General features: G+C 41.6%; 61 protein-coding genes and 1 riboswitch (1 of these 62 running past the window's edge). Of the genes, 22 read left to right on the plus strand and 39 right to left on the minus strand.

What is annotated here, in order from left to right:
• Positions 1-143: 143 nt before the first annotated feature.
• The 9 genes from abc-f to AC5FEC_RS01600 all read right to left on the minus strand — a co-directional run bounded on the left by abc-f (position 144) and on the right by AC5FEC_RS01600 (position 7,640).
• Positions 144-1,685, minus strand: a complete 1,542-nt coding sequence (gene abc-f / locus AC5FEC_RS01560) for a ribosomal protection-like ABC-F family protein (protein ID WP_493661079.1) — start codon at positions 1,683-1,685, stop codon at positions 144-146.
• A gap of 111 nt (positions 1,686-1,796) precedes the next feature.
• Complete coding sequence (locus AC5FEC_RS01565; RefSeq protein ID WP_493661080.1) at positions 1,797-2,105, minus strand: DUF898 family protein; 309 nt, start codon at positions 2,103-2,105, stop codon at positions 1,797-1,799.
• Positions 2,106-2,118: 13 nt separating this feature from the next.
• Positions 2,119-2,811, minus strand: a complete 693-nt coding sequence (locus AC5FEC_RS01570) for a 5'-methylthioadenosine/adenosylhomocysteine nucleosidase (protein WP_493661081.1) — start codon at positions 2,809-2,811, stop codon at positions 2,119-2,121.
• Positions 2,812-2,868: 57 nt separating this feature from the next.
• Positions 2,869-3,180: a cell wall synthase accessory phosphoprotein MacP gene (gene macP / locus AC5FEC_RS01575; protein ID WP_037615146.1), complete on the minus strand. Its 312-nt coding sequence runs from the start codon at positions 3,178-3,180 to the stop codon at positions 2,869-2,871.
• Positions 3,181-3,192: 12 nt separating this feature from the next.
• Positions 3,193-3,747: an NUDIX hydrolase gene (locus tag AC5FEC_RS01580; protein ID WP_037615144.1), complete on the minus strand. Its 555-nt coding sequence runs from the start codon at positions 3,745-3,747 to the stop codon at positions 3,193-3,195.
• 8 nt (positions 3,748-3,755) lie between these two features.
• Positions 3,756-5,135 carry a bifunctional UDP-N-acetylglucosamine diphosphorylase/glucosamine-1-phosphate N-acetyltransferase GlmU gene (glmU, locus tag AC5FEC_RS01585; RefSeq protein WP_037615143.1) on the minus strand — a complete coding sequence of 460 codons (1,380 nt, stop codon included), beginning with the start codon at positions 5,133-5,135 and terminating at the stop codon, positions 3,756-3,758.
• 336 nt (positions 5,136-5,471) lie between these two features.
• The gene (locus AC5FEC_RS01590) at positions 5,472-6,170 is read right to left on the minus strand and encodes a 3-oxoacyl-ACP reductase (protein ID WP_493661082.1); all 699 of its coding nucleotides are present in this window, start codon (positions 6,168-6,170) and stop codon (positions 5,472-5,474) included.
• Complete coding sequence (locus AC5FEC_RS01595; protein ID WP_037615139.1) at positions 6,163-6,399, minus strand: DUF2829 domain-containing protein; 237 nt, start codon at positions 6,397-6,399, stop codon at positions 6,163-6,165. Before AC5FEC_RS01595 ends, AC5FEC_RS01590 begins: the two co-directional genes overlap by 8 nt.
• Positions 6,400-6,494: 95 nt before the next feature.
• Positions 6,495-7,640, minus strand: coding sequence for a tyrosine-type recombinase/integrase (locus AC5FEC_RS01600; protein WP_493661083.1), 1,146 nt, complete (start codon positions 7,638-7,640; stop codon positions 6,495-6,497).
• Between the two features lie 325 nt (positions 7,641-7,965).
• Here AC5FEC_RS01600 and AC5FEC_RS01605 point away from each other — a divergent pair, with 325 nt between their 5' ends.
• Positions 7,966-8,730 carry a hypothetical protein gene (locus AC5FEC_RS01605; protein ID WP_268735031.1) on the plus strand — a complete coding sequence of 255 codons (765 nt, stop codon included), beginning with the start codon at positions 7,966-7,968 and terminating at the stop codon, positions 8,728-8,730.
• On the opposite strand, the gene AC5FEC_RS01610 is transcribed toward AC5FEC_RS01605, so the two are convergent.
• Together AC5FEC_RS01610 and AC5FEC_RS01615 are read right to left on the minus strand one after the other, a co-directional pair.
• On the minus strand, positions 8,725-9,420 hold the full coding sequence (locus tag AC5FEC_RS01610; protein ID WP_268735032.1) for a hypothetical protein: 696 nt from the start codon (positions 9,418-9,420) through the stop codon (positions 8,725-8,727). The genes AC5FEC_RS01605 and AC5FEC_RS01610 overlap by 6 nt on opposite strands.
• A 272-nt stretch (positions 9,421-9,692) precedes the next feature.
• On the minus strand, positions 9,693-10,271 hold the full coding sequence (locus tag AC5FEC_RS01615) for a helix-turn-helix domain-containing protein (protein WP_045498796.1): 579 nt from the start codon (positions 10,269-10,271) through the stop codon (positions 9,693-9,695).
• Between the two features lie 163 nt (positions 10,272-10,434).
• Between AC5FEC_RS01615 and AC5FEC_RS01620 the strand changes: the two genes are divergently transcribed.
• The 11 genes from AC5FEC_RS01620 to AC5FEC_RS01670 all read left to right on the plus strand — a co-directional run bounded on the left by AC5FEC_RS01620 (position 10,435) and on the right by AC5FEC_RS01670 (position 16,984).
• Positions 10,435-10,632, plus strand: a complete 198-nt coding sequence (locus tag AC5FEC_RS01620; protein ID WP_045498795.1) for a helix-turn-helix domain-containing protein — start codon at positions 10,435-10,437, stop codon at positions 10,630-10,632.
• A gap of 16 nt (positions 10,633-10,648) precedes the next feature.
• Positions 10,649-11,287, plus strand: a complete 639-nt coding sequence (locus AC5FEC_RS01625; RefSeq protein ID WP_493661084.1) for a Rha family transcriptional regulator — start codon at positions 10,649-10,651, stop codon at positions 11,285-11,287.
• Between the two features lie 282 nt (positions 11,288-11,569).
• Complete coding sequence (locus AC5FEC_RS01630) at positions 11,570-11,872, plus strand: hypothetical protein (RefSeq protein WP_493661085.1); 303 nt, start codon at positions 11,570-11,572, stop codon at positions 11,870-11,872.
• A gap of 189 nt (positions 11,873-12,061) precedes the next feature.
• A complete protein-coding gene (locus AC5FEC_RS01635) occupies positions 12,062-12,277 on the plus strand; it encodes a hypothetical protein (RefSeq protein ID WP_313963177.1) in 216 nt (71 codons plus the stop codon).
• Entirely contained in the window at positions 12,264-12,626 is a 363-nt protein-coding gene (locus AC5FEC_RS01640) for a DNA-binding protein (RefSeq protein WP_493661086.1), read from the plus strand. The genes AC5FEC_RS01635 and AC5FEC_RS01640 overlap by 14 nt, the downstream gene beginning before the upstream one ends.
• A complete protein-coding gene (locus AC5FEC_RS01645; protein WP_493661087.1) occupies positions 12,590-12,871 on the plus strand; it encodes an XRE family transcriptional regulator in 282 nt (93 codons plus the stop codon). Before AC5FEC_RS01640 ends, AC5FEC_RS01645 begins: the two co-directional genes overlap by 37 nt.
• A 134-nt stretch (positions 12,872-13,005) precedes the next feature.
• Positions 13,006-13,875, plus strand: a complete 870-nt coding sequence (locus AC5FEC_RS01650) for a primase alpha helix C-terminal domain-containing protein (RefSeq protein WP_493661088.1) — start codon at positions 13,006-13,008, stop codon at positions 13,873-13,875.
• A 19-nt stretch (positions 13,876-13,894) separates the two neighbouring features.
• Positions 13,895-15,394: a DNA primase family protein gene (locus AC5FEC_RS01655; protein ID WP_493661089.1), complete on the plus strand. Its 1,500-nt coding sequence runs from the start codon at positions 13,895-13,897 to the stop codon at positions 15,392-15,394.
• Between the two features lie 335 nt (positions 15,395-15,729).
• Entirely contained in the window at positions 15,730-15,906 is a 177-nt protein-coding gene (locus tag AC5FEC_RS01660; protein ID WP_493661090.1) for a hypothetical protein, read from the plus strand.
• 11 nt (positions 15,907-15,917) lie between these two features.
• Positions 15,918-16,376: a hypothetical protein gene (locus AC5FEC_RS01665; RefSeq protein ID WP_493661091.1), complete on the plus strand. Its 459-nt coding sequence runs from the start codon at positions 15,918-15,920 to the stop codon at positions 16,374-16,376.
• Positions 16,377-16,474: 98 nt separating this feature from the next.
• Entirely contained in the window at positions 16,475-16,984 is a 510-nt protein-coding gene (locus AC5FEC_RS01670) for a hypothetical protein (RefSeq protein ID WP_493661158.1), read from the plus strand.
• A gap of 251 nt (positions 16,985-17,235) precedes the next feature.
• On the opposite strand, the gene AC5FEC_RS01675 is transcribed toward AC5FEC_RS01670, so the two are convergent.
• Together AC5FEC_RS01675 and mazE are read right to left on the minus strand one after the other, a co-directional pair.
• Positions 17,236-17,589: a type II toxin-antitoxin system PemK/MazF family toxin gene (locus AC5FEC_RS01675; protein WP_148877932.1), complete on the minus strand. Its 354-nt coding sequence runs from the start codon at positions 17,587-17,589 to the stop codon at positions 17,236-17,238.
• Positions 17,573-17,788 carry a type II toxin-antitoxin system PemI/MazE family antitoxin gene (mazE, locus tag AC5FEC_RS01680; protein WP_493661092.1) on the minus strand — a complete coding sequence of 72 codons (216 nt, stop codon included), beginning with the start codon at positions 17,786-17,788 and terminating at the stop codon, positions 17,573-17,575. Before mazE ends, AC5FEC_RS01675 begins: the two co-directional genes overlap by 17 nt.
• A 133-nt stretch (positions 17,789-17,921) precedes the next feature.
• Between mazE and AC5FEC_RS01685 the strand changes: the two genes are divergently transcribed.
• Positions 17,922-18,356, plus strand: a complete 435-nt coding sequence (locus AC5FEC_RS01685; protein WP_493661093.1) for a DUF1492 domain-containing protein — start codon at positions 17,922-17,924, stop codon at positions 18,354-18,356.
• A gap of 1,188 nt (positions 18,357-19,544) precedes the next feature.
• Here the strand turns inward: AC5FEC_RS01685 and AC5FEC_RS01690 are convergent.
• The 3 genes from AC5FEC_RS01690 to AC5FEC_RS01700 form a co-directional block, all read right to left on the minus strand.
• Positions 19,545-20,711: a MalY/PatB family protein gene (locus AC5FEC_RS01690; RefSeq protein ID WP_493661094.1), complete on the minus strand. Its 1,167-nt coding sequence runs from the start codon at positions 20,709-20,711 to the stop codon at positions 19,545-19,547.
• 1 nt (position 20,712) lies between these two features.
• Entirely contained in the window at positions 20,713-21,807 is a 1,095-nt protein-coding gene (locus AC5FEC_RS01695; RefSeq protein WP_493661095.1) for a cystathionine gamma-synthase, read from the minus strand.
• 475 nt (positions 21,808-22,282) lie between these two features.
• The gene (locus AC5FEC_RS01700) at positions 22,283-23,914 is read right to left on the minus strand and encodes a putative polysaccharide biosynthesis protein (RefSeq protein ID WP_493661096.1); all 1,632 of its coding nucleotides are present in this window, start codon (positions 23,912-23,914) and stop codon (positions 22,283-22,285) included.
• Positions 23,915-24,000: 86 nt separating this feature from the next.
• On the opposite strand from AC5FEC_RS01700, the gene AC5FEC_RS01705 reads away from it, so the two are divergent.
• Complete coding sequence (locus tag AC5FEC_RS01705; RefSeq protein ID WP_493661097.1) at positions 24,001-25,452, plus strand: UDP-N-acetylmuramoyl-L-alanyl-D-glutamate--L-lysine ligase; 1,452 nt, start codon at positions 24,001-24,003, stop codon at positions 25,450-25,452.
• A gap of 32 nt (positions 25,453-25,484) precedes the next feature.
• Here AC5FEC_RS01705 and AC5FEC_RS01710 read toward each other — a convergent pair whose 3' ends face one another.
• From AC5FEC_RS01710 to AC5FEC_RS01720, 3 genes are all read right to left on the minus strand, one after another.
• Positions 25,485-26,234 carry a CPBP family intramembrane glutamic endopeptidase gene (locus tag AC5FEC_RS01710; protein WP_493661098.1) on the minus strand — a complete coding sequence of 250 codons (750 nt, stop codon included), beginning with the start codon at positions 26,232-26,234 and terminating at the stop codon, positions 25,485-25,487.
• A gap of 395 nt (positions 26,235-26,629) precedes the next feature.
• Positions 26,630-26,851, minus strand: coding sequence for a hypothetical protein (locus AC5FEC_RS01715; RefSeq protein WP_493661099.1), 222 nt, complete (start codon positions 26,849-26,851; stop codon positions 26,630-26,632).
• Positions 26,852-27,355: 504 nt separating this feature from the next.
• Complete coding sequence (locus AC5FEC_RS01720; RefSeq protein ID WP_234550439.1) at positions 27,356-28,390, minus strand: NAD(P)H-dependent amine dehydrogenase family protein; 1,035 nt, start codon at positions 28,388-28,390, stop codon at positions 27,356-27,358.
• 86 nt (positions 28,391-28,476) lie between these two features.
• Between AC5FEC_RS01720 and AC5FEC_RS01725 the strand changes: the two genes are divergently transcribed.
• Positions 28,477-29,316, plus strand: a complete 840-nt coding sequence (locus tag AC5FEC_RS01725) for a MerR family transcriptional regulator (protein ID WP_493661100.1) — start codon at positions 28,477-28,479, stop codon at positions 29,314-29,316.
• 112 nt (positions 29,317-29,428) lie between these two features.
• Here AC5FEC_RS01725 and AC5FEC_RS01730 read toward each other — a convergent pair.
• The 4 genes from AC5FEC_RS01730 to AC5FEC_RS01745 all read right to left on the minus strand — a co-directional run bounded on the left by AC5FEC_RS01730 (position 29,429) and on the right by AC5FEC_RS01745 (position 35,228).
• A protein-coding gene (locus AC5FEC_RS01730) for an ISL3 family transposase (protein WP_493661101.1) occupies positions 29,429-30,710 on the minus strand; the annotation gives its coding sequence in 2 pieces (ribosomal slippage) (positions 29,429-30,239 and positions 30,238-30,710; 1,284 coding nt in all).
• Between the two features lie 215 nt (positions 30,711-30,925).
• Complete coding sequence (locus AC5FEC_RS01735) at positions 30,926-32,266, minus strand: hemolysin family protein (protein ID WP_493661102.1); 1,341 nt, start codon at positions 32,264-32,266, stop codon at positions 30,926-30,928.
• Between the two features lie 90 nt (positions 32,267-32,356).
• Positions 32,357-34,003 (minus strand): phosphoenolpyruvate carboxykinase (ATP), encoded by a 1,647-nt coding sequence (locus AC5FEC_RS01740; RefSeq protein ID WP_493661103.1) that lies wholly within the window; start codon positions 34,001-34,003, stop codon positions 32,357-32,359.
• 100 nt (positions 34,004-34,103) lie between these two features.
• Positions 34,104-35,228 (minus strand): AI-2E family transporter, encoded by a 1,125-nt coding sequence (locus tag AC5FEC_RS01745; RefSeq protein WP_037615539.1) that lies wholly within the window; start codon positions 35,226-35,228, stop codon positions 34,104-34,106.
• A 74-nt stretch (positions 35,229-35,302) separates the two neighbouring features.
• Between AC5FEC_RS01745 and AC5FEC_RS01750 the strand changes: the two genes are divergently transcribed.
• From AC5FEC_RS01750 to AC5FEC_RS01765, 4 genes are all read left to right on the plus strand, one after another.
• A complete protein-coding gene (locus AC5FEC_RS01750) occupies positions 35,303-36,097 on the plus strand; it encodes an ABC transporter ATP-binding protein (protein ID WP_493661104.1) in 795 nt (264 codons plus the stop codon).
• Entirely contained in the window at positions 36,094-37,656 is a 1,563-nt protein-coding gene (locus AC5FEC_RS01755) for a beta-carotene 15,15'-monooxygenase (RefSeq protein ID WP_493661105.1), read from the plus strand. Before AC5FEC_RS01750 ends, AC5FEC_RS01755 begins: the two co-directional genes overlap by 4 nt.
• A 111-nt stretch (positions 37,657-37,767) precedes the next feature.
• The gene (locus AC5FEC_RS01760; protein ID WP_493661106.1) at positions 37,768-38,142 is read left to right on the plus strand and encodes a hypothetical protein; all 375 of its coding nucleotides are present in this window, start codon (positions 37,768-37,770) and stop codon (positions 38,140-38,142) included.
• Between the two features lie 118 nt (positions 38,143-38,260).
• Complete coding sequence (locus tag AC5FEC_RS01765; protein WP_493661107.1) at positions 38,261-39,025, plus strand: class I SAM-dependent methyltransferase; 765 nt, start codon at positions 38,261-38,263, stop codon at positions 39,023-39,025.
• A 197-nt stretch (positions 39,026-39,222) separates the two neighbouring features.
• Here AC5FEC_RS01765 and mnmM read toward each other — a convergent pair whose 3' ends face one another.
• The 6 genes from mnmM to AC5FEC_RS01795 form a co-directional block, all read right to left on the minus strand.
• Positions 39,223-39,777 carry a tRNA 5-(aminomethyl)-2-thiouridylate-methyltransferase MnmM gene (mnmM, locus tag AC5FEC_RS01770; protein WP_493661108.1) on the minus strand — a complete coding sequence of 185 codons (555 nt, stop codon included), beginning with the start codon at positions 39,775-39,777 and terminating at the stop codon, positions 39,223-39,225.
• Complete coding sequence (gene mnmL, locus AC5FEC_RS01775) at positions 39,771-40,718, minus strand: tRNA modification radical SAM protein MnmL/YtqA (RefSeq protein ID WP_493661109.1); 948 nt, start codon at positions 40,716-40,718, stop codon at positions 39,771-39,773. The genes mnmM and mnmL overlap by 7 nt, the downstream gene beginning before the upstream one ends.
• Positions 40,719-40,777: 59 nt before the next feature.
• On the minus strand, positions 40,778-41,086 hold the full coding sequence (locus AC5FEC_RS01780) for an MGMT family protein (RefSeq protein ID WP_493661110.1): 309 nt from the start codon (positions 41,084-41,086) through the stop codon (positions 40,778-40,780).
• Between the two features lie 92 nt (positions 41,087-41,178).
• Positions 41,179-41,829 carry a phosphatase PAP2 family protein gene (locus AC5FEC_RS01785; RefSeq protein ID WP_493661111.1) on the minus strand — a complete coding sequence of 217 codons (651 nt, stop codon included), beginning with the start codon at positions 41,827-41,829 and terminating at the stop codon, positions 41,179-41,181.
• Positions 41,819-42,376 carry an ECF transporter S component gene (locus AC5FEC_RS01790; protein WP_493661112.1) on the minus strand — a complete coding sequence of 186 codons (558 nt, stop codon included), beginning with the start codon at positions 42,374-42,376 and terminating at the stop codon, positions 41,819-41,821. Before AC5FEC_RS01790 ends, AC5FEC_RS01785 begins: the two co-directional genes overlap by 11 nt.
• A gap of 145 nt (positions 42,377-42,521) precedes the next feature.
• Positions 42,522-42,740, minus strand: a riboswitch (FMN riboswitch).
• 82 nt (positions 42,741-42,822) lie between these two features.
• Positions 42,823-43,332 carry a tRNA (cytidine(34)-2'-O)-methyltransferase gene (locus AC5FEC_RS01795; protein WP_217473206.1) on the minus strand — a complete coding sequence of 170 codons (510 nt, stop codon included), beginning with the start codon at positions 43,330-43,332 and terminating at the stop codon, positions 42,823-42,825.
• Between the two features lie 360 nt (positions 43,333-43,692).
• Here AC5FEC_RS01795 and trkA point away from each other — a divergent pair, with 360 nt between their 5' ends.
• The 3 genes from trkA (at position 43,693) to AC5FEC_RS01810 (ending at position 47,113) form a co-directional block, all read left to right on the plus strand.
• A complete protein-coding gene (gene trkA, locus AC5FEC_RS01800; RefSeq protein WP_037615568.1) occupies positions 43,693-45,042 on the plus strand; it encodes a Trk system potassium transporter TrkA in 1,350 nt (449 codons plus the stop codon).
• 4 nt (positions 45,043-45,046) lie between these two features.
• Positions 45,047-46,486: a TrkH family potassium uptake protein gene (locus AC5FEC_RS01805; protein WP_217473205.1), complete on the plus strand. Its 1,440-nt coding sequence runs from the start codon at positions 45,047-45,049 to the stop codon at positions 46,484-46,486.
• A 159-nt stretch (positions 46,487-46,645) separates the two neighbouring features.
• Complete coding sequence (locus AC5FEC_RS01810; RefSeq protein WP_493661113.1) at positions 46,646-47,113, plus strand: GNAT family N-acetyltransferase; 468 nt, start codon at positions 46,646-46,648, stop codon at positions 47,111-47,113.
• 296 nt (positions 47,114-47,409) lie between these two features.
• Here the strand turns inward: AC5FEC_RS01810 and AC5FEC_RS01815 are convergent, their stop codons facing one another.
• From AC5FEC_RS01815 to hisF, 10 genes are all read right to left on the minus strand, one after another.
• Positions 47,410-48,624 carry an ABC transporter permease gene (locus AC5FEC_RS01815; protein ID WP_493661114.1) on the minus strand — a complete coding sequence of 405 codons (1,215 nt, stop codon included), beginning with the start codon at positions 48,622-48,624 and terminating at the stop codon, positions 47,410-47,412.
• The gene (locus AC5FEC_RS01820; RefSeq protein ID WP_493661115.1) at positions 48,621-49,514 is read right to left on the minus strand and encodes an ABC transporter ATP-binding protein; all 894 of its coding nucleotides are present in this window, start codon (positions 49,512-49,514) and stop codon (positions 48,621-48,623) included. Before AC5FEC_RS01820 ends, AC5FEC_RS01815 begins: the two co-directional genes overlap by 4 nt.
• 198 nt (positions 49,515-49,712) lie before the next feature.
• Positions 49,713-50,624 carry a magnesium transporter CorA family protein gene (locus AC5FEC_RS01825; RefSeq protein WP_304948267.1) on the minus strand — a complete coding sequence of 304 codons (912 nt, stop codon included), beginning with the start codon at positions 50,622-50,624 and terminating at the stop codon, positions 49,713-49,715.
• Between the two features lie 373 nt (positions 50,625-50,997).
• Positions 50,998-52,542 (minus strand): peptide chain release factor 3, encoded by a 1,545-nt coding sequence (locus tag AC5FEC_RS01830; RefSeq protein WP_304948266.1) that lies wholly within the window; start codon positions 52,540-52,542, stop codon positions 50,998-51,000.
• Between the two features lie 319 nt (positions 52,543-52,861).
• Positions 52,862-53,350: a flavodoxin family protein gene (locus AC5FEC_RS01835; protein ID WP_493661116.1), complete on the minus strand. Its 489-nt coding sequence runs from the start codon at positions 53,348-53,350 to the stop codon at positions 52,862-52,864.
• Positions 53,351-53,402: 52 nt separating this feature from the next.
• Entirely contained in the window at positions 53,403-54,122 is a 720-nt protein-coding gene (gene budA / locus AC5FEC_RS01840) for an acetolactate decarboxylase (protein ID WP_037615591.1), read from the minus strand.
• 115 nt (positions 54,123-54,237) lie between these two features.
• The gene (locus AC5FEC_RS01845; RefSeq protein ID WP_493661117.1) at positions 54,238-54,987 is read right to left on the minus strand and encodes a PHP domain-containing protein; all 750 of its coding nucleotides are present in this window, start codon (positions 54,985-54,987) and stop codon (positions 54,238-54,240) included.
• 32 nt (positions 54,988-55,019) lie between these two features.
• A complete protein-coding gene (hisE, locus tag AC5FEC_RS01850) occupies positions 55,020-55,334 on the minus strand; it encodes a phosphoribosyl-ATP diphosphatase (protein WP_493661159.1) in 315 nt (104 codons plus the stop codon).
• Between the two features lie 134 nt (positions 55,335-55,468).
• Positions 55,469-55,813, minus strand: a complete 345-nt coding sequence (gene hisI / locus AC5FEC_RS01855; RefSeq protein WP_234550418.1) for a phosphoribosyl-AMP cyclohydrolase — start codon at positions 55,811-55,813, stop codon at positions 55,469-55,471.
• On the minus strand, positions 55,813-55,922 hold the final stretch of the coding sequence (hisF, locus tag AC5FEC_RS01860; protein ID WP_037615596.1) for an imidazole glycerol phosphate synthase subunit HisF. It continues 649 nt past the right edge of the window; only the last 110 of its 759 coding nucleotides appear in the window; its start codon lies beyond the right edge, outside the window; it ends in the stop codon at positions 55,813-55,815. The genes hisI and hisF overlap by 1 nt, the downstream gene beginning before the upstream one ends.

Genomic DNA, 55,922 nt, shown 5'->3' on the forward strand with positions numbered 1-55,922 from the left:
ATTCAAGAAATTATCAACCACAAAGCCCTCACTTATATTATACTTCTAAATGAGGGCTGTTTTCTTTATTTTCGTATTTCTGTGGGTGACGGCTATGTCGTCATGGCTGTCTGTCCCACTCTCTTTTCCTTTATTAAATTTTATCAAGTCAACTGGTTAAAATCCCAGATTTGATCCATCCAGCCTTCATAGAAATCAGGCTCGTGGCAGACCATGAGAATGCTGCCCTTGTACTCTTTCAAGGCGCGTTTCAGCTCTTCCTTGGCATCTACATCCAGGTGATTGGTTGGCTCGTCCAGAACCAGAACATTATTTTCTCGGTTCATGAGGAGGCAAAGTCGAACCTTGGCCTGCTCCCCACCTGAGAGAACCTGAATCTGGCTTTCGATATGCTTGGAAGTCAAACCACATCTAGCCAGAGCTGCTCGGACTTCGGCCTGATTGAGGGCCGGAAAGGCATTCCAGACTGCTTCAAGCGGTGTCTGACGATTACCACCTTCGACTTCCTGCTCGAAATAACCCAGCTCCAGATAGTCCCCACGCTCAACTTCCCCAGCGATTGGTGGTATAATCCCCAAGAGACTCTTCAAAAGAGTTGTTTTCCCAATCCCATTTGCCCCGATGATGGCCACTTTCTGATTGCGTTCAAAAGTCAGGTTAAGGGGCTGGGTTAGCGGACGGTCATACCCAATCTGCAAGTTCTCAGCCTGAAAGATAAAGCGGCCAGGTGTGCGAGCAGGCTTGAAGTCAAAGGAAGGCTTAGGCTTTTCACTCTGCAGCTCAATAATGTCCATCTTATCCAGCTTTTTCTGGCGGGACATGGCCATATTACGGGTCGCCACACGGGCTTTGTTGCGAGCTACAAAGTCCTTGAGATCCGCAATTTCTTTCTGCTGACGCTCATAGGCGGCTTCCAACTGAGATTTCTTCATCTCATAGACCTCTAAGAACTGATAATAATCCCCAGAATAGCGGGTCAACTGCTGATTTTCTACATGGTAGACGATATTGATCACATCATTCAAGAAAGGAATATCATGCGAGATTAGAACAAAGGCATTTTCATAGTTCTGTAGGTAACGCTTGAGCCAGTCAATGTGCTCCGCATCCAAATAGTTGGTCGGCTCGTCCAAAAGCAGGATATCAGGCTTTTCCAGAAGCAGCTTGGCCAAGAGAACCTTTGTCCGCTGCCCACCAGACAGCTCCGTCACATCGCTTTCCATACCGTAGTCCATGACACCTAGGGCCCGTGCGACTTCGTCAATCTTAGCATCCAGAGTATAGAAATCCCGGCTTTCCAAGCGGTCTTGCAACTCGCCCACTTCTTCCATAAGGGCATCGACATCCGCTCCTTCCTCAGCCATGCTCATATAGATTTCATTGATACGGGCCTCGGTCTTGAAAAGTTCGTCAAAGGCCGTCCGCAGCACATCACGGACAGACTGGCCTTGCTCCAGCATGGCATGCTGGTCCAGATAGCCAGCCGTCACATACTTGGACCACTCGACCTTGCCTTCGTCCGGCAGCATTTTACCAGTCACAATGCTCATAAAGGTTGATTTCCCCTCACCATTGGCACCGACCAATCCGATATGCTCTCCCTTAAGCAGGCGGAAGGATACATCCTCAAAAATAGCCCGGTCTCCAAAACCGTGGCTGAGATTTTTTACTTCTAAGATACTCATTTTTTCTCCTCTATCATTGATTGCAGTTCCTTGATTATACCATCAAAAGGGATTTTTTGGCAAGACAGAAGAAAAGGAAAAGCGAGCCACTTAGTGCCCACTTGCTTTATCTTAATCAAAATAATGTGTATGCTTGGTAATCCACTGGGTCAGTTTGATCTTCAGCCAAAATCCATAAATACCAAAGGTAACAATGGTCAGGAGCCACCACTTAATCCAATTTCCAAAAAGCTGCATGGCAGTACCGTCAAAGTAAAGACGGTGCCCGTCAATAACTGTATGTTTTATCTTCCAATTATACAGAATACACATGCCCCAAGGTGCACAAATTCCCAGCGTAAATACTGTAATCAAGGTAGCTAAAATCACATGACCGATGTAAGAAAAGAGACCGCCATCGAAATAAGACTCTTGATTCATGATATTTCCTCCTTTAAACCAATTCTTTCAGAAATTGAATCAGGGTTTCTGCAGAGCGTTTACCAGCTTCAAGAATAAATTCATCAAAAGTGACATTGGCATCATGGCTAGCTGTGTCGCTCATGGCCCGAATGACCATAAAGGGCAGGCCAATCGAATGTGTGGCTTGAGCAATAGCTGCGCCTTCCATCTCCACAGCTAAGACATCTGGGAAATGCTCCTTGATGCGGTCAATCTTGTCTTGACCAGCAACAAAGCTATCACCTGTCGCAATCAAACCTACTCTTGCCTTCTGATGGGTCTTTTCCAAAATTTTCTTCATTTCAGATACCAGATAGCGACTAGCTTCAAAATAGAGCGGCTGCCGTGCCATCTGACCGTAGTCATAGCCAAAGGCCGTCACGTCCACATCATGGTAGACCAGACGATCTGCGACTACCACGTCGCCGATAGCCAGCCCTTCTGCCACTGCTCCAGCCGAGCCTGTGTTAATCACGGCTGTGACCTTGAAGTCATTGACTAAAACAGCTACACTCATAGCTGACATGACCTTGCCAATCCCGCTTTCGACCAAGACCACTTCATGATAGCCGATAGAGCCCGTATGATAGACATGACCCAACCGAAGGTGCTTCTGCGGATTTTTCAAATGCTCCAGCAGAATCTTCAACTCTTCGGGCATGGCTGCGATAATTCCAATTTTCATGATTACTCATTTCCTCCATTCACATTAAAAAGCGAAGAAGCCTGGCTTCTCGCTTTATTATAGCCAAATAATTGCTGCGATTAATACAACCAAAAGAATCACAATCCAAAAGAGAATTCTATTTAGTTTAGCCTGAAAAATGCTTCGCTTTTGATTTTCAATCCGACGGCTTTTAGTCACTGTCGGTTCTACATCAATCTTCAGGGTGTCTTGAGTTACATTTCTGCGCGGGGCAGAGTAACCAAAACCACCTCTCCCGGCGGTAGAAATCACCTTTGTTTCCTCATCATCCATCATAGGCGACCCCGAAATGTCTTCACCTCGATTGGCACGCTCAATCATTTCATCAGTTAATAAGGGTTTTCCCATTGTTCTACATTCCTATTTCTTCAAGTTTTTTTCTTGCTGCCAATATTGAAGGGCCATGATAGTCTTGGCATCACAGATGTCCCCACTAGCAAGAAGCTGCTGAGCCTCTTCCAGACTGACTTCAAAGATTTCCAAGGTTTCATCTTCATCCTGAGGACGTGGATTTTCCACTTTTGTCAAATGGCTGGCGCTGTAAAGCTTGATTTTTTCATTGCAAAAACCAATAGCAGAATAAAAATCATAAAGCAACTCCAAGTCACCAGTATAGCCTGTTTCTTCCTCCAGCTCACGTAAAGCGGCTGCCTGAGGATCCGCATTTTCTCCCACTTCCAGTTTTCCAGCCGGAATCTCATAAGAAGTCGCTTCAATCGCCTTGCGGTACTGCTTGACTAAAATCATCTTATTTTCCGGAGTGATAGCAATCACAGCCACAGCGCCATTATGAAAAATCAAATCTCGTTGGGCTTGGCCTTTGCCTTCTGGCAACTCTACCTGATCCTGAACCACTTTAAAAATCGGTCCCTGATAAATTTCCGTCCGTTGGACGGTCTTTTCTTCAAATTCCATAACTGAACCTACTTATTTTGAGGGTGATGAGGAAGACGCTTAGCATAGTCTTCTTTATTTATCTGACGACCGCGTCCCAGAGCGATGGCATCTGCTGGCACATCCTTCGTTATGGTAGAACCCGCACCGACTAATGAATTGTCACCCAGCTCAACTGGGGCAATAATGGTCGAGTTGGAACCGACAAAGACATTGTCTCCGATAACGGTCTTGTACTTCTTCTGACCATCGTAATTTACCGTAATCGTACCTGCACCAAAGTTAACATGGGCACCAACCTGAGAATTACCGATATAAGTCAAATGACCAGCCTTGGTATTTTCACCAATACTAGAGCCCTTGACTTCGACAAAGTTGCCAACATGGACATCCTTAGCCAGACTGGATCCTGGACGGATATGGGCGTAAGGGCCGACTGTTACCCCATCTGCCACGCTAGACTCTTCAATCATCGAGTTTGTAATGACCGCTCGCTCACCAATTTCTGAATCTACAATATAAGTGCCATTGGTCAGGATAGTCTCCCCCCCAATCTTGGTCTGACCTTTTAGGGTCACGTTAGCTTCAACTTGAACCTCAGGCGCGATTTCCACATCTACATCGATATAGGTCGCATCTGGATTGACAAAGCTGACACCGTTGACCATATGCTGCTGGTTAATCCGGCGGCGCATCACACATTCAGCTGTAGCCAGAGCCACACGGTCATTAACCCCCAGACTCTCATCAAAGTCTTTCAGCGTATAAGCGCCGACTTTTTCGCCATTTTCACGGAAAATACCAATCACATCTGTGATATAGTATTCACCTTGGGCATTATTGGTATTGATATTTTTGAGAGCTTCAAAGAGGCGGGCATTGTCAAAGACATAGGTCCCTGTATTGATTTCCTTGATTTGCTGCTCAAAGTCAGAAGCATCTTTTTGCTCAACGATTTTGATGACTTCCCCGTGCTGGTTGCGCACGATCCGGCCATAGCCAAAAGGATTGTCAGCCTCTGCAGTCAAGATAGTCGCAACATTCTTGTGGTTGATATGAAAATCAATCAGATTTTTCAGGCTTTCTCCCGTAATCAGGGGCGTATCACCAGCAATAACCAGAGTTTGTCCAGCAAGGCCTTCCAAAACAGGCTCTGCCATCATAACCGCATGGCCAGTTCCTAGCTGCTCAGTCTGACGGACAAACTCTGTCTGACCTGCCAAGACTTGCTCGACCAGCTCTGCCTTGTGTCCGATAACGGTAACAGTTTTCTCTGGCTCAATCGCACTAACACTGCGGAAAACGTGCTCTAGCATGGAAATTCCTGCCACCTTGTGCAATACTTTTGGTAAATCTGATTTCATGCGAGTACCTTTACCCGCAGCCAAAATAACGGCATAATTTGTCATAAACGAACTCTTTTCTCTAAGATATTATCATTATTATACCATTAAAATGAGATTTTTTAAAATCAAAAAAGAAATAGACAGTTGAAATGTCTATTTCTAATGAAATATCGCCCAGCTTTCCTCTCAAAATTCTCAAACTTTTTGCATACAAATTACACATATGTGGGAAAATATTTTTTACTCTCAAGGATGCAAATTCACATGGAAGCATGCTAATTTTGCTCTTAGAATCCTCAGCACACTTGGAGGGATGAGACGAGCATGAAGTCACATTTGAATGCTTCTGTAGAGTGTAACCTATTTATTTCTTTTTCGTATTTGAAAATACTATTAAAACTACTTCAAACTCCAGCCGCCGTCGATTTTGATAATCTCGCCCTGCATAGCAGCTGCCTTACCACTGGCTAGAAAGAGGCTGACATCTGCCACTTCCTGAGGATCCAGCCAGCGCTTGATCGGCGTTTCCTCAGTAACCCAGTCTGCCTGTCTGCCTGGCTCAAAATCCGCAGCAGTCATGGCTGTCTTAACAGCGCCTGGCGCCAAGCCAAATACTTGGATATTTTTATCCGCATAGTCCAAGGCTATCTGCTTGGTCAAGCCGGCCAAAGCATGCTTAGAAGCAGTATAGGCGGCACCGCCACCACCAGCCAGAAAACTAGCAATCGAGCACATATTAATGATGATACCAGACTTTTTCTCCAGCATTTTCTGCAGGTAAAAGCGGGTTATTTTCATGGTCGCGGTCAGATTAAGGGCAAAAATCTGTTCCCAGTCCTCGTCGCTGGTCTCGTGCAGGGGACCATAATCGTCCAAGATACCGGCTGTATTGCAGAGAATGTCCACCTCGGGCAAGCTAGTAAAGAGCGGTGTCAAATCCCCTGTCAAATCCAACTTGATAAAACGCAGCTCATTGAGAAAACCAGGATTTTCATCCTTGTCCACCCCGTAAACACGGTAGCCATTTTCCAAAAAGGTCAGAGCCTGAGCTCGGCCAATGCCAGAGCTAGCTCCCGTCACCAGTACTGTCTTAGTCATTCACTTCCACCCAATCTGTCGCGAGCACATCACAAGGAGTCGGACTCCACACGGAGAAGCCCTCCCCCTCACCTGAAACATTGATGAGGAAATAAGGTGTCACTTCAAGAGCCACCCCATTCTGCTCAATCGTGTCAAAGAGCTGGACGTAGTTTTCTGCTCCGCCCCAGCCTGTACGCACGTATTTTTTCTTGGCCTTAAGGCCTGGTAAAATTTCTTCAAATGTCATGGTTTTCTCCTTTTTTATCTATAAACCTTGATTTGATAAGGTTTGTGAACCTCTGAAATGAGGTGGCTTTTAAATTTGTTCACCTTTTTGTGGACTTACAGGTCATTTATGGCTTTTTCGTAGTATGAAACAGCCTCTTTTTCTTTGTCCTTGGATAGGTGACTGTAGATGTCCATGGTCATAGCCAAGGTAGCATGGCCTAACCGGTATTGTAATTCTTTATAGCTGATACCAGCATTGAGCAATAAACTAGCGTGAGTGTGGCGGAAAGCGTGGAAGGTAAAGCGGGGTATTCCAATTTCTTTGCAACGCCTATCCAGGGAATCTTGCCTTGTGGCCATATTCTGATATTCTTTGGTCGGGATAGCAAATACTACAGACGGAGCACGCGCCCCATCTTCTACGAATAGTTGTCGCTGCCTATTTTTGTAGAGCTTCAGCATATTGACTGTTTTCCGGTCAATACTAATCACTCTGACCCCTGCTTTACTTTTAGGCGGGCCTACTAGATCCACCAGCCTATTATAATTCTTTGATATGCTGATGGTCGCATTCTCCAAGTCAATATCAGACCACTCCAGAGCCACTGCTTCACCAAAGCGACAGCCAGTCGCAAGCAGTAAGCTATACAGCACATAATCAAAATAATGACTGTATTTTTTGAATGCCAGCTTCTCCATATAGCCTAAAAGAGACTTCAAGTCCTCCGGAGCGATAAACTTGATTGCTTTACTCTCACGTTTTGGCTTCCTGGGCAGGATAATATCCCTCGCTGGGTTGAATGGCAAGAGCTGCAGTGAAACGCCATATTTTAAGATACGGCTGTTTATCGAGTGAACCACACCAAAGTGAACCAAGCGACTTGATAAGTCATTGATGAAACTCTGGATATAACTAGCGGTCAGCTTATCCAGTTTCATCTTTCCAAAAACTGGGATTAAGTGGCTATTCACCATTCTTTCTGTCGCTATGAAGGTTTGTGGTTTGACAGTCAGCCGGTAACTTTCTAGCCACAGTTCAGCCAATTCTTGATAATTCTTCACCCGCACAGCTTTATGAACCGTTGATCCATTTGCTTTAAAGTCAAGCTGCGCGTGCTGGGCTTTGCTCTTGACCTCTTTTCTTGTCCGTCCAGTGATACTGGTCTTTACTTTCTTCCCTGTTACCTGATCCACTCCCAGATAGACACTTGCGCGGTACACGTTGCTACCGTCTTTCTTTCTGACTTCTGTTATTTTCATGATATACCTTTCCATCAGCAGGCAAGCTGTTATTAAAAAGATTTTAGATTGAATTAGGTTTATATCATGCTAGGATCTACGAGAACCCGTCTATTTTCGATTTTAATGAGTTGGACGGTCAAATATACCAGAAAAGAAAACACGCGCTTAAACGGGCTTATATTGCGTTTTATCTCACTTCTCGATAAAATGAGGATCAGAAAATGGTCTTTTGAATGGTTGGTTCTTATACACGAGTTCCTCGCACTCGAGCTTGCAAGCGGGTAGTGTGGGGTTTTCTTTTATGTTATAATCAAATTAAATAAAGTTTATCAGGAGCGATAATATGAAAATCACAAAAATTATTCTCATCGTTACTTCGTTAATTTGGACACTGGTCAATTTATACCAAACTATTCATTCACCAACTGCGGTAAATCTAACGAGTTTCATGGGAATTGTACCTGTGATTGCAGGTTTGTATTCTGAAATTGACTGGGTGTATATAAATTGGAATAAGTTTAGAGCGTACCTATTTTTGAAGACGGTCTCTTTTACACCCAAGAGTTCTAGATTTTTAAAAGAAAATACTACACTGAGTCAATTAGAAAGAAAAATCCGAGATGAGTTAAAAACGGGAAACTATTTTATTGATGAATCTACTTTTAGAAAAACCCATGAGGATATTTATATGGATATAGAATCTGAAAGAGGTATAAAAAGCAAGTTAAGCATTAGTCTGCATCCGGAAAATGATGGTCAGAGACTGATATTAAAAGCAGATTATCAATTGGCATATAGAGATGTAAACAAACAATGGTCTACTTTTTTGTTGTTAAGAGATAACTTATTTGCTAACTATTCCAAAGAAGAAAATAGTAAAGAGCGATTTGATGTAACAATTAAAACTGATAGACATAAAAAATACAATCCTTTTTATCGGTTGACTGTACGTCACCTTGGAAAAAAAGATATAAAAAAATTTGATTTACAGTTTAAAGATAATGCGTTATCAGTCAAGACTGGTATTAATCAGATTTTTGGAACATCTAATAATTATAAAGATATTGAAAAACTAATTAAAGAATATATACCATTATCACGGTTATGATAATACGCCGATCTTCATTAGTGTTGCTATAGAAAATTCCAGCATCGGATATTCCTTCTGTTCAGAAATATCTGTTAAAGAAGTAAAGGATAGAATCGTACCAGATTGGGTTAACATAATCGTTCTTGATTTACCTAATATATCTAACGTACCTATGATTTTTGTAGCTTCATCATTTTCTAAAGCTTCGATCGCTTCGTCGTTTACATCAACTTCGTCTCCTGAAAAAGATTTACTTGAGACGCCAGCATCTGTGCTATTAAAACTAACACCTTTTGTTTGTGGCATCATGTTTGAAATCTTTTTCAAGTCAAATTTTAAGGATGTGTATTCAATATTAAGACTCTCAATTTTTTCTAACTCCTTCAAAAATTTTTTAGCAGTAGGAGTAGTTGTGCTTAAAAATAATAATTGATCGCTTTTTGAGTAAAAAAGGTCAAATTCAAACGCCTTTTGGTAGTTGTTATATTGTTGATATTCATCAGCATCAGAATTAAATACCAAAATTTCATCATCAATTTTTTTTGTGTAAATTCCTCTGAATTTAGTATATACTTTCCCTTCGATAGTCAATGTTTGATCGGTTGTTGTAATTGATCCGATAGTAACATTGGCTTTTTTTATATCCGTGGTTCCGTTTGGTATTTCGAACTTTGAAACTTGCCGTACTGATATTGATGTTGCTCCCATATTATTCTCCTTTTTATCCAACTAATCTATAAATTTCTTTTTTTAACATCATTTTATCTGAGATGTTTTTAAATTATATTCTTCTTGAAACGAATGTAATTAAACTCTGATACATCAATAATGTCCTTTAATTCTTCTACAGGATGATGAATTATATCCCTATCAATCTTAAGTTTACTCAACTCCCTGTTAATATTGTGGTTAGTTCAGTCCAAATTGCTATTTTAGGGGAGCCGAAAGTGCCGATTTTATTAGACATTGTGGCGCGTGGGTTAGAAAGTAGGAGATAAAAGAGTACCTAAATGAATTGTTTCCTCCAAGGAACTAGGTTCGATATCAAAAGTGCTTTGAATATACTCACGAACAATTTCTGCGAAATCATTTTGAAACTGTATTGGCCAGTTGAATATTGTGTCACTAACTCCATCATTATCTTTGGAAATTTTAAATTGTATATTTGAGCACTTGAAAAAGTTTCGAGTGTTGACAAAACAACTTCCTTGATATTCAATGGTCAACTTTTTTCCTAAATGAAAAATGTTGATTATTAAAAAAACAGGCTCCTCCCAACCTTCAAAAGCAAATTGCATTTCTTCTGCTAACTCAGATAAGGAGTCGTAATTATCAAATCCCGCTTTCATAGAAATTTCGAACGGAATATAATCGAAAAAATCAGCAGGAGATACCATTAGGTAGTTACATAACTTGTCAACGGTCGAGATATTTATTTTATCGGTTTTATTGTTTGAAATCTTTGATATTGTTGAGCGTGCAATCCCTGTATCATTGAATAATTGTGTAGCGGTTATTCCTCTATCTATCATTAATTTAGCAAGATTATTTCTAAGCATATTTCTTTCCTCCTTGAAAATATTTTAGCTTATACGCTAAATTTTTTCAAGTTTTTTTATTATTTTACTTGACACAATAAAAATACAGTGTATAATAAGAGACATAATTTTAGCGCTAGCGCTTCAATTTTTCTAAAAAGAAACAAAAAGGAGGGCTAAAGACATGCAAAATAATTTTCGGGTTCTTTTGGCAAAGCAACGCAAAAAAGTTTCAGACGTCTATAAGGCTACAGGTATTTCAAAAAGCACACTCACAGCTTTATACTACGAGCGTACCAAAAACCCTGAAGCAGAAACTTTGCTGAAAATCGCTGATTATCTGGGCGTAACCTTAGATGAGCTACTGACACCAGAAGAGTAAGAAAGGAGCGAAACCAATGGAACTAGTCTACATGGACGGCAAGAAAGAGCCGTATACAACCCACGAAATAGTGGCAGAACATGCTGAAATAGAAATTATTTCAGTCAGAAAACTAATTGATAAGCACAAAGAAGATTTAGAAGCCTTTGGGGTTTTGTCATTTGAAATCCATAAACCTGAAAAAGGATCATTAGGCGGACGGCCTAGAAAAATCTATCGCTTAAACGAACAGCAAGCGACTTTATTAGTGACTTATCTAGGGAATACCCGACCCGTTAGAAACTTCAAGACAAACCTAGTCAAAGCATTCTTTGAAATGCGGGACGAGCTAACAAAATTTAAGCTGCAGCGTGCTTTAGAAAAGCCAAAGCGCAAGACTTTACACGACAGCATAGAAAGCTGGAAAGAAGCTCCGAAGCATCCGCATAGCACCATTACAAACCTTTTGCTAAAAGGCACTAGCGGCATGAATAAAAAGCAACTGATGGCAGCGCGTGGCGGTCTGACAGGTATCGATAGCTTGACCAGTACCGAGCTTATCAGATACCAAGCCTTGGAAGATATGGCTATCGCTATGATTAACCTAGGCATGACCTATCAGGATATTAAGTCCATGGTCTTCAGACCAAAAGAAAACGCACCACAGGGCGCGTGAGAGCAACAAAAAAGGCTTACCGAGACCAATCAGCAAAGCCTTTCACACTATCACTAAAACATAATAAACAAGCAGGCAAGCTGTTATTAAAAGGGTTTTAGTAAAGATTTATACCTAGATTATAGCATATCTAGGACACTTTGACCATATGGAGAGCGCCAACTCTTAAAACTGGTATCACCTCACGCTTTCAAACTTTGGCGAGTCTGAGCGTAGGGAAATCATGTATAAGAAACAACCATTCAAAAAACTCTAAATACATAAAAAATCGAGGTAAATACCATGAAAAAACAAGACCAAAATCAAACAGTTGCTCTGACAGTTAAGCAAATCAAAGAACAAGGCCGACGCACTACCAATGTTATGACGAGAGTAGATACTCTAAAAGGATATGCTAACAGTCTTATGCTAGCCATGAACAGCGAGCCAGACAGAACTATTCTATTGGGCTGCCTAAATAACTTTCTAAGCCAGGTATATGACCAGATGGATGTAATGCATCAGGAACTAGATGCTGTGGCATATCAGCTACTGGAATGTGACAATCCAGAAGAACTAAAAGCCTATCTGAGCGCGAAAGTATAAAAAAACATAGGGAGTTATCAAAATGAGCGAACTACTAGGCGCAATTTTAACACTACTACTTTTCTTTCTGGCTGGCGTATGCGCTGAGCTGTTTCACTCCTGGGCTATTGCTTACAGACGCCGAGGGTATATCACCAAACGGCAACTCAGAAAGATGGAAAAATGGCTTGAAACAATGGAGGGCAGAGGATGACAAATAAAACGAATGATATTCTAGTGGACTATGAAGGGCTTTGCGGACAGTTAAAGGACATTCTAGATGTCTTAGAGTTAGCTAGTGCAGAGGAAGGGCAGAGAACTTTTTCCCTGCTCCATACAGCTAACCACGCTCTAAAACAACTCATTTCAGAACATGACGCTCTAGCCGAGACATACCGGAAGGAGGCCTGCCATGACAGAGCTTGAAGAAAGAATTCTAAGACTGATACCCGTAGGGGCGGACGAGCCACGCGCAGGGCGGGATATAGCCAATGTGCTAGGGCTGGAGATGAGAGCCTTACGAGATCATATTCTCCGGCTTATCGTTCGCTATGGTATCCCTATTGTGGCCAAACGTGGGGCAGGTAACGGCTACTATATTCCTGCTAACGATACCGAACGCCTAGCAGGGATCAGGGAGCTAAAGGCTCAGTATGACACAGAGGGAAAGCGTCTAGATGTGCTAATTAAAGCTGATTTAGAAAGCTATAAAGAGCTGCTGAAGGGAGCTGATCAGGAATGTTTAGTCTCAGCAAAGAAAGTGAATATGAGCTAACTCATGGCGTTCTGGAGCTTGTGGAGAACTATCTAGAAGCGCGTGAGAAGACCAAACCATGCTTAACGGGTTTAATCTCAGCCCAGCAAGCCATGGACGAACTGGATATAAAATACAAGACACTGCAACGATGGGAAAATGCAGGGCTAAGACGATACAAGCCACCGCTAGAGGACGCTAGAAAAGCGTATTACAGGGTTAGCGAACTTTTAAAATTTTTGGGGGTGGAAAATGGCAAGGTATAACATACATCCCGCCCAAGGTGGCGGCAAGTATCATGATATGAAAATCTATAAGGATCGGCAGCCTAAACCTCTTACACACGAGGAACAAAAACGCTTAAAACGCCTGAAAAAGAAACGGAGAAAGGGGCGATAGGATGGCCATCTATGAAAGCCGAGGATTTGGATCACTACTCCGGCCATATAAAGGCAAGCTAGAGCCGTTTGAGTATGTTGCACAATTTAAACCCATGTCAGTCCCAGAAGGTGCAGATATTAAGGAATACAAACGAACTGCAGCGCCCTACTGCTTAAGCGGAAAAGTAATCGCAGAAAAAAATGGCAGCTATCGCAGAAGTAATCAAAGTTTAGTGTATCGTGATTTGATTTTCCTTGATTATGATGAGATTGAGGGAACGACTGAGAGCTTTATAGAAGCTGTTTCTAGTGCTCTTTTTGGCTACTCCTATATCTTATACCCCACCATCAAACACACCCCCAAAAAACCTCGTTTTCGCCTTGTGGTGAAGCCTAGCGGTGTGATAAATGAGGCAGCTTATAAGCAGGTAGTCAAAGAGATTGCTGACAAGATAGGGATCCCCTTTGACATGGCTAGTCTAACCTGGTCACAACTCCAAGGGTTACCAGTAACAACTGGAGAACCAGCAGACTATCAAAAAATCGTAGAGCATGGGATAGATTATCCAGTACCACAGGGGAGTACTGAACCACTCAACAAAAAAACTACTACTGCTGCTCCTTACACCCCCAGAACAAACGGACAACGCTCTATCACTATGAGGGTCATAGACACCCTTTTCAATGGTTTTGGAAACGAGGGAGGGCGTAACGTGGCACTCACGCGCTTTGTAGGCTTACTCTTTAACAAGTGGGTTGATTGTGACCTAGAGACCGCCTACGAGCTAACAAAGATAGCCAATAGCGTGACTGCTGAACCGTTATCGATTGAGGAACTAGACCGCACTTTCAGCAGCATAGCACGGGCAGAATACAGAAAGAGAGGGTAGAACCATAGAACTAGAAGAATTGGAAAACCTAAAAAGTGAAATCTTAGAGGTGAGAGAAAAAGAGCAACCCCCTAGGACGATGAAAGAGCTTGAAAATCGTATCTTTCAGGCTGGTGAAGAATGGCGAACTGAACATACCGAAACTAAGGTAAACGAGTCCACAGGGGACGTTACCGAGAAGGTAGCCATGCCCCAAACCTTCACCGTTGCCAAAATACTAAGCGATATTGTCACGTTTACTTTTATCAGTAAGAGCAACATAGCAGACTATAGCCTACTCTATATCTATGATTTAGACGAGGGTATCTATACCGCTAGTAATGACTTGTTTAACCTATTCTGTAAGACTTTTGACGTGAGAATTAAGCCCAGAGAGTGGCCACAGATTAAGTTAATGGTTAGGACATTGACCAAGATTAAGAAACCACTGGAGAGTGCTGACCTTGTCCCCGTTAAGAATGGCATTATTGACCTAAGAACTAAGGAGCTACTCCCTTTTAGCCCTGACTATGTCATTACAAGCAAGATCAGCACAGCTTACCACGCGCCTAAACGAGTCCCAACAGATCGAGAGGGCAAAACTTTTGACGATTGGCTAAACTCAATCGCTTGTAATGATAGTGAACTGGTAACACTGTTTTGGCAGATTATCCTAGAGGCTATCAATCCTAACCACACCCGAAACAAGTTCGCGATCTTCTACGGGGACGGTAACAACGGCAAAGGGACATTTCAGCGCTTCCTTATCAATCTGATAGGAGAAAGCAATATATCAGCGTTAAAACCTGCACAGTTTGCTGAAAAGCATAACCTTGAAACCTTGGTGGGTAAAGTTTGTAATATTGGAGACGAAGCCCCAAACGAATACTTAAAAAATCCGTCTGATCTAATGAGTATCACTAGCGGGGACACCGTGCTAGTCAATCCAAAAGGGCGGCCAGCTTTTGAGGCTACTTTTAAGCTCTTTAATATTTTTTCGGGCAACTATATCCCCAACGGAGGCAACAAGACTAAAGGCTGGTATCGTCGAATTATGATCGTCCCTTTTAACGCTGACTTTAACGGGGAAAAGGAAAAGCCTTGGATAAAAAACGAGTTTTTAGCAAATAAGGACGTCCTAGAATATGCCCTATACAAAGCTATCAATCAAGAGCCTTTTACACACTTTATCGAACCTAAAGCAGTTAAAGGCCTTCTAGAAGAATACCAGGAAGATAATGACTACTTGCTTTCATGGGTTAAACACGAATACATGGAAAAAGGTTGGCACGAGCTGGACGTAGTACCTGTTTTTATCGTTACAAGATCACTAAAGCACTATGCCGAAGATATGGGCATACCCAAGCCCAATGTTTACGGAGCAGGTAAAGAAACTATCAGGCACTTACAACAGTTGACGCCTAATAAGTACCAACTTAAGCGGGCGAGGGTTAAAGTTGAGGACTTCGATAAGTTAGACCCTTTCGATTTTGAAAGAACAAAACTAGCTAAAACTAATCATGCTGTCGTTAAAGACTAAAATGTTACCTTCTTTTTATGCCCTAAACCCTTGGTATATCTAGGTTTTCACCCCAAAATGTTACCTTCTTGTTACCTTGTTTATAAAGAAGGTAACGTAGTTGAACCCTTGATAATACTGACTTTTTGGGAAAAATGTTACCTTGTTACCTTCTTTTTAACTCTCTATATAGGGAAAAAATAGTATTTATATATATAAGGGCTATGACTTCAAAAGAAGGTAACATGGTAACAAAACGGTCTAAACCCTTGTGGCAGTAAGGCTGGAATATGTTACCTAGAAGGTAACAAAATCACTAAAGAAGGTAACAAATTGAAGAAAAGGAGCTAAAAAAAATGAAAATCAAGATATTTTATCAACAACATAAGCAAAGCCTGGAGGAATTTGAATCTCAAGTCAACGACTTTATGGCAAGTGTTGAAGTTGTGGATGTGAAATACACTGAAGCGACTGAAGGTGACTACGAGAATTTGAGTGCAACATTGGGGCTACTGGTCCTATATAAAGAATAAGGAGGAATCCCATGACAGAACCAGCATACTTTGAACAGGCAGATCAGGAACTGAAGGAACTCAAGCGCAAACGTGACGATTTCATGGCGGATGCAACACCGGTAGAACTTACAGATACGCCTAAACTGATTGAACTAGGTGAGAAGCTCCGGACAGAAGACACCAGCATCAACGCCTATGAGTTATACAGACACCCTGAAGCGCGTGCAAAGTTATTCGCCCAAATCGTGGAAGCCTGCTTCTTGCTGATTGCAGATAGTTCGCCAGTACCAGTGCAGCCAACACAAGCCCAGCGGATCCATTTTTGCGAGTACCTAGAAGGGCAGTTCCAGAATATCATTAAGAAGTTGATTGCAAGCACAGACAAGCAAGCTCTGGAGTCTTTACTTGAAGCCCTGCAACTGCCCAAAGAAAAACAAGCTCAGTTTATCCGTAATGTGGTAGTAAGTGGCTTACTCAGTGAAGAATAGTAGCAAAGGGGCATTGCCTCTTTTTGTGGCTTAATTGCTACTCATCCCAATAGATTTGGGTTTTTCTGTATATAGGTATTTTTGAACGGATGAAAATTATAAAATCAATAGCTATTGAGACATTTATAAAGCCATTGAAAATAAAAAATCTAACCCATGGTATAGCTGAGTTAGACAGCAGGAAACTAGAAATAGACTTAGATAATTTATGGATAACCCTTGACAAAGACTACTTTGATTTAAATAGAATACCAGGGACCAAGGGAGGCTATCGCTACTTCTTTCTATGCCCTATTTGTGGTCAGCGGTGTAGAATACTTTATAAACGATATTTGCTCTATGGTTGCGGATCATGCCAGAAAATACACAAGTCAACCCTGAATCGCAGTAAGACAGATTGTCAATACTATTGGGAGAGAGCACTGAGAGAGGCTAGAAAGGTAGAACCAGGCTGGAGCCCTAAACGTGGCGGATATATGTTTGACGCTTTTCCTGAACGACCTAAGTATATGAAACGCGCCAGGTATTATAAGCACTATCAAAAATTCCTGAACTATACTAGAAAAGGTGACAGTCTTTGGATGAATGGTTTGGGTAGATTGAGGTAACTTTTGGCCACTAAACGGAATGGCTAAAGCTCTAAAAAAGTACCAAGTCTTGGGTTAGGCTGCGCGTGCTCAAAGCTCGAGCAAAGCTGGAGAAAATGCAAAATATCCCCTACCATTTATCAAACAGAGAAGGAACAAATAACTTGCCTTATATGCCTGCAACATGTTAGCAGGTATGGAAAAGTATGTACATATTCTGCCAGTCATTGAAAATACAAAAAGCCAAGGTGCTCCGCCTCAGCTTGATTGATTCATGCTTCAAAGATGAAGTTATAGAGTTGAACAACCTTCTGAAAGCTCGGTGTGTCCATAGTGGTGATTTTTTGCGCCTGGCGTTCTCGAAAGTCGAAGGTGTAGAGCTGGAGCGGATTCACTGAGCCGTCTACCTCAGAGGACAGGACAGGAACCAGCAAGCCTAGCTTTTCTAGTTTCTTCTGGCCATGCGTGACAGGGCAGACCGCAACGAAGCCAGTGCGTTCTGAGTATTCCTTACGAGATACCACCACGGCAGGGCGGCGCTTCTGGATCTCACGCCCGACAGATGGATCAAAGTCTATCCAGATAATATCCTGCTTTTCTGGGATATAGTTAGATTTCACTGTCAAGTAGCTTCACCCCTTCAAAATCATTTTCCATACGGAGATCAACCGCTTCAGCAAATGGATCTGCAATCTTTGGAGCTAGGACGATCACATTATCAGCGCCTTTGTAAACGACCATTTCTTGACCTTCCGGAACATCTAGCGCCTTGGGAATGGTCACAGTTAGAGAGTTCCCAACTTTACGGGTTTTTACTGTATTCATTTCTTTTCTCCTTTATTCGTATATATCAAGTATATACCCAAAAAAAGAGAAAAGCAAGCAAAAAGCCAGCCTTGCGACTGACTCCTTGGTATAGATTTGATAGATTTATTATACCACAAGAGGAGGCCAAAGCGTGACACCAGAGCAAGTAAAAGCAAAGTTAGAAGGCATTAGATGGTTAGATAAAGAGATTCAGAGTTTGCAGTTAGAACTTCAATATCTAGAACAAGGTCTGTTTAAAAAATCAACTCTGACACAAACCAAAGTCCAGACTAGTAGAGTGAACAATACAGAGAATGAACTTGTCTATGTTTTGAAGTTGAAAGAGGACATACAAGAGAGACTTTCCAGTCTAATCAAAGAACGTTCAGAAACTTCGAAACTCATTGACAAGCTGAGTGATCCTCTTGAAAGGTCAGTGTTGCGGATGTTCTATGTCAATCACTTGGAAATATGGAATATCGAAGACAAGATAGAAAAGTCAAAAACAACAATTTACAGAATAAAGAGTTCAGGAATAAAGAAACTTGCTAAGCTCATGGATGATAGAGCTTCTAAACTTACTTAGCAAAGCAGCTTCTTCCGCTGCTTGCCTTTTGGCCAAATGCTTCAGGCTATCACTTATACTGTTCAACATTCGGAAACTACCCCCTATTTTTTTGAACGGGGCTATATTGTTTCGATTTTAAAGGACGCGGCCTTTTCCGTGCGAAAAATTCCCTTTTTGAAAATTTTAAAGCAGAAAGAAATGCGGTATTATTAGGCTTTTAAGTTGATTTTTTAGCTATAAGGCTACCCATTGACTAAGGATATTTATAAAAACAACCTAGTACTGACAAGTTATTACACATTCCTCCAGTTATCGTGAGGATGAAGCTACGCACGATCGAGCCGAGAGTAGACCAAGAAAGATTTTCATTTTTTAATTGAACAAGGAGCGAACAAAGAGGACTGCAAATATCGAGAGTAATAAAAGATTAATAATATCAAAGGCAGGGTCTATGGATCTACCCTCTACCCTTTACGGCCTTCACACCAGCACTATACATTTTTTTACGGGACAATTAAGAAAAGGAGTGTGCTTTTTACGGCCGATATGGACATAAGGATAAGAATAATTCTTCACAGATTTAGATTAAGAGGAAATATGATATAATCAAGATATAAAGGATAGAGGTTGAAAAGTATCCGCCTCCAACGCGCCACTTAGCTAGTGGGTCGAGAAATGCGGGCGACATTCGGCGGTCCCGCCTATCCTTTCTTATAGCTAGCCCTTAGAAACGATTCTAGGGGCTTTTGTGAGGTTATAACTCTACAAAGCATGCACCTCATGATATAATATATCTATCAGCAACTCCACAAGTAATAAAAAAAGCACGTTTGACCGTGCTAGTTTCTTGCCTGCTGAACTCATCAATTTTACGCCCTTTTTGAGGGCTTTTTTTGTTCACCTTTTTGTGGACTCCTGAAGAATATCAAAGATGAACTAATATTGGTATTCTTGCTATAAACCGCTATAAACCACTGTAAAGAGACACTAAAGAATATATAAAATCATGGTTTTTCTAAATTTCTTCAAATGTCATGGTTTTCTCCTTTTATCACTTTCAATTTATTCATCAAGGCCGCATTGGCATCATTTTCGCAAATCTAAGTCGTCACTATTTTCCCTGATAATACCTTTTGAAATACCTTGAAATGTCCATCTATGATTCCAAGCAAGTCTCTCTTGAGGAAAAGATTCCGTTTTATTTGCTCAATGAGGTAAATTTTCTGCAATTCGCTTACAAATTTCTTCTATGATACTTTTAGGTGCTGCAACATTCAGCCGCGCATGATTTTTTCCTTTTTTTCCAAAGTCCGTCCCTCGGTTAAGGACTACTTTTGCTTTCTGGCGCAAAATCTGAAATAACTCTTCGTCAGTCAAGTTATAAGCTGAAAAATCCAGCCAAATCAGGTAAGTTCCTTGTGGCTTCATAACCTTGAGGCTAGGAGCATGCTGACTAAAGTAAGCGACTACAAAATCAATGTTATCCTCCAGAACAGCTTTGAGTTCAGTCAACCAAGGCTTGCCATAGCGATAAGCAGCTTCCGTAGCTAAAAACCCTAGACTAGATACTTCATGATGATTATTGGCCAGCTGACGTTGCTGAAATTTCTTTCTCAACTTTGGATTTTCAATAACAACGTAGGAATTTTTGGTACCAGCAATATTGAAAGTCTTAGTTGCGCTGCTCAAAATCAGTGTAAAATCTTTGAAATCAGGCGAAACTGTGTTAAAAGAACAGTGTTTATTGCCAAAAAAGGTCAAGTCTTGATGGATTTCATCAGAAACTAAAATCACCCCGTGCTGCTGACAGAGTCGGCCAATTTTTTCTAGTATCTCTTTTTCCCAAACACGGCCACCAGGATTGTGAGGATTGCAAAATACATATACTTTAACATCGTGTTCTGCCAAATCCTTTTCCAACTGCTCAAAATCAATCTGGTATAAGCCGTCCTCTTCTATCAAAGAATTCGTAATCAGTTTACGATTATTGAGCTCAATACTGCGAGCAAAGGGAGGATATACCGGAGTATTAATCAACACCGCATCTCCTTCCTGAGTAAAAGCCTGAATGGCTATGGAGATAGCTGGAACTACCCCTTCAATAAAGACAAGCGCATCTTTTTCAAAAACGTAGCCATGCTCTTCTTTTTCCCAGTCCAATACAGACTGAATCAAGCTATCACTAGCATAGGTATAACCATAGACTAACTGTTCTGCATAATCATGAACTGTCTGCCTGACTTCGGGCAGGACTTCAAAGTCCATATCAGCTATCCAGGCAGCCAAAACCTCTCGGTCATTTTCCGCCTCTTTCCACTTGTAAGTATGTTGCCCCAATCGATTCGGTGCTGTTTCAAAATTATAATTTCCCATATTAAGCCTCCAATGCTGACTGCAAGTCAGTCACTAAATCTCGGCTATCCTCAATACCAATAGACAGTCTCAGTAGATCATCCGTCAAACCATAAGAATGGCGCACTTCTACAGGAATATCTGCATGCGTTTGAGTTGCCGGATAGGTAATTAAACTCTCCACTCCTCCCAGACTTTCAGCGAAAGTGAAGATTTTAAGATTATTCAACAAATCAGGTATTTTACTCTCATCCACAACCTTAAAAGAAATCATACCTCCTTTTCCTGGGTAAAGCACCTCCTTAACAGCCGCAGATTTTTTCAAAAACTCCACGACAGCTAAAGCATTTTGCGTAGAACGTTCCATTCTCAAAGACAGAGTTTTGAGTCCCCGAAGAAGCATATAACTGTCAAACGGTGATAAAACGGCACCAGTTGTATTAAGTTGATAAAAAAGCTTTTCATAAATCTTAGCATTACTGGTCATAATCGCTCCGGCTAAAACATCGTTGTGCCCTCCTAGATATTTGGTCGCAGAATGCAAAACAATGTCTGCTCCATCCTCAAGTGGCCTTTGATAAATTGGACTGTAAAAGGTATTATCGACTACCACGGTCGCACCGTTCTCATGAGCCGCTTTAGCAATGCGAGCAATATCAAACTCGACCATCAAAGGATTCGTAGGGGTTTCGATATAAACAACATCCACTTGGTCTGTCAATTCAGTTAACAGCTCTTCTTCACTGCGAGCATAACTAAAATGAAAGCGACCTTCTTGCTCGAGCTGATTAAACCAGCGGAAAGAGCCACCATAAAGGTCCCGTACAGCAAGAACTTTGCTGCCCGCTGGAAATATGCTAAAAGCCAAAACAATGGCACTCATCCCTGAGCTAGTTGCTAAAGCATAATCTGCACTTTCAATAGCTGCTAGCGTTTCTTCCAAACTAGCACGTGTCGGATTCTTCGTACGCGTATAATCATATCCTGTTGACTGACCAAACTCAGGATGCTGATAAGTAGTTGCAAAATGCAAAGGTGTTGTCAGGGCACCAGTCGTTTTATCATTCTTAATCCCAGCTTGAGCTAAAATAGTATTTAGTTTTAAGTTCTCACTCATAGCAACCTCCGATAAAAAATATTGAGAAATTTCCCTCAATTGTTTTACCTTTCTATTGTAACATCTTCAGAAAAAGCTAAACTTTTTTCTTTTTAAGATCTAGGTATAGTTTGAAGCTATGGTCACTATTTTAATATTAACTGACTATACTCTATTCAAAGAAAACATCCAAGCATCTTCCAGATTTTTTTGAGGAAGTCAAAGCTTTCTTTAGCCACCGACTCTACCAATTTTTATTAAAGAGGTTTGTTAGTTTTTTTCTTGAATATCAGACGGTTTGCTGTCCTGTCTTGATTCAAAACGAGGCTGGGACAAAAGTCCTAGCCTCTCAATTGTTTTTGGATTGTCGAGCAAGACGCAGTGGTTGAGTGGACTCTACTACGCTGATTTCATCAGCTTTTACAGCCCTACTCAACTGTGCGGAGGTGGGACGACGAAATCGAATTCTAACGAATTACCGATTTCTGTCCCACTCTCATTTGATGTGAAAAGTCCGACGCAGACTGGCCGCCCTTTCACCAATAAAGCGATCCAGCAAACGAACGCTAAGTGAGAATCCTCCGTAAACTGCGACTCCAATTCCTCCAATGATGGCCAAATAGATAAAACTCGAAATCCGTCCACTTGGCTGGAATAAATAACCGATGATAAATTCTGATATGAGAACAACCAGTGTCATCAAAACAGTTAAAATACAAGTCAAGATTGTCCGTTTTTTAAGATTTCTAGGATTCAAACCAGTAACCTTACGAATTTCTTGATACATCAATACAATTGGAATAATCAGACCGATAGTTGTCGCAAGAAGAGTCCCGTATGCTTTAAATAAATAGATAAGCGGAATTTGTAAGATCAGCTTGACAGCAACTCCATAGAGGAAATAGATGATGGCCTTTCTATTTTGAAAAAGTGCCTGAATCATCGGAGCAAGGACTGTATAGATACTTAGGATAATCGTTTGCAGCATAGCAAAGATGAAGAGCCCCAGAGCCAAACTATCCGGTTTTCCATAAAAGACTGTATAAAGCGGCTCAGCTACTAGAACTGATCCAATCGTAGCCGGTAGGATAAAGAAGAGTAACATGCTAAGATTATCCTGAACCAGACGAGCAGTTGCTTTCAAGTCTCCCTTAACATAGTTTTCTGTCAGCAATGGGATTCCAACTCCCCCGATAGAAGTTGCCACAGCAATCAAAATCATTGTAATCTTATTAGGATTGGCTGAGAAGTAAGCAAACATGACTTTCAACTGAGACTCATTGAGACTTGTGAACCACTTCATGCTGTTGATAAAGGTCATCTGGTCAATGATTTGGAAAAGCTGAATGGCTGAGCCTGTAATGATGAAAGGAATTGCTTCCCGAACCGTGTCCCAGAGCAAAGTCCGCCCCTTGATTTCTGCTGAATTTTCAGGTTTATCAAGAATGGACCGCAACATGCCAGTCTTCCACAGATAGAAAACCAAAACTCCCATACTAGCCAGCATACCAATAAAGGCAGCAAAGGTGGACTGGGTGACAGCCTCTACATAGTTTCCAGACCCAATCTTCATGATGAAAAAGGCGGTCAGGAGCATCCAGATAACCCGAATAACCTGCTCCGCAATCTGGCTGATAGCATAAGGCTTAAGATTGTTAAATCCTTGGAAAAAGCCGCGGATAACACTCATGGACGGGAAAATCAGCACAGCCCAGGATAGGCTTTGCATGACTGGAATCAAGTCCTTGCCACCGCCCGACATGCTAGCGAAAACAGGAGACAGCAGGTACATGATGACTGCAAAAACGGCTCCTAAAAGTAGCATAAATTTCAAAAACTCACGAATAAGGGTAAAACTATGCTCTTCCTTATCGATGGTGTTGTACTTGGCCACCTGCTTAGCGACAGCCACCGGTACTCCTGCTGTAGAAATCAGCAGAAACCATGCATAGATATTGTAGCCCATGGTGAAGAGACCATTGGCTTCCGCTCCGTGCCGCCCCATCCAGATATACCAAGGAATGATATAAATAGCTCCTAAGAGACGGCTAATAAAATTACTGGCAGTCAGCCAGGCAGTCCCCCGCAACATTTGCTGCTGCTGACTTGTTGTTTTTGGTTGGTCCATAAATAACCTCTTTGATTTATTCTTATTTTATTATAAACTTTTCCTGGGCTCTTGTAAAACATAGTCTTTAGGTTTACAATAGAGATATGATAAAAATTAAAACTGCATTAGATATTTTGAAAAAAGACCACAATTTCCGTGAAATTATTGCAAACGGGGAATACTTCTTTGATTACGGTGACAGCGAATTCAGCTTCTCCAAGATCAGCTATGACAGCCGAGAAGCTGATGCTTCTACTCTCTTTTTTGTCAAGGGCGATCATTTCAAGAGAGAATTTTTGGAAAAAGCTGTGACAGCTGGGCTTAGATTTTATATTAGTGAAACAGACTTTGAAGTTGGTATTCCAGTCCTCTTAGTCAATGATGTCAAGCAAGCTATGAGTCTGATTGCTATGGAATTTTACGGTCATCCAGAACAAAAGCTCAAACTTTTGGCCTTCACTGGCACCAAGGGCAAGACCACGTCGGCTTATTTTGCTTTTAATATTTTAAAACAAAGCCACAAACCAGCCCTGCTTTCTACTATGAATACTACTCTGGATGGAGAAACTTTCTTTAAATCAACTCTCACAACTCCTGAAAGTCTTGATTTATTCAAAATGATGGCGGAAGCTGTCGACAATGGCCGAACCCATCTAATCATGGAAGTATCCAGCCAAGCCTATCTTAAAAAGCGGGTCTACGGCCTGACCTTTGATGTGGGCGTCTTTCTCAATATCAGCCCTGACCATATCGGCCCTATTGAGCACCCGACTTTTGAAGACTATTTCTACCATAAGCGACTCCTGATGGACAATAGCCGAGCTGTTGTCGTCAACAGTGGCATGGACCATTTTCAGGTTTTAGCCGAGCAAGTAGCTGCTTATGACCATGACTTTTATGGGCCAGCTTCCAGCAATGCCATCCTGAATTCCCTCGCCTTTTCCTTTGAAGTCCAAGGAAAACTGGCTGGTTCCTATGATATCCAGCTAATCGGCCGCTTCAATCAGGAAAATGCCATCGCTGCAGGACTAGCCTGTCTGCGACTGGGCGCTTCTTTGGAAGATATCCATTCAGGTGTTGCCCAAACACGTGTACCCGGCCGTATGGAGGTTCTAACTCAGAAAAATGGAGCCAAGGTCTTTGTTGACTACGCCCATAATGGCGACAGTTTGGCTAAGTTGCTGTCTGTCGTTCAAGAACACCAAAAAGGGAACATTGTCTTGATTCTGGGAGCAACCGGAAACAAGGGTGAGAGTCGGCGTAAGGACTTCGGCCTCCTGCTCAACCAGCATCCTGAGTTGAACATCATTCTGACAGCTGATGATCCGAATCGCGAGGATCCTATTGCCATCGCCCGTGAGATTGCCAGCTACATAACCTTTGAAGTGAACATGATTGCTGATCGTGAGGAAGCCATCAAAAAAGCCCTCAGCCTAACGAATGCTGAAGGCGATGCGGTCATTCTTGCCGGCAAGGGTGCCGATGCCTATCAAATCATTAATGACCAAAAAGTTGTCTATCCAGGTGATTATGCTGTGGCAGAGAAATATTTATAAACAAAAGGGATTGGAAAATATGCCAATCCCTTTTATGAACTCCAATTAACTAAAAGATAGATCAGGCTGGAGCCAAACATGTCCGCCAGAGCATGCATGAGAAAGAAAGGGAGGAGATTTTTAACTTTGTACTTATAGAGAAAGTAATAGAGAAGGCCAAAGACAACCCCAATCATAGAGGCCCAGAGTAGCCCTTGATAAGTATGGAAAGAAAAACGGATAAGAGTCGAATAGAGAAGAACCTGCCATTTATATTTGTCCTCAACTGAGGTTAGCAAGCCTAAAAAGAAAAATTCTTCATAAAAGCCATTCAGCAAGCTATAAAGGATAGCCATCGGACTTAAGGCAGCAAACTTACGGACAATCTCCATCAGGTCAATGTAGGGCCACAACTGCGGATCAAAATAATTATACTCTCCGCTGATTGTCGTTACGGTATCTGCAATAATTCCCATCAGGGCAAAAATAAAAGGAACCCAAAACAGTACAGACCAGCTAAAACGGATGGGCAGTTGCTTAAAGTCATAGTTGCGAATGACCAGATAGAGCAGGGCTAGAGCCAGCAGGATTAACTGAAGATACAAATTGCTAGAGTAAGCAGCGCCATTACTTGCGGTATCTGTTATTCCCTCAGTATAAGGAACTTGATCCATACTGCCTAAGTAGAGTTCTGTCGACCGATAGATGAACTGGCCAAACATAATCACAGTAATAATCACAATGTCAAACCACTTCAAATACTTTAACGGTTGCGACGGACGAATTTTTTCTAATAGTTTCATCGTAACTCCTTCCTTCTACATGAAACAGTAAATTTAATTTTGTACTTCCTTCACTATACCACAAAAAACTTAAAAAAGTTTATATTGACGAGACCGGCATGGATACCAATCTTTATTGGAAAACTCCTAGAAGCGAGAAAATTTGCAACAGGATTAGCGGATGCGTTTTAAAAGAACTTCAGTAGCTACAAGGCCATTAGAGCAAGTATTTGTAGCTCTTATTCTTTATGTTTCTCTTCTGGGACTTTTTTCACTTAACAGTTTTTTGTTGCACTATATTTTACAATTTATCTTTAAGGAAGAGAAAAACAGCAAACCAATTTGATTTACTGTCTCTTAAGTTAGTATTTATTGATATGATTGAATTATTTCAACTAATCACAGTATTATTTTGATTATTTTTTTCTAACGCTGAAAATAAACAATAAAGCACTCAGTATCATTTGAACAATTGCTCCCGGAACAATACCGAGCCAATCATATATTATAAGGAGTACTCTTGGGATAGGTATTGAACCATTAAGATTTCCTCCCATATAAAGAACCAAAATCAGCAGTGACGCTAAAAACCATATAGCACCGAATAAAATACCAAACCAATCTCTTTTTTTATTCATTGTTGCCTCCTAAATTTGATTTTTCTAGCTAAATACTTATTATATTATATCATTTTTAAGGTGTTATTTCTACTGTCAGCATACATACTTGTTTTCAGATCTTTCATAGGAATAGATAGAAAGAGCGAGAAAGGATACAAAAGATGATAGCATATCAGTCCTGATAAGAGCTGAATTTCTCCGTCTCCGTTTGATCTTTTGACGAGTCTATTTTTCAATATACGCTCTATATCTTCCAAAGTCGCTCTGTCAATGATTGCTTCATACACTTTTCAATCATCTGCCGGTTGCTTCTAGCTAAATAGTGATTTTGCTTATCTTTGTAAGGCTTTTCTGCCTTGAAGTTGACGACATCACCACAATACTCCAAGTTTGTTAAAATGCGAATTATGCTTACTTTATTACACTAGTCCCCTATAAACCAAAGCAAATTTGCAATTATATGCCTAACAAAGCAATAAGCAAGCTATCACAAGGACAGCCTGCTTATTTTTTAGGATATGTTTAATTTTCTACATAAGTGTGAAGCGGATAAGTCGGATAAGTCAAGGTACGCGCCAACTCAGAGGTCACATAACCTGCCGGTGCATCCAGCACAGACGGGATACGATTGACAATTGTGGCACAAGTCAGAGACACAGTATCTGGCTTGCTGACAGAAAAGACTAGATTTGGATCACCTGTAATTTCCCAATCACACATATCACCGTCATTTTCACGGTAGACCTTGCCAATACATTCTACTTCCAATTCAATTCCTTGATGGGTGTGAATCGTTGTCACAGCTGACATGCCTGTTACCTGTCCTGCCGGAATAACTCGACCCAGCGTTTCTGAATAAACATCTTCATCCAAAATATAAGGCACGCTCTTTTGTGAAATATCCTGAATGGTCCAGTTCATCTTAGAGCAGATAGCTTCCGCAGCATTCCACATATAGGATGGCAAACTTTCCGCAGAAGCAATTTCTTTATCAAATCGTTCTACATCATAGCCAGCACCGTGCGCTTCTGCTAAAGCCAAACCATAATCCTCTACATTATAGCTGGCAACCCCTTTGACTTTTTGAATGCGATTGAGACCAGACATAGCCAAGCAAGGCATATTAATCCAGTAGATATCTTGCATACCAGAGCCCATGATGGTGACACCATATTCTTTAGCCAACTTATCCAAGCGGTTCGTTTCAGATGGTGACGTCGTCCATGGATAAATAGCTTCTTCACAGGTCGTGATGATATTAACACCATTCTTGATAGCTGTTTCAAAAAAGCCATACATATCAGGCATATAGGAGGCAATGGTAACAATGGCAATATCGGCATCACACTGGTCAAATACACTGTCAGCTTTATCGGAAATCAAAACACCTGTCTTGTAGCCTAATTCCGCAAAATCACCAACATCTTGTCCCACTATCGCAGGATTATTGTCAATAGCGCCAACAATCTCCACACCGTGGTCCACTAGATATTTAAAAATAACCTTGGACATCTTGCCACAGCCATATTGCACAGCACGAATTTTTGCATTTCTCATTGGAAACCCTCCTTTAATTGTAATATTTTTCACAATTATAGTATAATATCTCTAGTAACTAGAGAGTCAATAGAGAGTTTTGAAAAATGAAAAAAATTTTGCGTATTGGAGAATTTTCTAAAATCAATCACATTTCCATTCAGACTTTACGATTTTATGATCAGATTGGTCTTTTAAGGCCTTATGAGGTTGATCCCGAGACTAACTACCGCTACTATCACATCAATCAATCTTCACTCGTTGACTCCATTCAATATCTACGACAATTAGATTTTTCTTTAAAAGAAATCAAGGAAATTCTCTCCGATCGAGATCAGTTTCATCTGCACCGGCTTATTGAAGAACGGTATCAGCAATTACTCCAAGAAAAAGAAATGCTAGAAGAGCGGATAAAGGAAATTGAAATTTTTCGTTCTGGTGCACAGCTTTATGGCGAAAAGCGGACTGATCAAAAGTTGGAAATTGTGGCATTCCCTGAACGACACATTCTATCCTTCTCTATTGATCAAAACATTTACCAGTTAGACAACGAAGAGTATGAACTCTATCTCCGCTATTTCAAACAGGAAATCCTCAATTACAACCCCTTTTTTAGTAATTTCAGCCGAGTTGGCTCTATTATGAAGCGAGGAGATTTTCTAAATCAAAATTGGTTCTCAAATCAGTTTTGCCTCTTTCACCAGACTCAAAATGAACTTCCAAATCTCATTCCAGCCATACTGCCTAAAGGAAGCTATGCTGTTGCTTACTGTTCATCATTCGAAGAAGAAGTGAGAAATCTCCCTCATTTTCACCAAGAATTAGCCGATGCAGGCTATCTGGTTACAGGTGATTATATCTGCGAAGTGATTCATGAACAACCTCAACTAAATGAAAAGCACCGCGACATGTTTATTAGAATGCAAGTGCAGGTTAAAAGCAGCTGAAACATCCCCTTACACCAATATTTGATGAAACTCGGGAAAATTTTATAAAACAATAAAAGGCCTAAAACCAAAGTTTTTAGGCTCTTTGTCAACTGTAGTGGGTTGATGTCAGCTAAGATCTGGAGAGGACAAAATTGGTCCTCTCCTTTTTGATATTCAAAGCGATGAGAATGCGTTTTTTGAAGTTGTCAAAGTTCCGAAATCCGAAAGCGTTGCGTTTGATAACTTTGATGAGGTTGTTTGTAGCCTCTAGCTTAGCATTTGAGTAAGGAAGTTCCAAAGCATTGATAATCTTGTCCCTCTCTTTTAAAAAGGTCTTAAAAACAGTTAGAAAGATAGGATTTATACAAGAAATTGTATCTTCAATGAGTCCAAAGAAATGCTCAGCTTGTTTCTCTTGAAAATGAAAGAGTAAGAGCTGGTAGAGCTCATAGTGTTCTTGGAGTTCTTGGGAGTAAGAGAGAAGCTTTTCCAGAATCTCTTTGTTGGTCAAATGCATGCGAAAAGTTGGGCGATAAAAACGTTTATCGCTGAGTTTCCGGCTGTCTTGTTGGATCAGTTTCCAGTAGCGTTTCAGCGCTTTATATTCGTGCGATTTTCGATCCAATTGATTCATGATTTGAACACGAACACGACTCATAGCCCGGCTGAGATGTTGTACAATATGAAAGCGATCGAGGACGATTTTAGCGCATGGAAAAAGTTGTCTAGCCAAGTCATAGTAGGGACTAAACATGTCCATGGTAATGACTTTAACGCGGTTTCGGACCTGCCTGGAATAGCGCAGAAAGTGATTGCGAATCGTTACTTGTGTCCGTCCATCTAAGATAGCTAGGATCTTTCTTGAATCGAAATCTTGTGCAATGAAGCTCATTTTGCCCTTCTTGAAGCCAGCTGAAACAGTCTCTCCCCAGACTGTTTCACTCCCAAGACATGTGAGTTGGAAGATAGTTGAGATCTGCCTTAAATTCAAACTCCTTTAGTTTTCGAATAACTGTGGACGTGGAAACAGCCAAGTTTTCAGCGATAGCTGTCATAGGGACTTTGTCGATTAGTTTTTGAGCGATTTTCTGCTTGACGATGGTTGCGATTTGGTGATTCTTCTTGACTAAGGATGTTTCTGCGACAGCTACTTTCCCGCAATCCTGACAGCGGAAACGCCGTTTTCTCAACCGAATCAGCGTTTTGTATCCCGCGCACTCTAAATAGGGAATTTTCGATTCTTTTTGGAAGTCATATTTAGCCATTTTTCCTTGACAGTGAGGGCATTTAGGTGCAGGATAATCTAGCTTGGCGAAGATTTCTTTATGCGTTCCAGCATTTAGAACATTCAAAATCGTAATGTTAGAGTCTTTAATTCCCAGTAAGTTTGTGATAAAATTTAATTGTTCCATAAGATTCCTTCTAATGATGGTTTCGTCGCTTTTCATTATAGGTCTTATGGGACTTTTTTTACAACAAAAGAGACTCCATAATCCCTGCGGTGGATTTACCCACTACAGAAATTATAGAGCCAGTTTTTAGAACAATGATTTTAAGCCTTTTTGTCTATCTAACTGTGATATTACTGAGTGAAAAGCATGTTTTCTCAGCTACATCTGAACCGAGTTTATTTCTCAGCTTCTTCAGCTTCTTCAAGAATTTCGGATATTTCCACTTTCACCTTGGTTACACGGCCGTTTTTGACCTTGTCATTGGTCAAAATCAGTTTTTTATTCTGACTTTCAACTTCATAGCTGATGCGTTCTGTTGGATTTGGAATGGTTCCTACACCCGTCAGATAGTAACCAGCAATGGTAGCCACGTCATCACTATCTATCTCAACTTCAAAATACTCATTAAAGTCATTGAGTGTCATCGTTCCCAATACGATATAGGTATTCTCACCAATTTCATAGACTTCCACCGCGACCTTGTCTGTTTCGTCTTCAATTTCACCGACAATCTCTTCCAGCAAGTCTTCCAGAGTCACGAGACCTGCCATACCGCCATATTCATCTAGCAGAATTGCCATTTGATTTTGAGTATTACGGAGAGATTTGAGCAAATCATCCACAAAAATCGTTTCAGGTACAAAGAGCGGTTCTTGCAGAATCTTGCGCAGAACAATATTGTCAAAACCATTGACAAAACCTTCATTCAAGAGACGTTTTGTGTGAATGAGACCAATGACATTGTCCTTGTCTCCATCATAAACTGGAATCCGAGAGAAATTCTTCTTGAGAATGCTTTGGATAATTTCCTTGGTGTCGTCCTGAATATCGACCATAAAGGCATCTGTCCGCGGCACCATCAGTTCACGCGCCATCAGCTCATCCAGCGAGAAAATCCCCTGCAACATTTCGATTTCGTCTGCATCCAGCGTCTCCTCGCTCTTGGTCAGCATGTACTCAATCTCATCCCGCGTCATCTTTTCGTCTGCATCGTCAAACTGCATCGGCGTAATCCGACTGAGGAGATTAGTCGAAGCTGAGAGCAACCAAACGAAAGGACTAACGATTTTTCCTACGAAAATAATCACAGGTGCGGTACGAATGGCTAAACTGTCCTTGAGATTCATGGCAATCCGCTTAGGATAAAGCTCTCCCAAAACAATGGAAATATAGGTCAAAAGCGCAAGTGCCAGAAAACTAGCAACTGCATGCGCCGTTTCAGAATTTCCCAGCCAAGAGGAAAAGATTTTCCCCAGATTGTCCGCAAAGCTAGCCCCCGACAGGATATTGATGACGGTGATTCCGACTTGAATTGTCGATAGAAAGTTATTGGGACTTTCAAGAACTTTTAATAAACGAATGTATTTGGCATCGCCTTCTTCAGCTTTCTGCTCTACGCGAGACCGATTGAGCGATACCATCGCCATCTCAGAAGCTGAGAAAAAGGCATTTAATAAAGTTAAAACGAATAGCAGTATTGCTTGCAATAAAATACTCTGACTGCCAGGGTCTTCCATGGATTCTTCTCCTAAAAATTATAATCAGACTTGATTATAACATATTTTCAAGATTCGTGCATGAGGATTCCGTAGAAAGCGTTTTGCAAATCAGGAATCCAAATCCTGCAAAACCTTTTCCAGCCGAGAAATAGCTCCGACAGGCAGAGCTGTCTTAGGATATTTCTGATTGAAAGCTAGCAAGAAGTTTAAACGAATCTGCATCCTTTCACGGATGAGCTGTCTATACTTGTAATCAAAGTTTGGAACGGCATATCCTTCGTAGTTAAGATATTCAAAGCCTTCCAAAGGTCCGAAAGGTCTAAATTCTGCCTTCCCATCTACTATCTGTTCAATAATATCTAAAGACACTTCCTTTGAGATGCCCTTCCCCATATAAAATCCAGTATTGATGATATAGCAGGCAACGCCTGACTCAAATAAACGACGGAATTTCCGATAATCTTCCACCAGCGGATAAACGCGGAAAGGATTGGCATAAGGCTCAATAACCAAATCATCATGCAGACCAATAACATTTTCAGCATTGGAACGCTTGGTCATCAAAGTACAGCCCATCGTAGAAGCCATAAGAGGATCATTAATCTTGATTAGTGGCGGGAGAGAGTCATCCTTCATAATCCAGAAGATAGCGTTGATGGGTTCGTCAATCCGGTCCACTCGATTCGGAGTAGCAAAGCGCGATTTGACAGTCCGCCCATTTCCGTTACGGATATCCTCAGTTACCAGCTTTTTCCGTCCATTTTCATCTAGTGTCACTCCACAGTTCTGCACAGTGACAAAGAAATCCTGCTCACTATGACCTGTAGGGTAGTCATTTGTCTTGTCAAAATAAGACGGCTCAAGGGCAATAGAGGAGCCATCCTTGACCGAGATAATAAAGGCATCATCATGGAGAACCTTGATGTCATATTTATGGTCATGCTTGGCATGTGTCAGCGTGGATTTCCCTGAGCCAGATAGCCCGAAGAATGATGCGACATAGTCCTCTTTTTCGGCATCCTGCTTGAAAATTTTCAAGCCCCCATGGCAGGCAACATAACCGTTTCTGGCAGCCGTTCCCCAAGCCAAGGTCAAAGTGGCCTTTTTCAGCTCTCCGAAATAATTCAAGCCCAAAATGACGGCACAGTTATGGTTGGTATCAAAATATACAAGCCCTTCTGGGTAATCTGGATGCTTCCACTTAGGATCAAAAAAGACAAAGATATCATTCTCTTCATACTTTTTAGACGCTTTCAGTCGATTTTTAAATTCCTCATCCAAAATTTGGAAATTCAAGAGCCAGGAGTACAGGTTATTGATTTCTTCCTGAGGAACCATCAGATGAGCGTAGGCCATAAAGTCCTCATCTAGCCCGACCACAGCATCAGCCTTATAGAAGGTTCTTTTATGTGCTTGGTAAATTGCACTCCGGACAAGAAAAAGCAAATGCTCATCTTCTTCGCTATCTCTGCCATAGATTCTTCTAGCCTTGGCTGTTCTGCCGACAACAGCCCCCGAATTGGTCAATAAAACGCGTGCATAAGAAGGAAGACCCAGCTCCTTGGTATGAATAACCGGCATGTCCAGCACAACCGTTCCAGCAGCTGTCGAAGCGAGTTGATAAGCTTCTTCTACCGTCTTGATAGCTTGGACTTGATTTTCATAAAAGGCTGTTTCCACAATGGTCTTCAAAGGAGAAAAATAAGAAGAATCTTTTCTTATTTCCTGCGGAGAAAATTTACGACGTGTTACCATAAGTATGCCTCCTTTATGCTATTATTACTATTTTAGCATAAATATACAATTTTATGTTATAAAAAATGCAAGAAAAAAATAGAAGAGGACTCGCCTTCTCCTATTTTTTTATAATACCAAATTCCTCATTTTTCTTTTGCAGCTGTGCTTCCTTGTGATTATCGTAAAGATTAGCCAAGAATTTTACGATTTCTTTTAGGATTGAATAAGTCGGAATGGCCACAATCATGCCCATAATACCATAAATATTGCTGGACAAGAGCAAAAGAACCATAATCGTAATAGGGTGAACCTTCATAACGCCGCCGACAATCCGCGGATAAAGGATATTCCCGTCAATCTGCTGGACAATAAGCATATAAATCAGTGCAACCAGCATTTTCTGCGGATCAGTAAAGGCGTAGGTAATCAGCATGGGAATCAAGCCGATACTTGGTCCTACATAAGGAATTAAATTGGCCAAAGCTGAGAAAATCGCAAAGACCAAAGCATACTTGAGACCAATCACACTGTAGCCAATAAAGGCCAGAGTTCCAATCAGCAGCGCATCAATCGAAATCCCACTGATGTAGCGAGCCACCGTGGCGTTCAGATTAGTTAACAGTTTGGAAATATTGAGCTTATCCCGCTTGAGAACTGTCCGCTCCAGCATCGGCAGCAATTTCTGACCATCCACGAGGAAATAAACCAAGAAAATCGGCGTCATAATTAAAATCATAATGGTATTAACGACTGCAGACACCACACTGCCCAGACTATTGGTAACACCATTTAAAATATTTTGCAGAATATCCACATAGGACAGATTGAGTTGCTGAATGGTAGATTGAATATTTAAACTCTTGAATAAAGGATTCTTGGATAATTGATTAACAAAGCTCTGAATTTCCCAATAGAGGCCCTGAGTCGAATTAATCAGACTGCTCAGCTGATTAATCAAAATTGGCAAAAGGTAGATAACACCAATCGTCAATAAGCCAAACAGCAGGAACAAAGTGATCAAAATTCCAAAAATACGTTTAATTTTTAACTTTTTCTCTAAAAATGTTACCAGAGGATTCGTGATATAATAGAGGAAGCCCCCCACAAGAAAGGGGATTAAGATGGTATTGATAACACTTACTACTGGCGTAATCATGTCTCCCATCTGGCGCCAGATAAAGAAGATAATCGTCAGCAGTAAAACCTCACTAGTCCAAAACATTAACTTACTTTTATGAAACATTTATACTCTCCTCTCAGTTATTTTACCATAATTTATGATAAAATAGAGGGGATTTTACAAAAGAAAGAATAAAAATGGAAAACATTATCAGCATGGAAAAGGTTTGGCTAGTCAAGAATGGTCAAACAATTTTAAAAGATCTGAATTGGCAGGTGAAAAAAGGAGAAAATTGGGCTATTTTGGGATTGAACGGCTCTGGTAAATCCACCCTGCTGCGTTTGCTCATGGCCGAACATTGGAAAACCAAGGGGGAACTGATGGTTCTTGGCACCACATTCGGACAAGGAGACATTCCTGAACTGAGAACTAAAATCGGAGTTGTCGGCTCTTTTATCGCTGAACGCCTGCCCAGTCGGATGCTGGCGGATGAGATTGTCCTGACCGGCAAATACAAAAGCAGCATCCTCTACCGCCAATATGGAGAAGCTGAGCTGAACGAAGCCCGAGAAATGCTGCTTTCTATCGGGGGACAGGAGCTGATCGGCAGAAGCTATGCCAGTCTGTCGCAGGGTGAAAAACAGCTGCTCTTAATCGCTCGCAGCTTGATGGAAACACCCGACCTCTTAATTTTAGACGAAGCGACCAGTGGTCTGGATTTATTTGCCCGCGAACGACTCTTGCAGCAGATTGAGAACATTGCTCGGCTAGAGCAAGCTCCCACCATTCTCTATGTGACCCACCATGCCGAGGAAATCACCCCTGTGATGGATCATGTCCTACTCTTAAAAGATGGAGAAATCATTGCTCAAGGAGCCAAAGAAGAGATTTTGACAAAAGAAATACTGAATCGCTTTTATCCACAGCCAGTTCAATTAATTGATCTAGGTGAGGGACGCTGTTTTGTGAAAGTAGAGGGTAATATTTCATGAAGCAATTTACAAATATCCTTTTTAATTTAGGCTATTTTCTCGTCTTGACGATGACAGCCATCGCCCTCCTTTTCCTGTCCGGGCAGATTTTGATTTCTCATACCTATATTCCGCTGCATATTGCAGAAGGCGTCAAATTCGTCACTAATCCTTGGTACTTCTATCCCCTTCTTATTCTCTTTCTTTTCGCGCTCTTCGGACTTCGACCGCTTTTGGAGAAGATAAAGATTCCCTACCTTTTAGTCGGATTGAGCCTGCTCTATATCGCAGCAGCATTCTTTCTCATCACCTCCTACAGCGGCATTATTCGAGCAGATGCCAAACATGTCTTTAATGCAGCTCTAGCCTTCAATCAGGGCGATTACAGCTCGCTTACGACCGTCGGTAGCTATATGTACCGCAATCCACATCAGCTGGGGCTGATGACCTTAGAGCGCCTCTATGCTTATATCTCCCCGACAACTCGGTTTGCCTTTGGCATGAATGTCATCTGGAGCTTGCTCAGTAATTTTCTAATCTATAAGATTGCAGCTTTGCTCAATCGCAAGGAAATTATTCAAAAATACACAATCTTGCTGACCTTCCTTTTCCTGCCCCAACTTTTTTTCGTACTTTTTATTTATGGGACTATTCCAGGCCTGTTCTTTTGTCTGCTTAGTCTTTATGCCTTTATCAAATTGGAGCAAAATGGCAATCTGCTCTACCTCCTTCTCGGTGCAGCCAGTATCAGCTTAGCCTGTCTTCTGCGAAATAATTATATTATCTTTGCTATCATGCTGCTTGGAATCTATCTCCTCTCCATTTTCTACAAATGGTCTTGGAAAAAACCGCTGGCTATTCTGCTGATTATCACTGGGATTGTCTTTTCAAATAAGGCTTTGAATACCTACTATGAAAACCTAATCGGACAGGAAATCGGCGTTGGAACTCCCAAGATTGCCTATATTACCATGGGTCTGAGAGATGATCCCAATCGTCAAACTCTGGGTGGCTGGTATGATGCTTATAATACTAAAATTCTCAAACGCAACAAGTACGATGAAAAAAAAGCAACCGCCATGGCAACTCAGGATTTGAAAGATCTTTTGCTGAACTTTTCCAAACATCCAGACTATGCACTCAAGTTCTTCTACGAAAAAGTTAAATCTACCTGGACAGAGCCAACTTTCCAGTCCATCTGGACTGGACCGCAGATTGAACGCCAGCAATATATGAGGCCGACTATCTTGCGCAGCATTTATGAGGAGAGAAAAGGTTATCAGATTGTTAATTTCCTGCTCTTAATTCTGCTAGCCAGCATCTATCTGCTCTCCTGTTTCTTTATCCTGCATAAATTTTTCGTCGCCGAGGAAAAGCTAACGCCTTTTGACCTCTATCCCTTCACCTTTCTTTTGGGTGGCGGACTCTTTCATTTCTTTTGGGAAACAAAAAGCCAATATGTCTATATCTATGTACTCCTTCTCATCCCTTCCACCGCTCAATCCTTAGTCGACCTGAGCGATTGGTGGAAGAACAAAGGAAAAGGGAAATCAACAGACCAGCTTGAGAAAAACCTATAAAACTTGAACACTTGATAAGATTTTCTTATAATTTTATAGGAATATTAAGTGAAACAAAGTTGAATTTGTAATTAAAATTTTTTGTATTTTGCGAAGGGAGAATAGCGATTTATGTTTTCAATATTAGGTGCAGTATTATTTGGAGTTATAGCAATTATGACAGTTCTTGTTGCTTGCGGTCTGCCTTTGGGCGAATATACAATGGGTGGACAACATAAAATCTTACCTAAGAAATTTAGACTTGCGGCAGTCATTTCGGTGGCTATCCAAATTTTTGCCATGATCATTATTTTGCAAGCCGGAGGTTTGCTTCCCTTGTGGTTTTCTTTTAAGAACACTAAATATATTTGTTTCTTCTTTGCCGCTTACTTATCCTTGAATACGATTATGAACATGATTTCAAAAAGTAAGAAAGAAAAATATGTTATGACTCCTCTTTCACTTATAGCTGCAATATGTTTTTGGATAACAGCATTTCAGATGTAGTATGTAAGCGAGAATAACCTACAGTGAGTCAAATTGGAATTTGTAGAGGTGAGAAAAATGTAATGGCAACATATTCAACTTAAATCTAAATAATATAAAATTACGAGGAAATTATAAGATGAACAATTATATAAAATTAAATGAAGATAGATGGAATAATGTAAAAAATGATTATACTGAGCCATTGACACATGAAGAATTAGAAGAAGTTAGAAATAATCCAATTTCTGTTGCATTAACTGTTGGGAAAAAAGTTCCGAAAGAATGGTTTGAAAAAGCCAACGGAAAAAAGATATTAGGTTTAGCTTGTGGTGGTGGACAGCAGGGTCCAGTTTTTGCTATAAAAGGTTATGATGTAACCATAATGGATTTTTCTAAATCACAATTACAAAGAGATGATATGGTTGCTAAAAGAGAAGGCTTAAAAATCAACACAGTTCAAGGCGATATGACAAAACCATTTCCATTTGAAAATGAAACTTTTGATATTATTTTTAATCCAGTTTCAAATGTATATATAGAAGATTTAGAAAACATGTATAAAGAAGCCTCTCGAGTATTGAAAAAGGGTGGACTGTTAATGGTCGGATTTATGAATCCTTGGATATACATGTACGATGCTAACATTGTATGGGACAAACCCGATGAAGAATTACTTTTAAAGTTTTCAATACCTTTTAATTCAAAAGAGCTTGAAGAGGAAGGCAAAATAACCATAAATCCAGAATATGGATATGAATTTAGCCATACCTTAGAAACTCAGATTAGAGGACAACTTAAAAATGGTCTCGCTATGATAGATTTTTATGAATCATGTGATAAAAGACATAGATTATCACGTTATGGAAATAACTATATAGCTACACTCTGCATTAAACTATAACATTATAGAAAATACTTCAGGAGAATAGCCCAGTTTATTTTCCTGAAGGGTTAAAATCTAAAAATCCCAGTTTGTCTAATTGAATCGAAGAATGTTTAAAACAGTAAATCAAAAAGTTTTACTGTTTTTTGCTCATTTTCCAAAATAAAAGCGTCAGTAAATTAAAAAGGCACTTGACCAAACGCTTCCTGAGGCGTTTAGCCAAGCACTTCTCTCAATTTCTCAATCATGACCAAGAAAGGCGGATTGTTAATCTGATTGATGGTCTTGTAGAGGGCAACGGTGAAGTCCTGCTGGGGCAGCTGACTGACGAAGTCTAGCACCGCATCTTTTTCAACTTCTCCACCATCATGCCCATAGTAAATCATGATAGCTGCGCGGCCACCTTTTTCCAAGCCTCGACAAACCTTTTCCAAAGCTTCCAGAGTCGTATCGGGTCGTGTAATGACAGACTTGTCCGCTGAAGGCAGGTAGCCAAGATTAAAAATAGCAGCCTTGAAATGGTCTAGGTATTGGTCCAGAGTCTCATGGCCTGCTAAGATTAGCTGAGCATTGTTCAAGCCAGCTTCTGCCAAGCGCTGGCGGGTCTTTCCCACGGCCTGCTCCTGAATGTCAAAAGCATAGACTTGCTTGGCCAATTTAGCCAGAAAAAGCGTATCATGTCCATTGCCCATAGTAGTGTCCACCACAGTATCTTCCTTGGTCACGACTTCTGCTAAAAATGCATGGGCCATCTGTAAGGGTCTTAACATACGAATCTCTGCTCCTTTGCTTTACAGCCTTGCTTGCTGCCACGACGGCGCATTTCTGCCTCGATGGCATTGAGAACTTCCCATTTATTGAGGCTCCACATGGGGCCAATCAACATATCTCGCGGGGCATCGCCTGTGATACGGTGGATGACGATATGCTCGGGGATAATCTCCAGTTGGTCGCAGACGATGGAGACATACTCCTCCTGACTGAGCAGTTGCAGCCGTCCCTCATGGTAATCCCGTTGCATGCGGGTATTGGTCATCAGGTGAAGCAAGTGGAGCTTAATCCCCTGAATGTCATTATCGGTCACACAGCGTCGGACATTCTCCAGCATCATCTCATGGGTCTCACCCGGCAGGCCGTTAATCAAGTGGGAGACAATCTCTGCCTTGGGAGCAAGCTTGCGGATGCGCTGGACCGTCTCCACATAGAGCTCATAGGAATGAGCACGGTTGATGAGGTCTGAAGTCTCCTCATAAGTGGTCTGAAGCCCTAGCTCCACGGTCACATGCATGCGCTGGGACAGGTCTGCCAAGTAGGCGATGGTCTCATCAGGCAAACAGTCTGGCCGAGTCCCGATATTGAGTCCAACGACGCCTGGCTCGTTAATGGCTTGCTCATAGCGTTCGCGGATAACATCAAGCTTCTCATGGGTATTGGTAAAGTTCTGGAAATAGACCAAATACTTGCGAACATCCGGCCACTTGCGGTGCATGAAGTCAATTTCCTTATAGAATTGCTCGCGAATGGGCGCATCAGGCGCCACAATGGCATCACCAGAGCCCGAAACGGTACAGAAAGTACAGCCTCCATGTGCCACCGTCCCATCTCGATTGGGACAGTCAAAGCCCGCATCAATAGGCACCTTAAAAGTCTTCTCTTCAAAAAGTTTTCGATAATAATCATTCAAAGAATTGTAAGATTTCATACCTTCCATTCTACCACAAAAAGGAGTCTAGAAACAAAAATTTCCTCTTTCACCAAGAAAGAAGAAAATCATCGCTCCCACTGATAATGCTTAAGGTCCACACAGCCATTGGCCTTCAGGTCCACTCCCTCTGCCCAAAGCAAGTGTCTCTGGTCTTCCCAGCCAGGTGCGAGACGCCCTGTTGCATTGACCACCCGATAGCAAGGATGCTTGCCGCCATAAAGCTCGGACTGACTGAGAATCTTTCCCACCAAGCGGGCATTTTGGGGCCGACCAATCAAGCGAGCAATCTGGCCATAGGTCGCCACGCGCCCAGCAGGAATCTCATCCACAAGAACTAAAACCGACTTGATAATTTTTGGATTCAAAACGGACAATCACCTCCTGATCTCACTTGCTCCTATCTTAAAAAATCCAACTTTTTTTGTCAAGACAAAAAGGCTGGCAAAGCCAACCTCTATTAACTCGATTATTTCTGCTTTCCTTTGAAACGCCATTGAAAGCGCAGCTTGTCGTAAAAGGGAAATTCGATATTGAGAATGGCAAAGCCCATCAAGGCTCCTCCGATGACATCTGTTGGATAGTGCACGCCCAGATAGACTCTGGATGCCATAATGGTCAAGATAAAGAGCAAGAGCAAGCCCTGTACCAGACGCTTGATGTGTTGATTTTGAATCCGTTGCTGGACGATGATAATCAAGCTCCCAACAACAATGGCTGTCGCCATGGAATGTCCACTCGGGAAAGAGTAACCGCCCTCTTCGACCAAATGCGAAAGACTCGGCCGGCTTCTTTGGTAAACCAGTTTAATCAGCTTAATCAAAATCCCATGTAAGATTAGATTTCCCGCTAGCAAGGCAGCTTCCAGCTTCCATTTTTTATAAAGGAAAAACAGGACAAGAGCTGAAACCCAGATGATAATCCCCAACGGGTCAATCAAACTAGTCACCAGTTTGAAAAATGTCGTCAAAAAGGCGGGCAAGTCCCCCCGCAGCCAAGTTTGAATCGGGCTATCAAAGCCCACCAGCTGCTCAGGATAAAACTTGATCATGTAGCCTAATATGATGAAAAGTAAAAGGGCAAAAGAGCCCTTTGTTAGATAAGATTGTTTATTTTTCATAGCGTTTTAGAACGGGCGTCAAAAGCGTGTAAATCAGCCAGAAAGCCACCGCCCAAATCACTCCTTCTAACAGGTTAAAGGGGACAATCATGGTCAACAGATATTTACCTACACCAAAAACCTGACCGATATCAAAGTTTGCAAAGCGAGCATAAAGCGGAATAGCATAAAAAGCATTCAGTACAAGCATACTTGCAGTCAGACCCAAAGTTCCCAGGAATGATGCCAGCAAATAGCTCGTCAGATCTCTTTTCTTCTCCCAGAAAAGAGCAAAGAAGATGACAAAGACCAGAATAGCCGCAATATTGATCGGCATACCAATTAAGGTTTCCACTCCATGACCATTTAAGGCCAACTTTAAAACAGAGCGAATAAGCAGGACTGCTACAGAGCTCTTAAAATCCAAGAGAACCAAGGCTAACAAAATCGGAATAATCGAAAAATCCAATTTTAAAAACTCGGCTATCAAAGGGATTTGATAGAACATGAGCAGGAAAGATAGTGCAGATAGAGCCGCTACTATCGCCATTTTGCGCGTATTTGTCATAACAGGTTCCTCCAATTTATAAAAATTAGAGAAGCTGGAAGGCTGTTAACACCAGACCCGAAAAAATCCTTTCATAATTTATAAGAGTATATAAAATGCCCCTTAAAATAAGATTAAAACGACCTACCGGCCAGGCAATAACGCCTTTCGTCTTCTCCCATCCAGACTATACTGTCGGTTGTGGAATCGCACCACATCAGCTTGCGCTCGCGGACTTATTTGGCTAAGATATTTTAGATTTATCTAGGCGTCGCAGTCGAAGATAATACTTAAAGTATATCGAGACAAGACAACGACGAGAAAGCTAAAATAGCTAGTCAAATTTACCGCCGGTCGGGAATCTCACCCTGCCCTGAAGACATTCTTATCATAACAAAAAAAGCCTGCCAGAGCAAGCTTTTTATTTGATGTAATCGAAATAGTTTCAATTACCCTACAGTCGGATTTTATTTCAGCTTATCCACTTCATATTCATGCACCAAATCCAATCCAGCAAAGTCCTGCTGACGCAAAGCTTCATAAACCATCATGCAGACAGCATTCGATACATTGAGGCTACGGACATGCTGGTCATTCATGGGAATACGCAGAGCCTTTTCTGGGTGGCGACGCATAAACACCTCTGGCAAGCCTTTATCCTCACGGCCAAACATAAAATAGTGCGGTCCTTCTGCTGCAAAGTTCTCCTCCGAGTAGACCTTCTCTGCAAATTTGGAAATCAAATAAAGCTGCCCATCCATCTGATCCATAAACTCGTCCAGACTATCATAGTAGGTGATGTCCAGCTTATCCCAATAATCCAGTCCTGCCCGCTTCATCTTGCGGTCGTCAATAGGAAAGCCCATGGGTTTGATGATATGGAGGGGAGAATTGGTCGCTGCACAAGTACGGGCAATATTGCCTGTATTCTGTGGAATTTGTGGTTCAAAGAGGACGATATGATTTTGGTGAGACATGATTCTTTCCTGATTTTCATTAGAATAAAAAAATAGCCACACTGCCCGGAGTCAAGCTCAGCAAACAGCGTGGTTAAGGCATCATTAACTTACATCACAACAGGTTTGAGGTAAATCAATGAAGGTACTTCCTTAGTATATCACTTTCTTTTTACAAGTCAACAAAAAAGACTTGAAAAATTATATTTTTTTACACTTTAGCAAATTTTGCTAAAGCATGGCATGTTACAGAAACTAGCTACTTATTGGCAAAATTATGAAAAAACAAATGAAAGAGCAGGAAAATCTGGAATTATCCAATTTATAGATGAAATTTTCACGAAAAAAGGGTATGATAGATACATATTCGGGAGGTATCTCATGAAAATTATAGTGGTTGGAGGCGGAAAGGTCGGAACGGCTCTTTGTCGCTCTTTAGTTGCTGAAAAACACGATGTCGTCTTAATTGAACAAAACGAAGCCGTTTTGAACCATATCACTAAACGCTATGATATTATTGGTATTGTCGGAAATGGCGCTAACTTCAAAATGTTGGAGCAAGCTGATGTGGAGCATTGTGACATCTTTATTTCTATAACAGAATATGATGAAGTAAACATGGTAGCTGCTGTACTAGCCAAGAAAATGGGGGCAAAAGAAACGATTGTCCGCGTACGGAATCCAGAATACTCAAACATCTACTTCAAGGAGAAAAATATCTTAGGTTTCTCTCTTGTGGTGAACCCTGAGCTTCTGGCTGCTCGCTACATTGCTAATATCATTGATTTTCCAAATGCTCTTTCTGTAGAAAACTTTGCTAACGGGCGAGTTGCACTCATGGAGTTCAAAATTAAAGATGACAGCCATCTCTGTCATATGAACATCTCACATTTTAGAAAAAAATTTGGCAATATCATCGTCTGTGCTATTGAAAGAGATGACAAGCTGATGATTCCAGATGGCGACTTCACCCTTCAGGTAAATGATAAGATCTTTGTCACTGGAAATCGCCTCGAAATCATGCTTTTCCACAATCAAGTCCGTCCAAGAGTCGTAAAAAGTCTGATGATTATTGGTGCAGGAAAAATTGCCTACTATCTTCTCAGCATCCTCAAAAATAGTAAAATTGACCTTAAGGTTATCGAAACTAACCGTGAACGTGCTGAATTTTTCAGTCAGGAATTTCCTGAAGTTTATGTCGTCCATGGAGATGGTACTGCTAAGGATATTCTGCTGGAAGAAAGTGCCACTAATTATGATGCTGTAGCTACTCTAACTGGGGTCGATGAAGAAAATATCATTACATCCATGTTCTTAAACAATCTTGGTGTCCAAAAAAATATCACCAAAGTCAATCGGACCAGTCTCCTAGAAATTATTGACAAGCAAGATTTTGCAAGTATCGTTACTCCAAAGGGAATCGCTGTAGATGCTATTATGCACTTTATCCGCGGACGTTACAATGCTCAATTTTCAAGCCTTGAAGCTCTGCACCATGTGGCTAATGGCCAAATCGAGACATTGCAATTCCAAATCAAGGAAGAAAATAAGATGACCGGTCGTCCCCTAGCTCAGCTTAAATTGAAAAAAGGTATCTTGATTGCTGCCATTATTCGTCAAGGAAAAGCAATCTTCCCAACTGGAGATGACTCTCTTCAAGTCGGTGATAAGATTATCGTAACAACCTTGATTCACAATATTACCAAAATCTATGATTTATTAGAGGGGTAGTTCCATGAACAAGTCTATGATTCGCTATCTACTCTCAAAATTATTGTTAATTGAGGCCGCGCTCTTGATTGTGCCGACCATCGTTGCACTTATTTACCGTGAGCCCTTGCATATTTTTATCGCAATCGGCTCCACCATGGCTATTTTATTGGCTTTGGGAGGTCTGGGCAGCTGCTTTAAGCCCAAAGATGTCCATATTTATGCTAAGGAAGGGGTGCTGATTGTTGCCCTCTGCTGGATTCTCTGGTCCTTCTTTGGCGCCTTGCCCTTTGTTTTTTCTGGTCAGATTCCCAATATCATTGATGCTTTCTTTGAAGTCAGCTCAGGCTTTACAACAACCGGAGCTACTATCTTAAATGACGTTTCTGTTCTTTCTCATTCTCTGCTCTTTTGGCGCAGTTTTACCCACCTGATTGGAGGAATGGGGGTGCTGGTCTTTGCCCTAGCCATTATGGACAATGCCAAGAACGGCCATCTGGAAGTCATGAAAGCCGAGGTGCCAGGTCCAGTTTTCGGAAAAGTCGTTTCCAAATTAAAAAATACTGCGCAGATTCTCTATATCATCTATCTGGCCCTCTTTGCTCTCTTTGCTGTGCTATATTATCTGGCAGGTATGCCACTATATGATAGTCTAGTGATTGCTATGGGAACCGCTGGTACCGGAGGTTTTACCGTCTACAACGATGGAATAGCACATTACAATAGCACGCTTATTACTTATCTGGTTAGCTTTGGGGTGCTGACATTTGGTGTCAATTTCAACCTCTATTACTACCTCCTAATCCGCAAATTCAAGACCTGTTTTAGCGATGAAGAACTGCGAAGCTATCTCTGGATTGTGTTTCTTTCAACAGCCTTAATCGCCTTTAATATCGCCCATCTCTATGACGGATTTGCTAAGAGCGTGGAGATCTCTTTCTTCCAAGTATCGAATATCATTACTACAACTGGTTTTGGTTATGGTGATACTGTTGAGTGGCCACTTTTTGCTCAAGTCATCCTCCTTATTCTTATGTGCCTCGGAGGATCGGCTGGGTCAACTGCCGGTGGTTTCAAGCTTATTCGAGGGATCATTATCGCTCGTATCGCCAAGAATCAAATTATCTCCACTCTTTCATCAAATCGGGTCCTAACGATGCATGTCAATGGAACTGTTGTGGACAAAGACACGCAACACAAGGTGCTGAAATATTTAGCAGTTTATATTTTGATTATAGTTAGCTTGATTTTCATTATCAGTATGGACAATAATAATTTTATGACTGTTGTGAGCGCGGTGCTAAGTTGCATTAATAATATCGGTCCCATGATTGGAACAACTGATAGTTTCTCTATCTACAGCCCATTTTCTAAAGTCCTGTTTTCTCTTGCCATGATTGCAGGACGTTTAGAAATCTATCCAATCCTTCTGCTCTTTTTACCAAAGACTTGGTCAAAGAGATAATATAAAAGATCTGAAACGAACGAATTTTAATTTGGAGCAATTTCCAAGCTGAATTTGTTCGTTTTCTGCCCTATTTCGATTTGTAGTCTAATAATAAGCAAAGATAATTATGAACTATTGACAACAGTGACTAGCCACCATCATATAAAGGAGGTTCAAATGCCTATTCGTCAAGCCACTCCTCAAGATATTCCTGTATTAAACCGTTTCCTCCAGCAAATTCTGCTGGTCCACCATCAGGTGAGGCCAGATATTTTCAAGGACAAAGGAAGAAAATTTACCGATGAAGAACTGGAAAGACTGATGGCGCAAGAGCATACACCTATTTTCGTTTATGAAAATGAAGAGGGCAGACTTCTAGGCCATCTCTTCTGCTCCATCAAAGAAACCACCAGCCCCGTTCTCAATCCTATCAAAACTCTTTTCATTGAGGATCTTTTTGTAGATGAGCAAGCTCGTGGCCAAAAAATCGGTGAGCAGCTTTTTGACTTTGCTGAAAAATATGCCAAAGAAATCGGCTGCTATAATCTAACTCTTAACGTCTGGAATGATAACGACGGCGCAGTGCGCTTCTACGAGCGACAAGGACTCAGGCCACAAGAAACTGTTTTAGAAAAAATCCTTTAAAGCAGGAACAAATAAGAAGAAAAGCAAATTGCCAGTCGCCAACAAATCTTGGAGCCTGTTGATTGTCTGATAATTAAATAAGACTATGAAAATCTCTCTATCAAGGATATTAGCAAAACTTCTCCTGAAATAGTTATTAGAAACAAAAGATTGAGCCTGCTCAGTCTTTTTTAGCATCAAAAATGATTACTAACTAAACCCAAACTCCAATGAAGTTTTACAGTTGTGAATGAAACTGCCGAACCAAATAAGAATAATCTAAAAACTTCACCAGATGACTCTAGTGAAGTGATGAACTATTTATATTTTAAAGCACGTTTGAAGGTCTTCCAAGCTCCCAAATCATCTGTCTGCAAGACAAGGCTTGAGTAAATCCGCGCGATGAAGACTGTCATGATAATCGCAAAAGCAGCTGTAATTCCTAGAGAAATCCAAGATTCTAAGCTCGTCGCATAACCATTGATAGCTCGGAAAGGCATGAAAAATGTCGAGATGAACGGAAGGTAAGAACCAACCTTCAAAATCAAATTATCTCCTGCTGCTCCCAAAGCTGAAACTCCCATGAAACCAACCAAAATCAGCATGATAACTGGCGAAAGGACTTTTCCTGTATCTTCTGCTCGCGCCACCATCGAACCAAGAAAGGCCGACAAAACGACATACATAAAGATGCTGACAGCTACAAAAGCTAGGGTATTCAAAGACACAGCTTCTCCGATATACTGCTGAATGGCTGGATTACTCTTCAAGACTTGGGATACAAGAGGAATCCTGTCCGCAAAGAGAAAGGCTGCCAATCCACCAAGGACATAAATACCTAGATGGCTAAGAATCACTGCAAAAATCCCAATCATACGGGCATAGAAATAATCTGTTGCCTTAATGCTGGAGAAGATGACTTCCATGATTTTTGTGCCTTTTTCACTGGCCACATCTTGAGCAGTAACGCTGGCATAAGTAATCAAAATCATATAGAGCAGGAAGCCCAGTCCTATTGCAGCAAAGGTCTGAACCATCTTCTTACCTTCTTTATTTTCATCAATTTTTTCTTCAAACTGGACTGTCCGCGCAAGAATCTGACTCTGCTCATCTGATAATTCGGCCTGAGCCAAGTTTAAAGCCTGCTGGACCTGAATAAGGGAATTGGACAGAGCCATTTTCGTAGCAGCGTTCATGCTGGTTTCTGCATAGTAGGTGGCAGAAAGCTGTCCATCTCTTTCCTCAATCGTCAGATAGCCTGCGATTTTCTTATCTTTTACAGCCTGCTTAGCTGCAGCTTCATCTTTGTAATGAAAGGTCAACTGATCTTCAGCTCTTAAAACTTCCCTGACAGAATCAAGCTGGGTCAGCACTGCTACCTTTTGAGAGGAAGCCATGGAGCTTCCCTGCAGATAGCCAATCCCCAAGCTCAGCCCAAGAAAGAGAAAAGGAGACAAGACCATAAAGACAAAACTCCAAGACTTGACATGACGAAGGTAGGTTTCTTTGATGACGATTAACATTTGTTTCATACTTCCACCCCTGATTCTAATTTGAAAATTTCATCAATTGTCGGTGCCTGCTGATCGAAAGTTGCCACATAACTTCCCTTAGTCAAACGAGCAAACAATTCAGGACCAGCTGTTTCATCATCCAAAATCAATTTCCAGGTTCCTTGCTTGGTCTGCGTCGCCTTGACAACATGAGGCAGGGCTTCTAATTCAGCCTGAGACAGGTCACTTGAGACGAAAAGACGAGTCTTGCCATATTGGTTGCGGACTGCCTGTACATCGCCATTGAGAACCACTTGCCCGTCACGAATCATCAGGACATCATCGCACAGCTCTTCCACATTTGTCATGACATGATCCGAGAAGATAATCGTCGCTCCGCGCTTTTTCTCCTCAACAATGACTTCCTTCAGGATTTCAGTATTGACAGGATCCAGACCGCTGAAAGGCTCATCTAAAATAATCAAGTCTGGCTCATGCAGGAGCGTGATAATCAGCTGAACCTTTTGCTGGTTCCCCTTAGACAAACTCTTGATTTTGTCGGTTAATTTGCCCTTTACCTGAAGTTTTTCCATCCACTGGGGCAGTTTTTCTTTGACAACGGCTGTCGGCACTCCCTTTAGATTTGCCAGATAGCGCACTTGCTCAAAGACTGTCAGCTTAGGCATCAGGCTTCTCTCTTCAGGTAGATAGCCAATCCTGCTATAAGTATCCTGCTTGATCGCCTGCCCTTCGAAACGAATCTCCCCAGTATAGTCTAGGAAGCGCAAAATACTGTGAAAAATCGTTGTTTTCCCAGCACCGTTTTTCCCAATCAAACCAAGGATATGCCCCGGATGGGCTTCAAAATCAATACCGAACAAAACTTGCTTTTGTCCAAAACTTTTTTCTAGTTTTTCTACATGAAGCATATAAAACCTCCTAGTATGATAATAAGATTATTATACTACTTTGAAAGCAGTTTTTCATCTTTTTGTCCTACTATACAAGAAATTTTCTCCTAAGTTTCGCCTTAATAAAATGTTATATAAAATATGTAAAAGTATTTTATCTACTATGATAAAAAAACGAATGAAGTTTGCAAACCTCATTCGTTTATTGTATTTAATTCATCTCTCTTTATTGACCACCCAGTTGAGGAGCTTGGTCAATAGAGCCCAAAGAACAAGGCTGATAGTGACAATGTAAAGCCAAGCATTCTTATCCCTTGACCAAGGCAGGGGCACATTCATACCAAAGAAACCGGTGATAACGGCTAGGACCGCCAGAAGGACTGAAATGATGGTCAAAACAGTCAAATTGTCATTTAGATTATTGTTCAAAATGTTGTTATAGGAGCCTGACAGCTGACTGAGAACCTGAGCAATCAAATCCGTCATTGAAACCAGCTGACGTGCCTCAATCATAGCATCCTCAAATTGCTCGGTTTCTAGTTCATCAAAGCCACGATAAACGGCATGACTCTTGATGTGCTCCAAAAGCATGTTGTTTTGCTTGGCTGCTGCCACCAGATAGACCATGGAGGTTTCTAAGTCCGAGAGAGAAAACAGGTGCTTTTTGGTAGTTTTCTGACGCAAAATCCGGTTAATCTCATCCTTGCGCTTGTCCAGCTGCTCAATGACTGGATAGTAAGAATTAGAAATCAACTCCAGACTGGCAAAAAGAAACTTATAGACCGATACGGGCTCATGATGCTCCATGTAGGCCTTCATTATATCGACCACATAGGCATTGTCCTCATTACTAATCGTAATCAGACGATTACTTTGGACAATAAAGGTCATGGGCAAGGTTTCGTAATAATCTTTTTCTGTCGCCAAATTCAACACATTATAGATGAAAAGAACCGTTCCATTCTCACGGTTGTAGTCCATGTGAGCCCGCTCGTTTTTATCCAGCGCATACTCGATAGTTTCAAGGTCGATATTATAATCCTGATAAATCTGTTCATTCTTTTCGACATCATCTGAATCAATGTTGATCCAAACAGACTGGTCCTTTAGTTTTCTTTCCAGAAACATGGAACTCCTTTCTAGGATGTAGAATAATTGTCTAGTAGCTAATGCCTAGCTCCCCCCATAACTTCATAGTCAAATATCTTATGTCACGACAAGAAACCAAGCAAATCAATATTATTTGCCAAACGCAGTTAGTAAAACAGCTAGAAAAGTCACATAGGAGTTGCCGTAGCCTACTTAGATTGCTCTGCAATCAAGTAAACTTGCTGTGTTACATCTTCTCTAATTAAGTTCGGACTAAATCCTCGGAAAGGAATAAGCTAAACTGAACACGCCCTAAAAGCGTCGAGAAAAAGATAAAATCTTCTAGGAACTCCGGTTCCTTCGCTGATTTTCCTATTTTCTTCTCACTTTTATAACGGACTTTGTACCTGAGTTACATCTTCTCTTCCAATTTAACATCCGGATACTTATCCGCAAACCAGCGCAGAGCAAAGTCGTTTTCAAAGAGGAAGACTGGCTGATCAAAGCGGTCTTTGGCTAGGATATTACGACTAGAAGACATACGCTCGTCCAAGTCATCTGGTGAAATCCAACGGACAGTCTTTTTGCCCATGGGATTCATAACCACTTCAGCATTGTATTCATTTTCCATACGGTGCTTGAAGACTTCAAACTGGAGCTGACCGACAGCGCCCAGCATGTACTCGCCCGTCTGGTAGTTGGTATAAAGCTGGATAGCTCCCTCTTGCACCAGCTGTTCAATCCCCTTATGGAAGGATTTTTGCTTCATAACATTCTTGGCCGAAACCTTCATAAAGATTTCAGGAGTAAAGGTTGGCAGAGGCTCAAATTCAAACTTATTCTTACCTACAGTCAGGGTGTCACCGACCTGATAAGTCCCCGTATCATAAACCCCGATAATATCACCAGCCACGGCATTGGTCACATTTTCCCGACTCTCGGCCATAAACTGGGTGACATTAGACAGCTTGGCCGTTTTTCCAGTGCGAGGCAGATTGACACTCATACCTCGCTCGAACTCGCCAGAAACGATACGGACAAAGGCGATACGGTCGCGGTGGCGCGGATCCATATTGGCCTGAATTTTAAAGACAAAACCTGAAAAGTCTGGGCTGAGTGGCTCAACCACCTCACCGTCTGTCTTCTTGTGGCCATGCGGTTCTGGGGCAAACTTGAGGAAGGTCTCTAGGAAAGTCTGCACGCCAAAGTTGGTCAGGGCTGATCCAAAGAAAACAGGTGTCAGTTTACCATCCAAAATCGCTTCTTCTGAGAATTCATTTCCAGCTTCGCTCAAGAGCTCAATATCTTCTTTGACTTGCTCATAGAAAGGATTGGAAGCAAACAGTTGGTCGCCTTCTGCCAGGGTTGCAAAGCGCTCCTCGCCCTTATACAGCTCCAGCCGCTCATTGTAGAGGTCATAAAGTCCTTCAAAGCTCTTCCCCATCCCAATCGGCCAATTCATCGGGTAGCTGGCAATACCCAAAATCTCTTCCAGTTCTTCCAACAAGTCCAAGGGCTCGCGACCGTCACGGTCCAGCTTGTTCATAAAAGTGAAGACTGGAATTCCACGGTGTTTGACAACCTCAAAGAGCTTCTTGGTCTGAGCCTCAATACCCTTGGCAGAGTCAACAACCATGACCGCAGCATCCACCGCCATCAAGGTCCGGTAAGTATCTTCTGAGAAGTCCTCGTGCCCCGGCGTATCTAAGATATTAACCCGCTTGCCATCGTAGTCAAACTGCATAACAGAGGAAGTCACAGAAATCCCCCGCTGCTTCTCAATATCCATCCAGTCAGATTTGGCAAAATTACCAGTCTTTTTCCCCTTGACTGTCCCAGCCTCTCGAATCTCGCCACCAAAGTAGAGCAGCTGCTCGGTGATAGTCGTCTTCCCCGCGTCCGGGTGGGAGATAATGGCAAAGGTTCGGCGTTTCTTAATTTCTTCTTGTAAAGTCATCTTCTTCTCTTTCTTTCATTTTAGGATAATGGTGAATGTTAGTAGAACTTTTTATATTTTACATCGGAGTATTCCAATCCTTTCAACCTACCTATTATAGCGGATTTAGCGCTATTTTTCAATGATATAGAAAAGATAAAAATCGCCCTTTTCCAGCGATTCAGTATAAGAGCTTGTCAAAATAAAGCAAGAAAACGAACAAATTCAAATTGGTTCTCTTACCAAAATGATATTTGTTCGTTTTTTTTTATCCTATTTCAGCATTTGAAATTAGTTTCCCAAGTAGATTACTAATCAGAAATCTTTTGCTTTAGCTTTATTATTTTTCGACAACTTGTGCTAATTTTTCCTGCAGAGGAGCTAGTTCCCAACCCTCAATCTCGTTTAGCTCGTAATCACTGACAGCTAGGCCTTGGTATTGCAAATCATAATTACTACAAAAACGATTCATAACATAGTCTAGCATTTCTACTTCCTTGCTTGGTTGTGAACCTTGGAGAAGGAAGAACACCTGCTTTTCTTTCAGTGCTTCAGTCGGATAAGGCACATCTGCAACGCGGTCTAAGAATGTCTTGAGGAGTCCAGAAAATGACCACCAATAAATCGGGCTTGTGAAAACGAGGACATCCGCTTGACTTAACTTTTCATATACTTGAAAGAACTGATCCTGCTCTGCTTTTTGACCATATTGCTCAATATGATAATCCACTAAGTGTACGGTTTCAAATTCTTTTCCAGCTAGAAATTTCTTAGCGAATTTTACACTATTTCCGTCCTTATTTGGACTAGCATTTACTAAATAAATCATGACTGCTCCAATCTAATTTTCCCTATAAAAATTTACACTTTTCGTTCAAAAACTACTCCGCTTTATGAATATCTTCTTTCATTTCATCAAGATTGAACTTGGCAAAAAGGTATTTGCGATCTTGGACTGGGAAACGCTGATCCAACTGATCTACAGCTCCCAGCTCCACGATCCCCTCTTTTATAACAAAATCCAATACGTGACCACCAAAGGTATGGTCGTCCGAAATAAAGTGAAGATGATATCCCGCTACACTGACACCGTGAAAAATTTCGGGTGTCCAAAATCCAACAATGGTTCCAGAAACATTGTCCGCATGGTACTCCGGCTGACTCACTGCCACCTCAGCAAACTTTTTTTCTGAGGTTGATTTTGGAATCATCCGCACATGCATGTGAGCAAAGTCCCCGTGAATCTTGATGGAGCGAAATAGATTTTCCCCATCATAATAGGATTCAATCCGCTTTTCCAGCTCCGCGTCTGTCATTTCAAAACGCTGCCGGAAAATGACTTCCGCCTGATGGGGAACAACCGCAGCGTAAGGAACAGTCACATCATCTGAGACCTCCACAACTTCTGGTGCATCTCCAGAACCTTTCGCCTGATAGGCCTTCCCATCAAGAACAATCAACTCCCCGTCAATGGAATCCAGTGTACCAATCCCCAAATCGCCGTATTTCAGGAGCTCACCAATTGTCATACTCCCTCCATAAAGTCCAGCCATCAAAGCTCCCAGGGTATTATACTGAAATAATTTCACTGGCTCTGCCATTTTTTCTCCTACATCAACAAATTTTTGTATTTTCTAATTCACTTAAGTATATCATATTCTGATTGAAATTCAAAAAATGCGTTTAGTAGATGATGGAGAAGGCGCGCGGGATGCTTTAAATCAATTGGGCTTCCTCAATACCGGCATCAGCGAGGATTTGAGCAACTCGGTCAAACTTAAGTCGAAAATGCTCTAGTTTGTGACCGTCGGAGCCAACTGAAAAGTGCTGGCCGCCCAGCTCCTTGACGAGAGAGAGAGCGTAGATATAGAGTTCCTCGTGGCCGTACAGATACATGGACTTGCAGTTAAGCTCAAAAGCCAGACCATGGTCAATCATTTTTTGAAAAAGCTGTCGCAGCTGAGGCTCAAAACTTTTCAATTCCTCTACGGTAAGCGCAAATTTCCGGAAACCATAGTCAAAGTGAGCTAGTACATCTGCTGGCACAGCCTCGATAGCCTCTTCTAACTCCCTTAGGTAGCGGGGAACCAGCTCCATCTTGTCCAGCTGCAAGACCGGATCTTCCAGATAGTCAAAACTGCCATTGTGGTGGACAGACAATAGTTTGAGGTCGTATTCCTTGTCCGTTAGGAAAGCTAGGATATCGTCTTTACGCGGGGCGTAATAGCCAATCTCAATGCCCTTTTTGATGCGGTTGCCATATTGCTGGTTCAGCTCTGCTATTTTTGCTGAATAGGCCTCATAGTCTGGCACATCATCATGGGGCGAGGCAGCTTCGTAAGGGTAGGGATTGGACAAATCATAATGCTCGGTGGTGACAATCTCGCCCTCATAATGGTCCAGATAGTCACAGAAATCCGCCTCAGAATCATAGGAAAAATAAGTATGAAGATGGTTGTCACGCATGCTTGCCGCCTTTCTGCTAATCTCGTATCCGTTTAGTAATTGTCAATGGTTGGTCGGTCGTGAATCCGGCTTTGCTTGCCCTGACGAGCTTGGAGGACAGCCTCCACCTCCTCTAGACTGACCCCAGTCTCAACGAGAGCGACCGCCAGATGGTAGAGCAGATCAGCTGTTTCATTGGCCATCTCGTCCTTGTCAGCATTTTTAGCCGCAATGACTACCTCCGTCGCTTCTTCACCGACTTTTTTGAGAATCTTGTCCAGCCCCTTGTCATAGAGATAGCTGGTATAGGAGCCTTCCATGGGCTCTTTTTTGCGTTTGAGGGCTTCTTGATAGAGGGTTTCTAGCATCATATCTCCTTTATTACAATTCTGATTTTACTATACAAATCAATTCTTTCCGATGGCATACTGGTATCTTGATGCTGACTTGGTCAGTTATATTTCTACCTTAAGTACACACTAAAAGTAAACGAAGGGAGCCTTTATTCCATTGCATCATCTTGCTCATCCCAGATTGGATGGAAAAAGCAGGACTTAGCACCCGTATGGCAGGCTGCTCCTAGCTGCTCGACTTCAATCAGCAAAGTATCTAGGTCGCAGTCAGCTGTGATTTTTTTGACAGTTTGATAGTGGCCGCTGGTGGCTCCCTTATGCCAAAGCTCTTGACGCGACCGGCTCCAGTACCACATTTGCCCGCTAGTGCGGGTCAGCTGGTAGGCTTCTTCATTGAGATAGGCCAGCATGAGTACTTCTTTGCTGGTGTGGTCTAGGATAATGGCAGGTATAAGACCGCCTTGCTTTTGAAAGTCTAACTTCACTTCTGTCATCAGATGCGCACCTCCAATCCGGCTTCCTGCATGGCTTTTTTGGTCTCTGCGATAGAAACCTCACCATAATGGAAAATCGAAGCCGCCAATGCTCCAGTTGCCGCAGTCT

Source organism: Streptococcus sp. STC1396 (genome assembly GCF_058933875.1).

Excerpts from the sequence above, each read along its gene's own strand:
- AC5FEC_RS01600 (WP_493661083.1), bottom strand. The coding sequence starts at position 7,640 with ATGAAAATAACAGAAGTCAGAAAGAAAGACGGTAGCAACGTGTACCGC.
- AC5FEC_RS01845 (WP_493661117.1), bottom strand. The coding sequence starts at position 54,987 with ATGCGTGACAACCATCTTCATACTTATTTTTCCTATGATTCTGAGGCG.
- AC5FEC_RS01760 (WP_493661106.1), top strand. The coding sequence starts at position 37,768 with ATGTTTTCAATATTAGGTGCAGTATTATTTGGAGTTATAGCAATTATG.
- AC5FEC_RS01665 (WP_493661091.1), top strand. The coding sequence starts at position 15,918 with ATGACAGAACCAGCATACTTTGAACAGGCAGATCAGGAACTGAAGGAA.
- macP (WP_037615146.1), bottom strand. The coding sequence starts at position 3,180 with ATGGGAAAACCCTTATTAACTGATGAAATGATTGAGCGTGCCAATCGA.
- AC5FEC_RS01605 (WP_268735031.1), top strand. The coding sequence starts at position 7,966 with ATGAAAATCACAAAAATTATTCTCATCGTTACTTCGTTAATTTGGACA.
- AC5FEC_RS01640 (WP_493661086.1), top strand. The coding sequence starts at position 12,264 with ATGACAGAGCTTGAAGAAAGAATTCTAAGACTGATACCCGTAGGGGCG.
- AC5FEC_RS01595 (WP_037615139.1), bottom strand. The coding sequence starts at position 6,399 with ATGACATTTGAAGAAATTTTACCAGGCCTTAAGGCCAAGAAAAAATAC.
- AC5FEC_RS01720 (WP_234550439.1), bottom strand. The coding sequence starts at position 28,390 with ATGAGAAATGCAAAAATTCGTGCTGTGCAATATGGCTGTGGCAAGATG.
- mnmM (WP_493661108.1), bottom strand. The coding sequence starts at position 39,777 with ATGTTAAGACCCTTACAGATGGCCCATGCATTTTTAGCAGAAGTCGTG.
- AC5FEC_RS01820 (WP_493661115.1), bottom strand. The coding sequence starts at position 49,514 with ATGCTTCATGTAGAAAAACTAGAAAAAAGTTTTGGACAAAAGCAAGTT.
- AC5FEC_RS01785 (WP_493661111.1), bottom strand. The coding sequence starts at position 41,829 with ATGAAAAATAAACAATCTTATCTAACAAAGGGCTCTTTTGCCCTTTTA.
- AC5FEC_RS01755 (WP_493661105.1), top strand. The coding sequence starts at position 36,094 with ATGAAGCAATTTACAAATATCCTTTTTAATTTAGGCTATTTTCTCGTC.
- AC5FEC_RS01835 (WP_493661116.1), bottom strand. The coding sequence starts at position 53,350 with ATGATTTATTTAGTAAATGCTAGTCCAAATAAGGACGGAAATAGTGTA.
- AC5FEC_RS01650 (WP_493661088.1), top strand. The coding sequence starts at position 13,006 with ATGGCCATCTATGAAAGCCGAGGATTTGGATCACTACTCCGGCCATAT.
- AC5FEC_RS01815 (WP_493661114.1), bottom strand. The coding sequence starts at position 48,624 with ATGAAACAAATGTTAATCGTCATCAAAGAAACCTACCTTCGTCATGTC.
- AC5FEC_RS01740 (WP_493661103.1), bottom strand. The coding sequence starts at position 34,003 with ATGGTAACACGTCGTAAATTTTCTCCGCAGGAAATAAGAAAAGATTCT.
- AC5FEC_RS01725 (WP_493661100.1), top strand. The coding sequence starts at position 28,477 with ATGAAAAAAATTTTGCGTATTGGAGAATTTTCTAAAATCAATCACATT.
- AC5FEC_RS01580 (WP_037615144.1), bottom strand. The coding sequence starts at position 3,747 with ATGGAATTTGAAGAAAAGACCGTCCAACGGACGGAAATTTATCAGGGA.
- AC5FEC_RS01610 (WP_268735032.1), bottom strand. The coding sequence starts at position 9,420 with ATGGGAGCAACATCAATATCAGTACGGCAAGTTTCAAAGTTCGAAATA.
- AC5FEC_RS01660 (WP_493661090.1), top strand. The coding sequence starts at position 15,730 with ATGAAAATCAAGATATTTTATCAACAACATAAGCAAAGCCTGGAGGAA.
- AC5FEC_RS01750 (WP_493661104.1), top strand. The coding sequence starts at position 35,303 with ATGGAAAACATTATCAGCATGGAAAAGGTTTGGCTAGTCAAGAATGGT.
- AC5FEC_RS01635 (WP_313963177.1), top strand. The coding sequence starts at position 12,062 with ATGACAAATAAAACGAATGATATTCTAGTGGACTATGAAGGGCTTTGC.
- abc-f (WP_493661079.1), bottom strand. The coding sequence starts at position 1,685 with ATGAGTATCTTAGAAGTAAAAAATCTCAGCCACGGTTTTGGAGACCGG.
- AC5FEC_RS01645 (WP_493661087.1), top strand. The coding sequence starts at position 12,590 with ATGTTTAGTCTCAGCAAAGAAAGTGAATATGAGCTAACTCATGGCGTT.
- AC5FEC_RS01830 (WP_304948266.1), bottom strand. The coding sequence starts at position 52,542 with ATGACTTTACAAGAAGAAATTAAGAAACGCCGAACCTTTGCCATTATC.
- mnmL (WP_493661109.1), bottom strand. The coding sequence starts at position 40,718 with ATGGAAGGTATGAAATCTTACAATTCTTTGAATGATTATTATCGAAAA.
- AC5FEC_RS01810 (WP_493661113.1), top strand. The coding sequence starts at position 46,646 with ATGCCTATTCGTCAAGCCACTCCTCAAGATATTCCTGTATTAAACCGT.
- AC5FEC_RS01565 (WP_493661080.1), bottom strand. The coding sequence starts at position 2,105 with ATGAATCAAGAGTCTTATTTCGATGGCGGTCTCTTTTCTTACATCGGT.
- AC5FEC_RS01570 (WP_493661081.1), bottom strand. The coding sequence starts at position 2,811 with ATGAAAATTGGAATTATCGCAGCCATGCCCGAAGAGTTGAAGATTCTG.
- AC5FEC_RS01805 (WP_217473205.1), top strand. The coding sequence starts at position 45,047 with ATGAACAAGTCTATGATTCGCTATCTACTCTCAAAATTATTGTTAATT.
- AC5FEC_RS01765 (WP_493661107.1), top strand. The coding sequence starts at position 38,261 with ATGAACAATTATATAAAATTAAATGAAGATAGATGGAATAATGTAAAA.
- mazE (WP_493661092.1), bottom strand. The coding sequence starts at position 17,788 with ATGAATACAGTAAAAACCCGTAAAGTTGGGAACTCTCTAACTGTGACC.
- AC5FEC_RS01590 (WP_493661082.1), bottom strand. The coding sequence starts at position 6,170 with ATGACTAAGACAGTACTGGTGACGGGAGCTAGCTCTGGCATTGGCCGA.
- AC5FEC_RS01710 (WP_493661098.1), bottom strand. The coding sequence starts at position 26,234 with ATGAAACTATTAGAAAAAATTCGTCCGTCGCAACCGTTAAAGTATTTG.
- glmU (WP_037615143.1), bottom strand. The coding sequence starts at position 5,135 with ATGACAAATTATGCCGTTATTTTGGCTGCGGGTAAAGGTACTCGCATG.
- AC5FEC_RS01790 (WP_493661112.1), bottom strand. The coding sequence starts at position 42,376 with ATGACAAATACGCGCAAAATGGCGATAGTAGCGGCTCTATCTGCACTA.
- AC5FEC_RS01715 (WP_493661099.1), bottom strand. The coding sequence starts at position 26,851 with ATGAATAAAAAAAGAGATTGGTTTGGTATTTTATTCGGTGCTATATGG.
- trkA (WP_037615568.1), top strand. The coding sequence starts at position 43,693 with ATGAAAATTATAGTGGTTGGAGGCGGAAAGGTCGGAACGGCTCTTTGT.
- AC5FEC_RS01620 (WP_045498795.1), top strand. The coding sequence starts at position 10,435 with ATGCAAAATAATTTTCGGGTTCTTTTGGCAAAGCAACGCAAAAAAGTT.
- hisI (WP_234550418.1), bottom strand. The coding sequence starts at position 55,813 with ATGACAGAAGTGAAGTTAGACTTTCAAAAGCAAGGCGGTCTTATACCT.
- AC5FEC_RS01735 (WP_493661102.1), bottom strand. The coding sequence starts at position 32,266 with ATGGAAGACCCTGGCAGTCAGAGTATTTTATTGCAAGCAATACTGCTA.
- AC5FEC_RS01630 (WP_493661085.1), top strand. The coding sequence starts at position 11,570 with ATGAAAAAACAAGACCAAAATCAAACAGTTGCTCTGACAGTTAAGCAA.
- AC5FEC_RS01795 (WP_217473206.1), bottom strand. The coding sequence starts at position 43,332 with ATGTCTCACCAAAATCATATCGTCCTCTTTGAACCACAAATTCCACAG.
- AC5FEC_RS01695 (WP_493661095.1), bottom strand. The coding sequence starts at position 21,807 with ATGAGTGAGAACTTAAAACTAAATACTATTTTAGCTCAAGCTGGGATT.
- AC5FEC_RS01705 (WP_493661097.1), top strand. The coding sequence starts at position 24,001 with ATGATAAAAATTAAAACTGCATTAGATATTTTGAAAAAAGACCACAAT.
- AC5FEC_RS01825 (WP_304948267.1), bottom strand. The coding sequence starts at position 50,624 with ATGTTTCTGGAAAGAAAACTAAAGGACCAGTCTGTTTGGATCAACATT.
- AC5FEC_RS01615 (WP_045498796.1), bottom strand. The coding sequence starts at position 10,271 with ATGCTTAGAAATAATCTTGCTAAATTAATGATAGATAGAGGAATAACC.
- AC5FEC_RS01745 (WP_037615539.1), bottom strand. The coding sequence starts at position 35,228 with ATGTTTCATAAAAGTAAGTTAATGTTTTGGACTAGTGAGGTTTTACTG.
- budA (WP_037615591.1), bottom strand. The coding sequence starts at position 54,122 with ATGGCAGAGCCAGTGAAATTATTTCAGTATAATACCCTGGGAGCTTTG.
- AC5FEC_RS01700 (WP_493661096.1), bottom strand. The coding sequence starts at position 23,914 with ATGGACCAACCAAAAACAACAAGTCAGCAGCAGCAAATGTTGCGGGGG.
- AC5FEC_RS01625 (WP_493661084.1), top strand. The coding sequence starts at position 10,649 with ATGGAACTAGTCTACATGGACGGCAAGAAAGAGCCGTATACAACCCAC.
- AC5FEC_RS01690 (WP_493661094.1), bottom strand. The coding sequence starts at position 20,711 with ATGGGAAATTATAATTTTGAAACAGCACCGAATCGATTGGGGCAACAT.
- hisE (WP_493661159.1), bottom strand. The coding sequence starts at position 55,334 with ATGCTAGAAACCCTCTATCAAGAAGCCCTCAAACGCAAAAAAGAGCCC.